Here is a 43,617-nt window from a genome sequence, read left to right on the forward strand (position 1 = left end):
CAGCCCGGCCAGCACGGCCGCGGCCTTGCCCACGTCGATCTTGGACATCATAACGGCGGCGACCTCGGTGCTTTCGGACAGCACCAGTTTTTCCAGCCGCCCGGCGTCAAGCCGGTTGATCCGGACCCATGGGTCGCCGGTCTGGCGCACCCCGGCCTCCTTCCGCAGCCGCGAGGCGGTGCGCGGGCTGATGTGGCCGTCGAGCGCGCTGAGCGCCCGGGCCATGTCGCCGGGGAAGGACAGGCCGACGGATTCCAGTTCGGACGAGAATTCGGACAGCACGGCGTTCAGCGTCTCGCGGTCGATATAGCGCATGTTGCCCATCAAATGCGTCAGTTCGGCCTGATAGGCGTCGGGCAGGTTGGACAGCGGGACGTCCGAGTCCTCGTTCAGGAGGAACTGCACCACGATCGCCGCCTTGGCCTTGCGGGAAAGCGGCGGGCGGGTGCCGGGGCCGGGAAGGGCGAGGGCGGTCATCCGGAAACGAATCCTTCGAGGGGTCTTTGGTACAGGCCTAGCGGTCTCCGGGTTTCCGGAAGGTTAAACGAACAAATCGAAGGAATTCTCCGATCCCCTCCGGCTCGGATCAGGCAGATTTTCGTCGAAATGTCCGCATCGGGCGGGGCCGGGCTTAACCCGGCGTTAGAGCATGGCGGGCCAATCATGGCGGACCCGAAGCCTAGCGAGTGCCCCATGTCCGTCGTGCCCCTCAAAGCCCCAGCCCCCCGACAGGTCGACAGTTGCCTCGTGGTCGACGACGATCACTTCGACAGGATGCTGCTGCGGCGCTGCCTCGGGCGCGACCGACCGCATCTGCGGATCGACGAAAGGGCCTCGTTGACAGCGGCGCGTGACTATCTTGCGTGCAACCGGGCGGACCTGATCGTGTTGGACCACCGGCTGCCCGACGGCAAGGGTGCAGAGTTCGCGGCTGAATTGCGCCGGGATGAAACACTGCGGGACACGATGATCTGCGTCGTCACCAGCCAGGATATCAAGGCGCTGGACGCGGCGGTCCCGGCCCTGTCGAAGGACGGGCTGGACAGCAGGACGCTGTGGTCGCTGGTGGGGGAATACCTGTCGATCTGCGATATCGCCAGCGGCTCGGGCGAGGCGCTGGCGGTGCGGGGGTTCGGTGAAGCCATGCAGGACAGGCTGGCACCGCAGCTGTCGCGCATGCTGCGTTTGCTGCGCAGTGCCCGGGCGGGGTTTGGCAAGGCGGCTCCGCGCCAGACGGAAGCGGAGCTGGAGCGGCTGGAGGCGACAATCCTGTCGCTGTCCGACTGGGTGGACCAGACGAGGGATGATCGGGCGGGGGATGACCGGGCGGGGGCGGCGTGCCGGAAAGGCACCCAGTCCGGGCCCCGGTCCCCGGATACGACGAATGGCGGGACGGAAGCGGTGTCCGGCGACGTCCAGGGATCGACGACCTGAGCGGCAGGAGCGGCACCACCGCGCGAAACCGCAATCGGGCCGCCCGTCACCGGACAGTCCGTGGTCTTGATCGGCAAGGCCGGGCCGCGCCTCAGCCCGAGACGGGAACGCAGGTCTTGCTGTCTTCGCTGTAGGTCGTGCCGTCCGCGCAGGACATGGCGGCCTGCCGGTCGTGCCCGCATTCGGCATGGGCCAGTAGCGGCGTCAGTGTCAGGGCGGTTGCGGCGAGAAGGGTCTTGATTGTCATCGTGATACCTCCGTTGAGCAGGGGAAGGGTAGCACGGGTCCGGGTTTCGTCCAAAAGCTTCCGCTTCCGGGATCTGCGAAGAGAGGCCCGCTGCCCGATCGACGGGCAGCGGGTGCGGCGGCCTGCTCAGCCCTCGTTGAAGACGCGGGCGAAGATCGTGTCGACGTGCTTGGTGTGATAGCCGAGGTCGAATTTCTCGTTGATCTCCTCCTCGGAGAGGGCGGCGCGCACCTCTTCGTCGGCCAGCAGTTCCTCGCGGAAGTCCGAGCGCGTGTCCCAGACCTTCAGCGCGTTGCGCTGCACGAGGCGATAGGCGTCCTCGCGGCTGACGCCGGCCTGCGTCAGCGCCAGCAGCACGCGCTGCGACATCACCAGGCCGGGGAACTTGTTCATGTTCTCCAGCATGTTCTCGGGGTAGACCAGCAGCTTGTCGATGACGCCGGTCAGCCGCGCCAGCGCGAAGTCCAGCGTGATCGTGGTGTCGGGGCCGATGTTGCGCTCGACCGAGCTGTGCGAGATGTCGCGCTCGTGCCAGAGGGCCACGTTTTCCATCGCCGGAACGACGGCCATCCGCACGAGGCGCGAGAGGCCGGTCAGGTTCTCGGTCAGCACCGGGTTCTTCTTGTGCGGCATGGCCGACGAGCCCTTCTGCCCCATCGAGAAGAACTCTGCCGCTTCCAGAACCTCGGTCCGCTGCATGTGGCGGATCTCGGTCGCGATGTTCTCGACGCTGGAGGCGATGACGCCCAGCGTGGCGAAGAAGGCGGCGTGGCGGTCGCGCGGGATGACCTGCGTGCTGATCGGCTCGGGGACAAGACCCAGCTGCTCGCAGACATGTTCCTCGACTGCGGGGTCGATGTTGGCGAAGGTGCCGACGGCGCCGGAAATCGCGCCGGTGGCGATCTCGGCGCGGGCGTCGCGCATGCGCGAGAGGTTGCGGTCCATCTCGGCGTAAAAGCGCGCGAAGGTCAGGCCCATGGTGGTGGGCTCGGCGTGGATGCCGTGGCTGCGGCCGATGCGGACGGTGTCCTTGTGCTCGTAGGCGCGGCGCTTGAGGGCGGCCAGCAGGCCTTCGAGATCGGCAATCAGGATGTCGGCGGCGCGGGTGAGCTGCACGTTGAAGCAGGTGTCGAGCACATCCGAGGAGGTCATGCCCTGATGCACGAAGCGCGCCTCTTCGCTGCCCACGTGTTCGGCAAGGTGGGTCAGGAAGGCGATGACGTCATGTTTGGTCACGGCCTCGATCTCGTCGATGCGGGCGACGTCGAATTCCACGTCCCGGGCTTTCCACACGGCTTCGGCGTTTTCCTTCGGGATCGTGCCGAGCTTGGCCATGGCGTCGCAGGCATGCGCCTCGATCTCGAACCAGATCCGGAACTTGGTCTCGGGCGACCAGATGGCGACCATGTCGGGGCGGGAATAGCGGGGGATCATCGGCAGCGTCCTTTGGGTGGGATTTGGCGCGGGTGATACGGTCTGGGCGCCTTGGGGGCAAGGGTGGCGCGCGGGGCGGTGCAGGATGCGGGGCGCACCGGTGCCCGTGCTTTCCGGTCCAATGCCGCGCGGCTGGCGCCCTGACAAGGTATTTGGACCAAGAAGAAGCAGGGGGCTGCGTGCCATGGCGGCGAGGGACGCTTGTGGCGGCGAGGGACATGGGGCGGGGCCGGGGGGCATCCGGAGCGGTAGGAGGCGGTACGGACCTTGTCGACGGGATGCGCGGGGCGGCGGGGGCAGGCCCGCGCGGGTGGTGTGGCCCGTGCGGATCAGGCGGGCAAGCGGTCGGGAAGGGAGGCAGGGCGGCGGGGATGCCGGGAGATGCAGCTTGGGCGACATGGGGTGTTTCCCGGCGCGGTCGCGGCATGGTAAAGGCGCGGGACATGGCAACAGGTCGGGCATTTCGGTGCATCTTGCGGATTTCATGGGGCTCTGGCGGCTGGACCGGCGGATCGTGCAGGCGGATGGTGTCGAAGGCGCCTTTGCCGGGCAGGCGGAGTGGTTGCCCGCCGATCACGGTGCGCTCTATGTCGAGACCGGCACTCTGGTGATGCCCTCGGGCCGGTTCCGAGCCGAGCGGCGCTATCTCTGGGAGGCGGACCTGACAGTGCGCTTCGACGACGGGCGGTTCTTTCACCGGGTGCCCGGGGCGGGGGGCGCCACGGGGCATTGGTGTGACCCCGACCGGTATGATGTGACCTATGACTTCGACGGCTGGCCGGCGTGGTCCTGCCGCTGGGTGGTGCGCGGGCCGCGCAAGGACTACGCGATGACCAGCCACTACGCACGGGCCTAGGTCGCGCGCTCAAGGCGTGGCGCGCGGGACACAGCGGGCCGGCCCCGGCGGGAGCCTAAGGTGATGATTTGGCGGGGTTTAGCGCCATCATCGGTGGCGTATACAGTGGTGTCCCGCTAACGTCATGAAAACCCTGGGTTTTCGGCCTTTACTTCGGCGGGGTGGCGCGGCAGGGTCGAAGGCAAATTCGAGGATCCGAGGACCGATGCCGCCCATTCCCGACCACCCCCTGCGTTACAAGCTGGCAAACGAGTTGCACGCGCGCCCCTTTCCGGCGCTGAAGCCGCCGGCGCGTGCGGTCTACCTTGCCATCAAGCAGGCGCGCGACGCGGCGGCGCGGGACCGGGACGCGGATCTGCAACACCTGATCGCCCTGCTTGATCGCTATGGCTGTCAGCACCCGCAGCCCGGCGCCACGCATTTCAGCGGCAGGATCGGGCAGCACGTGCTGAAGTGGGAACAGCACACCGAGTTCGTGACCTACACGGTCTTCCTTTCCGGGCTGGGCGAGCGCGCCTTCGACCCGGCGGATTTCGAGGTTTTTCCGCCCAACTGGCTGGAGGCGGCGCCGGGCGTGCGCGTGACCTCGGCCCTGCTGCGCGTCGAGACCCGGCGGGACGATGCGCAGGTGTCGGCGCAGGCCTCGGAGTGGCTGGTGCCGGAAAGCATGGCGATCAGCGCGGTGGTCGATGGCGATGCGGTGATCGCGGGCGATTTCCGCATCGATCCGGCGGGGCACCAGCGCTTTGCGCTCTTTGTGCGCGAGGGGGTGGGATCGCGCCGCGTCGGGCGGATCGTGCAGCGGGTCTGCGAGATCGAGACCTACAAGGCGATGTCCATGCTGGGCTTTACCCGCGTGCGCGAGATCGGCGCGCGCATGGGCGAGATCGACCGCGAGCTGTCGCGCCTGATGCAGGACATGACGGAGGGAGAGGGACCCGAGGAAGAGACGCTGAAGGCGCTGCTGGCGGTTTCGGCCGAGCTGGAGAACCTCTCGGCCCGCACGGCCTTTCGTTTCGGCGCAACCGGGGCCTACGAGGCGATTGTCTCGCAGCGCATCGAGGTGCTGCGGGAAGAGCGGTTCCAGGGGCGGCAGACCTTTTCCGAATTCATGATGCGGCGCTACGACCCGGCGATGCGCACGGTCAAGAGCGCCGAGCGGCGGCTGGAGGCCATGGCGCATCGGGCGACCCGCGCGGCGGACCTGCTGCGGACGCGGGTCGAGGTCGGACGCTCGGCGCAGAACCAGCAGTTGCTGGAAAGCATGAACAGGCGTGCGGAGCTGCAATTGCAGTTGCAGAAAACGGTAGAGGGCTTGTCGGTGGTGGCGATCAGCTACTACGCGGTCTCGCTGGTGGGTTACCTGATGTACCCGGTCGCCGAGCTTCTCGGCCTGTCGAAGGGCACGATGACGGCCCTGATGGTGGCGCCGGTGGTGTTGGCGGTCTGGCTGATGATCCGCCGCATCCGCCATCACGTCGAAGACGCGGGCCCCGATATCTGACCGCGCCTGACCCGAATGTGCGCCTTGCGGCGCACAGGTCGGTTTGCGCTCGGGCCGCGCAGGCCTTGGAGAGGGCGCTGCCCTCCCCAAACCCCTCCCGAGGTACTTTGGGGACCAAAGAAGCGAAAAAATGCTCCCCTGCTTCTTTGGTCTTTCAAATACCCTTGGGGGAGGGAGCGCAGCGACCGGGGGCAAAGCCCCCATCTTTCGGTGGCATTCATGCCCCTTTGGGGGCGGGGGATACAGGGCCTGCGGGCATGGTGGATGCCCTGTCGCGCTGTGGTCTGGATCAGGGGCTACTCTGCCGGTTGCAGCGCCGCGCCGCGCGGGTTGCGCGTGAGAGCGGCGTTCATGGCAAGGCCACCCGTGGCGATGGCGGCGAGCGCCAGAAGGGCGGCGAAGGAGAGGGTGGGGATGCCTGCAAGGCCCGCGCCCACGGTGCAGCCCCCGGCCAGCACGCCGCCCAGGCCCATCAGCACGGCACCTGTCAGGTAGCGTCCGGTTTCCCGCGGCGCGGTGAAGCTTTGCCAAGTGAAGCGGCGCGCGGCCAGCGCGGACAGGAGGCTGCCGGCGAGGACGCCTCCGACCAGTCCGACACCGAAGCCCGCGGGGATGGAGCTGGAGGCCACGGTCCAGAACAGCGTATCGGCCCAGGGCGAGGTGAACGACAGCGATTGCAGCGCGATGGGGTCGAAGTCGTCGTAGAGTACAAAGCCGGTGCCGATCCAGGCCAGCGGCACAAGGGCGCCCAGCAGCGCGGCGCCGATCAGCGACAGGGGGCGGTTGCCCGACCGCAGCGCATAGGCCAGCGCCGCAAGCGCCAGCAGCGCGGACCAGAGCGCTGCGCCGCCGGGCAGGTTGGCAAGGCTCACCGTCTCGCCCAGGTCCAGCGTCCATGCGCCCAGCGTCGTGCGGACCGGCGCCAGCACGCCTTTCAGCGTCGCGTGGGCGGCAATTGCAAAGACCACCAGCACGGTCACGGCGCGCAGGTTGCCGGTGGCGCTCAGCACCGTCAGGCGCGAGATGCAGCCGCGTGTCAGCACCATGCCGGCGCCGAACATCAGCCCGCCCGCGACGATGGCCACGACCGGCAGGCCGGAGGCCATGAAGCGGTGGTCGCCGAAGTCGATCAGGCCAAGGGCGACCGCCCCCTGTGTCCCGAGGATCGCTACCGCAAGCGCGGTCAGCCAGACGCCCATGGCCTGGCGGCGGTCCTCTCCGACGAGGCTGCGGCGAAAGCAGAACTTCGTCTGCTCGGCCAGGATGCCGAAGAGTGCGCCGACGATCAGCGCGAAGAAGACGGAGACCTGCGGTGCGGTCAGGGTCTCGAAGCCGAGGGATTCGAACATGGGAGCCTCCGGAAGGGGCGGATTTCAGGAATTGTTTGCCAATTGAGGGCAATCGCGGCGGATGGCAAGGCCCGCGCCTTGCGGGGCGCCATGGTGCGGCGGGACGGCGTTCCGCAGGCTGCCAGCGGGTGGAAACGGGCGTTTTGGTTGCGGTGCGTTGATTGTGAGCGCTTTCGGGCTCTGCCACAGGGGTGGGCCGGGCGTTCTTATTTGCTTTTGGCCGGGGGGGCGGGCATCCGCAGAACGGTTCGCAGCGTCTGAAGGGGGCGCGCGGTGCCGGATCTCTTCGCCGGATGGGGCTGTCTTGGCGCCCCTTGCCCTTGGCGCGGTGGATCCGGAGGGCGCCGGTCCCGCGCGCAGGAGGCTTACACAGCGGCAGAACAAGACCGAGAGCGTTCCGCTTTTGGGGTGGCGCGAACGGGCGGCGCAGAGCTGCCATGCAACCCTTTGAAACCATACGTTCCGTTAGGAAGGATGGTGCCCGGGGGCGGAATCGAACCACCGACACGAGGATTTTCAATCCACTGCTCTACCCCTGAGCTACCCGGGCACGGGTGAAGGTCTGTCCTTCGGGTGGAGGCGGTCTAGCCGAGGCGCTCGGTACTGTCCAGAGCAATTGCACGACTTTTTTTCGCCCATCGCATCTTGGCCAAGTTGCGGGTTCCCCAGGCCCCGTTCCGGCGCTACATCGGATCAATGATGTACCGCGCGAAAAGCCTCGACGACCTCCTCAATCATGGCTTCGACAGCGTGATCGACGTGCGCTCTCCCTCCGAGTTCGCAGAAGATCACCTGCCGGGTGCGATCAGCCTTCCGGTGCTGGACGATGCCGAACGGGCGCGGGTCGGGACGATCTACAAGCAGGAGAGTCCCTTCAAGGCGCGCAAGATCGGCGCCGCGCTGGTCTTCCGCAACGCCGCCCTTCATATCGAAGGGCCTCTGGCGCAGCATGAAGGCGGGTGGCGGCCGCTGGTCTATTGCTGGCGGGGCGGTCAACGCTCGGGCACCTTCGGGTGGCTGCTGAGGGAAATCGGCTGGCGCGCCGGGGTGATCGAAGGCGGCTATCGCAGCTATCGGCGCGCGGTGACCGCGGCGCTGTACCAGACGCCGCTGTCCCATCGGCTGGTCCAGCTGGGCGGCTATACCGGCACGGCCAAGACGGAGCTTCTGCCGCTGCTCGCCCGGCGCGGTGTGCAGGTTCTGGATCTGGAAGGGCTGGCGCGCCATCGCGGGTCGCTGCTGGGGCAGATGCCGGGCGGACAGCCCAGCCAGAAGGGATTCGAGACGGCCTTGGTCGCGGCGCTGCACCGGCTTGACCCGGCACGCCCGGTTCTGGTCGAGGCGGAAAGCAGCAAGATCGGGGATCTGAACCTGCCGCCGTCGCTGTGGGAGGCGATGAAGGCCGCCCCCTGGATCGAGGTCGCGGCGCCGGTCGCGGCGCGGGCGCGCTATCTGGCCGAGGCCTACGACGATATCCTGTCGGACGGGGCGCGGCTGAAGACGCTGCTGCACCCGCTGCGCTTTCATCGTGGCCACGCCCTTGTCGACCGCTGGGAGGGGCTGATCGACGCGGGCGAGCGGACTGCCCTGTGCCGGTCGTTGGCCGAGGACCACTACGATCCGGCCTATGACAAGTCCTGCCGGGCGGTTTCTCCGCAGGTTCTGGCGCGTTTTCCGACCGAGGCGCTGGACGCTACGGCGCTGGAGGCCCTGGCGGACCGGATCGCCGGGTTCCTTCAGACCACCTCGATCCGCCCGGATGCGGCGGTGACCTCGCCGATCTCTTCCGCGCGGTAACCGGCGGCGCGCAGGGCCTCGATCAGGCCCGCGGTCTCCGGCACGGCGGCCAGCAGGCCGCCCGCGGTTTGCGGGTCGAGCAGCAGGTCATGCGCCGGGCTGCGGGGCAGGTCGGGGAAGGCAAGACGGTTCTCCGCGAGCAGACTGGAGTGCACGCCGCGCTCCGCCAGCGCCAGCGCCCCGGGCATGAGGGGAACCCGGTCCAGCCGGATCCACGCGCCGGTGCCCGAGTTCAGGCAGATGTTGCGCAGGTGGCCGAGCAGGCCAAAGCCGGTCACGTCGGTCATCGCCCGGGCCGCGCCCAGCAGGGTCGCGGCGCGCAGCTGGCTTTGCGTCATCAGTTCCAGCGCCTCTGCCGCGGCGGCGCCCGGGGCCTCGCCCGCCATTTCTGCCGCCATCACCACGCCGCTGCCCAGCGGTTTGGTCAGGATCAGCCGGTCCCCGGGCTGTGCCCCGGCCAGCGTGATCGGCCTGCGCGCGCAGCGGCCCAGTAGGGTGAAGCCGACGGTCAACTCGCTGCCCTGCGAACTGTGCCCGCCGACGATCTCGGCGCCGGCCTCGGCAAGCACGGCACGCGCCGCCTGCATGAGCTCGGCAAGGGTGCGGCTGGCCAGTTCGGGCGACAGGCGCGGCAGGATGACGGTCGCGGTGGCCGAAACCGGCTGCGCGCCCATGGCAAGGATGTCCCCCAGCGCGTGATGCGCGGCGATCCGGGCCATGGTGACCGGGTCGCGCACCATTTCGCGCAGGTGGTCCGTGCTCATGACCGTTGTCTCGCCGCCGATGGTCAGGATCGCCGCATCGTCGCCGGGCAGCCCGCCGGGGCCGGTGGCCTGCGCAAGGACGGACTGGCCCAGTTTCGCCCCGCAGCCGCCGCAGAGCGGCTTGTCGCCAAGGGCCTCGACCAGCCCGGCGCTGTGATGGCGCGGCAGATCCGGCGCCGGCATGGCGGGCAGGGCGTGAAAGCGGTCCATGAAGCGGCGGTCGATGCGGTCTTTCCAGCGCCAGACCCAGGGGCCGGAGACGGTCAGGCCGAAGCGGCCCCCGATCGCCGATTTCCGGCCCAGCGAGATCAGTTTGAGGTAGTCGCCCTGCGGGCGGTAGCGTCGCAGGGCGGTTTGACCGGACAGTGTCGCGCGCAGGTTGTCGAACAGCACGGGTGCCTGCCGGACCGCGTAGACCCCGGCCTTGGGACGCGGGGTTTCCACCATATGCGCGCAGTCCCCGGCGGCAAAGACGCGCGGGTCGGAACACCGCAGGTCGGCGGCGATGTCGAGGAAGCCTTCGGTCGTGCTCAGGCCGGATCGGGCAAGCCAGGGTTGGGCGCGTGCCCCGGCGGCGGCGCAGACGAACCCCGCCTCGATGCGGCCCCGATTGGTCAGCACGCCTTCCGCGTCGATGCGCGCGGCTTCCGTCTGTTCGTGTACCTCGATGCCGGCGGCCTGTAGCGCGGCGCGCAGGCCAGAGGCCTGCCCCGCATGCAGGCCGGAGAGGATGGTGTGACGCTCCACCAGGTGAACCCGGGGTGTGCGCCCGCGCGCCCGCAAGGCATGGGTAAGGGCGAGGGCAATCTCGGCCCCGGCGATCCCGCCCCCGATCACCGCGACAGAGGCGGGACCGGTGCCTTGCAGATACCGGGACCAGGCCCTGGCAAAGGGCGCCAAGGGCTTTGCGGCGACGGCATGGTCCGCGAAGCCGGGCAGGTCCGGCAGGTCGCTGGTCACGCCGATGTCGACGGACAGGACGTCAAAGGCCACGTCCGGTCGCCCCGGGACCTTGACGTGGCCCCCGGCAAGATCGATGCCCTCGGCCCGGCCGAGGATCAGGCGCGCGCCCGCGAACCGCGCAAGGCGCACAAGGTCGATTTCCAGCGCATCCCGCCTGTAGTGCCCCGCAAGGTATCCGGGCAGCATGCCGGAATAGGGCGTGGTGGGGGCCGGATTGACAAGGGTCAGCCGGGCCCCGGGCAGGGGCGCCATACCCCATTTGCGCAGCACCAGCGCATGCGTGTGCCCGCCGCCGATCAGCACGAGATCGCGTGTGGCGGGAAGCTGTGTCTTGTCCATTTGGCGACCTCCGGACCGTCGGACCCGGGGGTAGCACGCGGCCCGGCGAAGGCCCATGCCCTTCGCGCCCTCTTCAGAAGAGCGTGATCTCCGATGCCACGGGCTTCGGAAGGGGGGCAGGGCGTTCGACGGGGGCGGCATCGGGCGCCACCAGCAACTGCCGGACCCGGCCAGAGACCGGCCAGAACTTGACCCTTCGGGCCGAACGCCCGCCAGTGCTTTCGGCGGTGCAGGGGATCCCCTCATCCCGCAGGAATTGCCGGGCAAAGGCGGCATTGGAACCGCCAATGTCGCGCAGATTGCCCATCATGCTGGCGCCGCCGAACATCTTTGCCTGCAAGGCGGAGCGCTCGGCCCCCTTCTTCAGCAGGCCGTTTATCAGCAATTCCATCGCGTAGGCCCCGTAGCGCACGTTTTCACCCTCCGCCCCCGCGCGGCTGGGCAGCAGGAAATGGTTCATGCCGCCGATCCCGGTCCGGGGATCGTACATGCAGACCGCGATGCAAGAGCCCAGCACCGTCGAGAGCACAGCCTTCGGATCGCGCGAGATCACGTAGTCGCCCTGGATCACGTTGATCAGCTGTTCGCCGCCGTCGGTCATCTGATCGTCTCCTGTCTGGGGGCGCCTGCACCCGCGGTGCTGCGCAGAAGCGCGGGGCCGATCCGGTGCAGCGGCAGGATGTCCTGCGCGGCGCCAAGGTCTGCAGCGGCGCGGGGCATCCCGTAGACAACCGAGGTCGCCTCGTCCTGGGCCATGGTGGTTGCGCCGGCCCTCCGCAGGGCCAGCAACCCCTCCGCGCCGTCCCGCCCCATGCCCGTGAGAAGCGCGGCAGAGATCCGCCCCCCGAGCTTCGCGGCGGATCGAAATAGCATGTCCACCGACGGGACGTGCCCGGAAACCGGATCGCCCTGTTCCAGCCGGAAACCGGCGGCGTGGTCGGGGTCGATCACCAGGTGGGCCTTGATGCCGGCGCCGATCGTCACGACGCCCGGCGCCAACCGTCCGGCGCCCGTGGCCAGGTGCACACGGGCCCGGCACTGGCGGTCGAGCAACCCGGCGAGGCTTTCACCGAACCCGAAACCGGTGTGCTGCACGATCAGGGTCGGCGGGCAGTCCGGCGGAAATCCCGACAGCACCGTCAGAAGGGCGTCCACGCCGCCGGTGCTGCTGCCGATGAGGATCACCGGCCCGCGCGATCCGGGCGCGGGCGGATGCCGGGCCAGTGTCTGTGGCGGGGGCGGTGCCGGGCGCTGCGACGCGGGCGTCTCGCGCCCCGGCGACCGCAGCGCCGCGTGACGCGGATGCGGCACAGGCGGCTTCGCCGGGGGACGGGGGAACAGGGCGGTGCGGGTCAGGCTCAGAAGCTGGCGGGCAATATCCGCCTCGCTGGCCTCGGCGGAGACGGCAAAGAGATCCGAGCCGCGGTTCAGGAAGTTCGGGCGCACCGCGGGCCTGTTCGGCGTGGCGACCACAAGCCAGCGGATGTCCAGCGTCGAGAACAGGCCGCGCATGACCTCGAATTCGGGCAGGTCCGCCAGGACATCGGCGATCAGCACAGCCTTGGGCAGTTTGTCTTCGACCGCGTTGTAGGTGTTCATAAGGTCGCCCGCACTGGCAATGACGCTGAACTCCGGCATCCGCTCGACCAGCGTGCACAAACGCGCCCGCTCTTGTCGGTCGGGAATGGCCACAACGACTTTCCTGGCCTGCATCGCGGTCCTCCGTCAGGCCTGTATTCCGGCCCGTCCTTTCCATCTACCGGCCATCAGAAGAGCTCGGCATGGCCGGTTTCAGCCTCGGCGGCAGTGCAGCCCGACAGGCGCGCGGCCATGTCCCGAAGCGGCACGGCATTGATCGCGGCAGTCGTATCGACCAGCCCGGCCCCGTCGGTTGTTCCTGCCACATGGTCGATGTAGTCGGCCAGCGCGCCGATCGACTGCCGCAACATGTCCATTTCCTGGATCATGCCGATCGTCTGCCCCTCCAGCCCTTGTGTCGTATGCTCGAACACACTCTCCAGCCCGACCTCCAGGCGTTCCAGCCGGGCATGCAGGGCCTCGAGCTCTGCCGCGATCCGTATCGCGGCGACCTTGAGGGGAAGCCGTTGCGGCAAGGGCGCGGTCATAGGCGACCGACCACGCTTTCGATGCACTGCTTCATCGAAGCGGAAGTGAAGGGCTTCTTGATCATGTTGTTCAGGCCAAGCTGTTTGGCCTGGGCCACGATTTCCGGCGTCGGCTTGCCGGTCACGAGGATGAAGCCGATCTTCTGGGTCGCCGGTTGCGTGCGCAGGGCCTTCAGAAGTCCCAGCCCGTCGAGGCCCGGCATGTTGTAATCCGACAGCACCAGATGGACCGGGTTCGTGGCCATCCGCTCCAGCGCGCGGCGGCCGTCGTTCTCGGTCAGGTAGGTCTTGACGCCGATTTCATCCAGAGCCTGGGTTATGAGGCCACGGCTGGTCGCCATGTCGTCGACCACCATGATTCTCAGCGAGTCTTTCAAGCTCATTGACTTCTCCTACTGTGCGCGCGTTCCCGAGGGGCCGGGCCTCTTTCGATAGCTCGTGATGCCGACGCCGGAGAGATCCTGTGTCGCGGGGCCGGTGATACGCTCGGAGTGCCCGATGAAGAGGTATCCGCCGGGTATCAGCATCTGGCAAAAGCGTTGCCACAGGTTCTGCTGTGTCTGCTGATTGAAGTAGATCGCGACATTCCGGCAAAAGATGACGTCGAAAGGCCCCTTGAACGGCCAGAGGTCCATCAGGTTCAGTTCCGCGAATGTGATCAGCTGGCGCAGCGGCTCGCCCATGGTGAGGCGCCCGCCGTCGCCGGATCTGCGGACCCATTTGGCCTGATAGGGGGCGGGAATGCCCGCGGCTTCCTCGCCGGGGTAACTGCCGGTGCGGGCCCTGTCGACGATCTGCGGATCTATGTCGGTTGCGAGGATGCGAAGGTCGAGGTTCGCGGCGTCGGGAAACTGGTCCAGCACGGACATTGCAATCGAGTAGGGCTCTTGACCGGAGGAACATCCGGCCGACCAGAGGCGTATGCGCTGGCCAGAACGCGCCCCCGCCGCAAGGGCAGGCAGGCATTCCGACGCCAGTGTTTCGAAGTGATGGGTCTCTCGAAAGAAGCTGGTGACATTCGTCGTCAAAGCCGAGATCAGTTCCTGCCGCTCGTCTGTCTCCTCCGGTTGCTCCAGCAACTTCAGGTAGTCCGGGAAACCGTTCAGATTTCGGGCTTTAAGGCGCTTAGACAGGCGGGAATAGACAAGGGGTTTCTTGCTTTCGGCCAGGTTCAGCCCGAACCGCTCCTGTGCAATTGCCGCTATCGCCCGGAAGTCCGCGTCGCTGAAGGCGATTTCTGTCGCTGCCGCATCCCTCGGAACCGATGTCATGGCGCGACGCCCTTGCCGGCCTCGAGGACGGAGTCGAGGTTGACGACCCGCACCATGGTCTCATCGACGGAAATCATGCCAAGGATGCTGTGGCGCGTCGACTCGGACTTGATGTCCGGGGTCTCCTGGATGGCGGTCTTCTCGACCGAAAGGATCTCGGAGACCGATTCCACCAGAAGGCCGATGGTCGTTCCGCCGACCGCCGCGACGATCACCACGTTGCGCTCGTTTGCGGGTGTTGCGCCCAGCCCAAAACGGGCGGCGAGATCGAAGATCGGGATCACCGCGCCGCGCAGGTTCATCACGCCCAGCACATCCCGGGGGGTATGGGGCAGGGCGGTGACCGGCGTCCACCGGCGGATTTCGCGGATCTGCGTGATTTCCAGGCAGAAGCTCTGACCGCCGGCCGAAAAGGTGATGAATTCGAACTGCGAGTCCGCTCGGACTTCTGCGGTCTCAGGCATGACGAAGCTCCATTCTGGTCTGCTGTACAATGAGGTCGGAGCCGGCGTTGTGGCCCAGCTTGATAAGCTCTTCCGGGTCGAGGATCAGGGCGATCTTGCCGTCGCCCAGAATGGTCGCCGCCGAGACGCCGGGAATGGCGGCATAGTTGCTTTCCAGACTTTTGATCACCACTTGCCGCTGGTCATGGATGGCGGTGACGCGCAGGGCGGTGAGGCCCTGGGCCTCGGTGCTGACCAGAAGCAGGATCCCGGTTCCCTTGCGGTCAGCCCCGTCAAGGCCAAGGCTGTCGGCGACGTCGACGATCGGCACGTAGGAGCCACGGACACTGACGACTTCGCTGTCGGTGCCGACGATGTGGATGTCCCTCGGAGTGGGGCGGATCGTCTCGAGGATCGAGGCAATCGGGATGACCATGGTTTCCTTCGCGACCGAGATCACGAAGCCGTCCATCACCGCCAGGGTCAGCGGCAAGATGATCGAGAACGTCGTTCCCCTGCCGGGGGTGGACTGAATGGACACCCGGCCCCCGAGCGCCTGCACGGCATTCTTGACCACGTCCATGCCCACGCCGCGCCCGGACAGGTTCGAGACTTGTCCGGCGGTTGAAAAACCCGGCAGGAACAGGAGGTTGTCGATCTCCGGGTCCGAGAGCTCTGCCTCGGGGGGCACCAGGTTCTTTTCGATTGCCTTGGCGAGGATGCGCTCGCGGTTGAGACCCGCCCCGTCGTCGGAGATTTCGATGAAGACGCTGCCCGAGCGGTGCGCGGCGGAGAGGCGGATGGTCCCGACCACATCCTTTCCGGCGGCCTCTCTGGCCTCGGGCCGTTCCAGCCCGTGATCCACGGCGTTCCGGATCATGTGGGTCAGCGGGTCCGCCAGCCGCTCGATCACCGTCTTGTCGACTTCGGTCGAGTCGCCGACGGTGACAAGCTTGGCCTTCTTCCCCGTTGCGTCCGAAGCTTCGCGCACAATCCGCGACATCCTCTGGAAGAGCGGTTTCACCGGTTGCGCCCGGATCGCCATGACGCCTTCCTGAATGTCCCGGGCCAGCAATTTGTAGGCTTCGAGTTCGTTGGTCAGATGCGCAACGGTCGGTAGGTCCAGTTCCTCGATCCGCTGCGAGATCATGGCCTGGTTGATGATCAGTTCGCCGACGGTGTTGATCATCCGGTCGACCCTGTCGAGGTCGACGCGCAGGGTCGGTTTCGGGCCGCGGCTTTCCCGGGCCGAAGCCTCCGGCGCCGTTGTTGCGCCCGGTGGGGCCGGCTTGACCTCGGTGGCCGCGGTATCCGTGCGCTGGGCGGGTGCCGGGGCCCGGTTCGGCGCGGAGGCCGGGGCGCTTCCTGCGACGGGCGACGGCGCCTCTGCGGGCGGGGCGGCTTCGCCTACGGAAACCGCCAACTGGCACAGGCCTTCGACGAATTCGAAGACCTCGTGAAGCGTGGTCTCGCTTTCGGTTGTGTTCAGCCACAGGGTCCAGCTGAGCACGGCATCCGACGGGTCGAAACTGTCGAAATCGGGGATTGCCGACACATCCGCCTCGACCCGGAGGTCGCCCAGTTCCGCGAGGGCGTCGAAGATGAGCAGCGGTTCATGGCCGTTGTCATAGAGCGCCCGGTCTGGTTTGAAGCGGATCGTGAACAGGCGGGTGCCGGGGGGCGCATCCGTCGCGACCGGGATGTCGATCATCGGGCCGTCGAAATCCAGCGTCAGGGCGTCGAAGCTGAAGTCTTCTTCGTCGCCGCCATCGCCGAGATAATCCTCCAACTCTTTGATCAGGCCGGTTTCCGCGCTGGGGTCGAGTTCGGTCTCGTCCCGGGCAGAGGTCACGAGGTCGGACAGCTGATCGCCGGAGCGGTGGAACAGGGCCATCAGCTTTTCGTCGACCGTCAGCTTGCGGTCCCGGACCATGTCCATGACGGTCTCGAATGTATGGGCGAAGGCCACCAGCCGGTCGAGCGCGAAGGCCCCGGCGCCGCCCTTGATGGAATGCACCGCGCGGAAGACGGCATTCACCACCTCCATGTCCTCCGGCGCGTCCTCCATCTGCGAAAGCCCTTCGACAAGCGCCTCCAGCAGTTCTTCGCATTCCTCGAAAAACGTATCCCTGATCGAGTTTCCAGACATCAGCCCATGTGCCCCGTCAATCTGCGCAGCACCGAGACCAGCGATGCATCGTCGAATGGTTTTACGATCCAGCCCGTCGCCCCGGCCTGGCGTGCGCGCGCCTTCAGGTCGTTCGAGCTTTCGGTGGTCAGGACCAGGATCGGCACGTTGGTTCTGTTCGGCCCGCTGCGCAGGGAATCGATGACCCCGAAGCCGTCCATCTTCGGCATGTTGATGTCGGTGATCACCACGTCCGGGTCGACATCGGGAAAGATGTCGACCCCCTCGACCCCGTCGCAGGCAGAGTGGACTTCGAACCCCGCGCCTTCCAGCGAGACGCGCAGCAGGTTGCGGATGGTGCGGGAATCGTCGATGGCCAGAACCTTCGTGGTCATTGCGACGCCTCCTTGTCGAAATGGTCCCGGGGCAGGCCGAGCCGCGCCAGGCCCTCGCGGAAACCGGGCGCCATGTCGATAAGGTCGAACCCGACGGCGTCCCGCACCCATTGCTTCTGCGCGACCAGCAAGAGTTGCAGGCGATGAGAATCGATCCGCGGCACGTCGCGTGCGGAAATCGTGACGGGGGATTTGCGGGCGTTCAGCAGGAAGGCCACGAGCGGATCTTCCCCGGAGCGGGCCCGTGCGGCCCCTAAGGCGTGAAAATTGACATCTGGCATCGTGAAGCAGGATCCCTCGTGGCGCGCGCCGCGTCTGAACTCGGCATGACTGACGCTCAGCAGGAATACGCACGCTGTCTTAACAAACGGTTCTGAAAGATCGGCTTTACGCGGATTGCCTGCGCCAGAGGTCGCATCGGGCGCGCGGGACCGCCGGCGTGGGGCTGGCGGTGCCCGTATTAAATCATGTGCAATCAGTCTGTTGCGCTGCTCTTCCGCGACGGCGGCGCATGTGCTGCCGAAGCGGCGACAATTGTGTGTATCGGCTGCAGCGCCGGGAGGGTGGGCGGGGCCAGCCGGAAAAGCCGGGCTGCGCGACGCGTATCGGATCGGCGCCCCGCTTGGATGGTGCAATGAAAAAGGGGCGGCCGGAGCCGCCCCTGATCCTCAGGCCGCCTGCGCGCCCTCTGTGCCGAAGCGTCCGTAGAAGCTCTGGTTCTTCGCGGCCATCTCGCGCAGCACCTCGGGGCAGGCAAAGCGGGGGCCATGCGCCTCGGTCAGCTGGTCGCACCGTTCCACCGCATAGGGTGCGCCGATCATGTCCAGCCAGGACAGCGGGCCGCCCGACCACGGCGCGAAGCCCCAGCCGAGGATCGCGCCCACGTCACCCTCGCGGATGTCCATCAGCACGCCTTCCTCCAGCGCGCGCACCGCCTCCAGCGACTGCACGAAGAGCAGGCGGTGCTGCACCTCGATCAGCTCGGGCTGGTCGTCGGCCTGCGGGTACTGCCGGGCCACCGCCGAGGACAGCCCCGTCCGCTTGCCCTTCTCGTCGTAGTCGTAGAAGCCCTTGCCCGCCTTGCGGCCAAGACGACCTTCGCCTTCCATCCAGAAGATCACCTCGTCGACCTCGCCATCGGGGTAGGCATCCCCCATGGCCGCCTTGGTCGCCCGCGCGATCTTGGCGCCAAGGTCGATCGAGGTCTCGTCCACCAGTTGCAGCGGGCCCAGCGGCATCCCCACCAGCTTCGCGGCATTCTCGATCAGGGCAGGGGAGACACCTTCCTTCACCATCCGGATACCCTCGTTGATATAGGGGATGATGCAGCGGTTGGCGTAGAAGAAGCGCGCGTCGTTCACGACGATGGGCGTCTTGCGGATCTGGCGCACGAAGTCGAGCGCCTTGGCCACGGCCCGGTCACCGGTCTCCTTGCCCCGGATGATCTCGACCAGCATCATCTTCTCGACCGGCGAGAAGAAGTGGATGCCGATGAACTGCTCGGGGTTCTTGGACGCCTTCGCCAACTCGGTGATCGGCAGGGTCGAGGTGTTGGTGGCAAAGATGCAGTCGGCGTTGGTCACCGCATCGACGGCCTTCGTCACCTCGGCCTTGATCTTGGGATCCTCGAAGACCGCCTCGACGATCAGGTCGGCATCGGCCAGCGCGGCATAGTCGGTGGTCGCGGTGATGCGGGCCACCATCTCGTCGGCCTTGTCCTGCGTGATCTTCTTGCGCGAGACACCCTTGGCCGCGTAATCGGCGGCATGGGCCTTGCCGCGATCCGCGGCCTCCTGCTTCTGGTCGATCAGAACGACCTCGATCCCCGCCTGGGCCGAGACCAGCGCGATGCCCGCGCCCATCATGCCCGCGCCCAGCACGCCGACCTTCTTGACCCGCTGGTCCGGCACGTCGGGCCGGTTCGCGCCCTTCTCCAGCGCTTCCTTGTTGATGAAGAGAGAGCGGATCATCGCCCCCGAAGAGGGGTTCATCAGCACATTGGTGAACCAGCGCGCCTCGATCTTCAGCGCCGTGTCGAAGGGCACCAGAGCGCCTTCGTAGACCGCCGAAAGCAGGGCCTTGGCTGCCGGGTAGACGCCCTTGGTCTTGCCGTTGACCATGGCAGAGGCGCCGACGAAGGTCATGAACCCCGCCGGGTGGTAGGGCGCGCCGCCGGGCATCTTGTAGCCCTTGGCGTCCCAGGGCTTGAGGATATCGGCATCCTTGGCCGCCAGTACCCAGGCCTTCGCCGCCGCCAGCGGATCCTCGACCACCTCATCGATGACGCCCGCGCGCATCGCGCCCTTGGGATCGTTCAGCTTGCCCTCCAGCAGCAGCGGAGAGGCCGCCATGGCGCCCATCTTGCGCACCAGCCGGGTGGTGCCACCCATGCCCGGGAAGATGCCGACCATGATCTCGGGCAGGCCGATCTTGGCCTTGGGGTTGTCGGCAACAAAGATGCGGTGGCAGGCAAGCGGGATCTCCAGCCCGATGCCAAGTGCGGTGCCCGGAAGCGCCGCCGCCACGGGCTTGCCGCCCTTGTTGGTCTTGGGGTCCATGCCCGCGCGCTCCAGCTTGCGCAGGATGCCATGGGCATTCATGATCCCTTCGAAGAGGCCGCGCGCCGGATCGTCGCCCGCGCTTTCCTTCATCTTGGCGATCACGTTCAGGTCCATCCCGCCGGCAAACGAGTCCTTGCCGGAGGTGATGACGATGCCCTTGACGGTGTCATCCGCCAGCGCCTCGTCGAACAGGCTGTCGAGCAGCGGCCATGCCTCCATCGACATGACGTTCATCGACTTGCCCTTGACGTCCCAGGTGATCACCGCGACGCCATCGGCGTCCTTTTCCATGGTGAAATCGGTCATGTGTGTCTTCCCTTGTTCTGCGGCGCGGCCCGCCGGGGGCCGCGAAATGGCTCAGACGCGCTCGATGATCGTGGCGGCACCCATGCCGCTGGCGATGCAGAGCGTGGCGAGGCCGGTGCCCTTGCCGCTGCGCTCCAGCTCGTCGAGCAGGGTGCCGATGATGATCGCGCCGGTCGCCCCCAGCGGGTGCCCCATGGCGATGGATCCGCCGTTCACGTTGACCCTGGAATGGTCCACGTCGAAGGCCTGCATGAAGCGCAGAACGACCGAAGAAAACGCCTCGTTGACCTCGAAGAGGTCGATGTCGCCGATGGCCATGCCGCTGTCGGCGAGGATCTTCTCTGTCGCCGGAACCGGCCCGGTCAGCATGATCGTCGGATCGGTGCCGATCTTGGCGGTGGCGCGGATGCGGGCGCGGGGCTTCAGCCCATGCGCCTCGCCGAAGGCCTTGGAGCCGATCAGCAGCGCCGCCGCGCCGTCCACGATGCCCGAGGAGTTGCCGGCGTGGTGGATGTGCTCGATGCGCTCGAGATGCGGGTACTTCATCAGTGCGACCTTGTCGAAGCCGGGCATGGTCTCGCCCATGTCCTTGAACGAGGGCTTGAGCGCTCCAAGGCTCTGCATGTCGGTGCCCGGGCGCATGAATTCGTCGCGGTCGAGGATCGGCAGGCCGTTCTGGTCGCGGATCGTCACGATGGACTTGGCGAAACGGTCGTCCGCCCAGGCGGCGGCGGCGCGCTTCTGGCTTTCGACGGCCAGCGCGTCCGCGTCGTCGCGGCTGAAGCCGTATTCGGTGGCGATGATGTCGGCGCTGATGCCCTGCGGCACGAAATAGCGCTCCATGGCGATCGAGGGATCGACGGCGATGGCGGCGCCGTCAGAACCCATGGCGACGCGGCCCATCATCTCGACCCCGCCCGCGATATAGGCCTCGCCGGCGCCGCCCTTCACCTGGTTGGCGGCGAGGTTCACCGCCTCCATGCCCGAGGCGCAGAAGCGGTTGATCGCCAGCCCCGGAATGCGCTCGTCGAGGTCGGATGCCAGCACGGCAGAGCGCGCAAGGCAGCCGCCCTGTTCGCCGACCTGTGTGACATTGCCCCAGATCACGTCCTCGACGGCGTGGCCCTCGAGCCCGTTGCGCTCTTTCACCGCGTTCAGGATCTGCGCCGACAGCCGCAGCGAGGTGACCTCGTGCAGGCTGCCGTCCTTGCGGCCCTTGCCGCGCGGGCTGCGCAGGGCGTCGTAGATATAGGCGTCGGTCATGGGTGACTCCTTTGGTCTTTTGGTCTCAGGCCCGGTCGGCGGGCGAGCCGGGCATCAGGTCATAGGGGGCCTTCCAGCCGTCGAGGCCCTGGATGTTGGACAGCCAGCGGTCGATCTCGGGGAAGGCCTTGCGGTCGAAGCCGAAGGGCTCGGGGTAGTAGAGGTAGCCGCAGCAGGTCAGGTCGGCATTGGTGGGCGCCGCGCCGACGATCCAGTCGCGGCCCTTCAGATGGGCGTCGAGGATGCCGTAGGTGGATTTCAGCCGTGCCTGCATGAAGGCGATGACCTCGGTCGGGCGCTTTTCCTCGGGGAGGAAGTTCATCAGGAAGCGGCAGGGCCCGGCCATGCCGGAAAGTTTCTGGTTGTCCCAGATCACCCAGCGCAGTACCTCCAGCGTCTCGGAGGCATCCTTGCCGCCGAAATGGCCATAGGTGTCCGAAAGGTACTGCTGGATCACGCCGGATTGGCTGAGGCGGGTATCGCCGTCCACCAGCACCGGGCATTCGCCCATCTCGTTGATGTCGCGGCGGAAACCCTCGGAGCGCGTCTCGCCACCGAAGAAGTCCACCTTAACCGGCGCCCAGTCCAGACCGGCCAGCTGCAGTGCCAGCGCCGCCTTGTAGGAATGCCCGGATTCCCCGAAGCAGTAGAGTTTCATCGTCATGCGCTCTCCCTTCCGTCGGCGCTTGCGGTCACTGCGGGAGCGGGGGCTTCGCGCCCCCGCACCCCCGCGAGGGCATTTGGACCAAGAAGAAACATCGGTCGGTCCTGGTAACCGGGCGTTAAGGTTATTGGGTGCATGGTGTCTGCGCGGTACAGGCTGAGGAGCCGATGACCGCCCAAGGAGAAGCCCCGGGACTGGGCAAAGGCCCGGGCATGGCAGGAAGGTCGATTGCTGCCCGAAGGCTGGGCTCGATACGCGACCTTCCTGTTTCTTCTTGGTCCAAATACCTCAATGCGACCTCTCCCCGCGCGGTCCGTTCACAGAGCACGCGCAATCAACTCCTTCATGATCTCGTTGGTACCGCCGTAGATGCGCTGCACCCTTGCGTCGGCCCACATCTCGCCGACCGCGTATTCCGTCATGTAGCCGTAGCCGCCATGCAGTTGCAGGCAGGCATCCAGGACCTCTCCCTGCGTGTCGGTCAGCCAGTATTTCGCCATGGCCGCCTTTTCGACGGTCAGGGCTCCGGCGAGGTGTTCGGCGATGCAGGAGTCGAGGAAGGCGCGGGCGACGGTGGTCTTGGTCCGGCATTCGGCCAGCACGAAGCGGGTGTTCTGGAATTGCGTCAGCGGGCCGCCGAAGGCCTCGCGTTCCTTGCAATAGGCCACGGTGCGCGCAACCGCGCCTTCCATCGCGCCGACGGCGCCGCAGCCGATGATCAGCCGTTCCTGCGGAAGCTGCTGCATCATCTGGTAGAAGCCCTGGCCCTCGGCCTCGCCGAGGATGTTCTCGGGCGGGATCGCGACGTTGTCGAAGAAGAGTTCCGAGGTGTCGGCGGCGTGGCAGCCGATCTTGTCGAGGTTGCGCCCGCGGGTGAAGCCCTCGGCCCCGTCGGTCTCGACCGCCACCAGGGACACCCCTTTGGAGCCTGCCGAGGGATCGGTCTTGGCCGCCACAAGGATCAGGTTGGCGTGCTGGCCGTTGGTGATGAAGGTCTTCTGGCCCGACAGCCGGTAGCCGTTGCCGTCCTTCACCGCCCTGGTCCGGATCGCCTGCACGTCCGAGCCGGTCGAGGGTTCGGTCATCGCCAGCGCGCCCACCAGTTCGCCGGTGACCATCCTCGGCAGCCAGCGCCGTTTCTGGTCTTCGGTGCCATAGGCCAGCACGTAATGCGCCACGATGCCCGAGTGGATGCCATGCCCCCAAGAGGCGAGGTTGGCGCGGGCGGCCTCCGTCAGGATCACCGCCTCGTGGCCGAAATCGCCGCCGGCGCCGCCGTATTCCTCCGGCACCGAGGGGCACAAGAGCCCCAGTTCCCCGGCCTGCGCCCATGTCGCGCGGTCCATCTGGCCCGCCCTGCGCCAGCGCTCGAACTCGGGCGCCCATTCGGTTTCGATGAACCGGGCACACATCTCGCCCAGCATCGCGTGTTCCTCCGTCATCCAGCCCATGGGACCGGCTCCTCCCTACCGCTTGCGCGCCTCCAGTTCGGCGTTGAACAGGCGCAACCTGTGCGACAGCGCGTCCTCGTCCGTCACGCTGTCGAAATGTTCGAACAGAAACGAGAGCGCCTCGCCCTCGTCCAGTCCGGCGTCATGCGCGAACCGTTTGAGACCACGGTAGCCGTCTTCGGTCATGGCGACAGGAAAACGCCGCGTCAGACGAAACCGTTTGGGCATGGAGCACTCCTTCTGGCATGGGGCAGGGTGGGTCCGAAGACCCACCGCCACCTTCGCCTCAGAACGCCTCGGCCTCAAGCGCCATCACGGTTTCGGCCCCGGACTGGATGCGCGCCAGATGCGTCGCGGTCATCGGCAGCTGCCGCGCCATGTAATAGCGCCCGGTCGCCAGCTTGGTCCGGTAGAAAGCGGCGTCGCCTTCGCCGGCGGCCAGCTTTTCCTGCGCTGTCAGGCCCATGCGCGCCCACATCAGGCCAAGGCAGACGTGGCCGAAGAGGTGCATGAAGTCGTAGGACCCCGCCAGCGCCTCGTTCGGGTTCTTCATGCCGTTCTGCATGAAGAACATCCCCGCCGCCTGAAGGTCTTTGGAGGCGGCCTTGAGCGGCTCGAGGAAGTCGCGGTCGAAGGCTTCGTCCTTGCCCTTGTTCTCCGAGGCGAAACCCTTGACCATCTCGAAGAAGCCCATGACGTGCTTGCCGCCGTCCTGCGCCAGCTTGCGGCCCACGAGGTCCAGCGCCTGCACGCCGTTGGTGCCCTCGTAGATCATGGTGATCCGGGCATCGCGGACGAACTGCTCCAGCCCCCATTCGCGGGTGAAGCCCGAGCCGCCCAGCGTCTGCTGCGCCAGCACCGTGGTCTCGAAGCCCTTGTCGGTCAGGAAGCCCTTGATCACCGGCGTCAGCAGAGAGATCAGCCCTTCGGCTTTGGTATCCTGCGCCCGGTGGGCCTGATCGATCAGCGAGGCGCCCCAGAGGGTGAAGGCCCGCGCGCCTTCGACAAAGGCCTTCTGGTCCATCAGGTTGCGGCGCACGTCGGGGTGCACGATGATCGGATCGGCGGCGCCCTCGGGGTTCTCGGCCCCGGTCACCGCGCGGCCCTGCACCCGGTCCTTGGCGAAGGCCAGCGCGTTCTGGTAGGCCACCGCGCCCTGCGCGTAGCCCTGAAGCCCCACACCCAGACGCGCCTCGTTCATCATGGTGAACATGGCGCGCATGCCCTTGTGCGGCTCTCCCACAAGGAAGCCGGTCGCGCCGTCGTAGTTCATCACGCAGGTGGCATTGCCGTGAATGCCCATCTTCTTTTCCAGCCCGCCGCAGGACAGCGCGTTGCGGTCACCCAGAGAGCCATCCTCGTTCACCATGAACTTGGGCACGATGAAAAGGCTGATGCCCTTCACGCCATCGGGGGCGTCCGGCAGCTTGGCCAGCACGAGGTGGATGATATTGTCGACCATGTCGTGCTCGCCGGCCGAGATCCAGATCTTCTGGCCGGTGATCTTGTAGCTGCCGTCTTCCGCCGGCACCGCCTTGGTGCGGATCAGCCCGAGGTCGGTGCCGCAATGCGGTTCGGTCAGGTTCATGGTGCCGCCCCACTCGCAGCTGACCATCTTGGGCAGGTACATCGCCTTCTGGTCGTCAGAGCCATGGGCGTGGATGGCATTGTAGGCGCCGTGGGTCAGGCCCTGGTACATGTTGAAGGCCATGTTGGCCGAGGAAAACATCTCGCCCACCGCCGTGGCGACCACGTAGGGCAGGCCCTGTCCGCCGTATTCGGGGTCGCAGTCCAGCGCCGTCCAGCCGCCCTCGCGCACCTGGTCGAAGGCCGCCTTGAAGCCCTTGGGCGTGCGCACCACGCCGTTCTCCAGCGTGCAGCCCTGTTCGTCCCCGACGGGGTTCAGCGGCGCCAGCACGTTCTCGGCCAGCTTGGCGGCTTCGCCGAGGATCGCGTCCAGCGTGTCGCGGTCCAGGTCCCCGTAGCCGGGAACCTCGCTGGCGCCGATCCTCAGCACCTCGTCCAGAACGAAAAGCTGGTCCTCTGTGGGGGCGGTATAGATGGGCATGGCGTCTCCTCTCTCCCTGAGACAGGCCGCCGCGCCTGTGCTATTCGGCGGCCTTCCGGTTCTTCATCGAGGACAGCATCCGCTCTCCCCAGGTCATCTGTTCCTCCAACTCGGCGATGGCCGAGTCGAGGTCGGTGCGCTGCGCCTTCAGGTCGGTCAGCCGCTGCTGAGCCACCTCGTAGGCCGCCGCAATCTGGGTCTGCTGCTCGTCGCCGACATCGTAGAGGTCAAGCAACTGCCGGATCTCCTCAAGGCTGAATCCGAAACGCTTGCCGCGCAGGATCAGCTTCAGGCGGGCCCGGTCGCGCCGCGTGAACAGGCGTTTCTGCCCTTCGCGGATCGGGAACAGCAGCTCCTTCTGCTCGTAGAACCGCAGCGTGCGCGGCGTCACCTCGAAGGCGTCGCACATCTCGCGGATCGTCATCAGTTTCTCGTCACTCATTATGCAGTCCTCGTGCCGGTCCGTAGCTGAGCGCCCGATCTGAGGGTTGCGCTGCCATCCTACAATGGGAAAATGGGGTGACGTAACTTGTACGTCACGTAACTTTCCTCCTGACGTAGGATCAGGCAACGTAAACCAATATCGGGCGAAAGTTTGTTTCAAAGCGCATTGACAGATATAGGGATCCAACGTCAACCCGGCCACTGCAACAGCAGGCTTTCGCCGATCAGGACGGCAGGGATCCGGCGGTTTCATCGCGCAGCGCCTGCAGCTCGGCCATGGCCTCTTCCAGCTGCGCCTTCTGCTCGGCCAACTCGCCAAGCTGCCTGTCGGCCATGCCGACCCATGCGCGCATCTGCGCCTCGGTGCCGTCCTTCTCGTAGATCAGCAGCCACTGGCGGATGTCCTCCAGCTGAAAGCCGAAGCGCCGCCCGCGCAGGATCAGGGTCATCCGCGCCACCTCGCGGGGGCCGTAGAACCGCGACCGTCCTTCGCGTTCCGGTTGCAGAAGCTCGATGTACTCGTAGTACCGCAACGTCCGCGGCGTCACCTCGAAGCGCGCGCACATATCCTTGAAACTCAGGCGGCTGGCCGTCATTGCTGTTCCTCGTCCTCCCGGACGGCAGGGTATCCCCGCGATCCGGGGCTGACAACCGCTTGCGCGGGGGGCGGGGGGCTTTCATAGTCGGGCCGACTCGAAAGGATCGTCATGACCGCCGACAAGACCGCCATCGCCCGCCAGTTCATCGAGATGATTCCCCATACCCGCGCCCTGAACATGGCGGTGACAGAGATCGGCGACGGGCTGGCGCAGATCCAGATGCCCTATGATGCCCGCTTTGTCGGCGACCCGGAAACCGGGGTGATCCACGGCGGCGCGGTCTCGGCGCTGATGGACACCTGTGGCGGGGCGGCGGTCATGAGCCACCCGAAATCGCCCGCCGGAACCGCGACGATCAACCTGCGCATCGACTACATGCGCCCGGCGACCCCGGGCCAGACCATCGTGGCACGGGCCGAATGCTACCACATCACCCGCTCCGTGGCCTTCGTGCGCGCCACCGCCTGCGACGACGACGCGGCGCACCCGCTGGCCACCGCCACCGGCGCCTTCACGGTCGAGGGCGCGTGATGGCCCGCCCGACCCCCGAACCCGTGCAGGTGGTCAAGCAGCGCCGCGATGCCGCGCTCTCGGCGCTGGTCAGCGGGGTGCCCTACATCCAGTACCTCGGCGTGAGCTTCGACCGCAGGGGCGACGAGCTGACCGCGGTGCTGCCCTTCGACAACAAGCTGATCGGCAACCCGCAGCTTCCGGCGATCCACGGCGGCGTCACGGCGGCCTTCCTCGAGATCACGGCGATGATTACCCTGAACTGGACATGGCTCTGGTCCGACATCGAAACCGGCGCGCTGGACCCCTCTGCGCTGAGCGGGGGCAAACTGCCGCGCCTGCCCAAGACCATCGACTTCACCGTGGACTACCTGCGCTCGGGCCTGCCGCGCGACGCCTATGGCCGCGCCCGGGTGACTCGGCTGGGGCGCCGCTACGCCTCGGTGCAGGCCGAAGCCTGGCAGGACAACCGCGACCGCCCCATGGCACAGGCCACCGCGCATTTCCTGATGCCGCGCTCGGGCGCCTGACCCGCCCGGCAACATCCGGCAAGGCGCGGCACAGCCGCAACCCGCTCCCGCCCAGAGCCGGCCTCGCCCAAGCGGCCAGACCCGTGTCCCCGGGCGCCTGCGCTTCTTCGGTCTGACAAATACCTCGGGGGGTGGCCGCAGGCCGGGGGGCAGAGCCCCCATCGCCCCGTGTCCCCGGGCGCCCGATCCGACCGGACCCTCCGGCACCCCGCCGTCAGGAATTCCATGCTCCGGGCATTGACCTCGGCGCCGGTCCGGTATCAGGTCGCCGCGCCCATCTGCCGGAATTGACCCCATGACAGCGACCACCACCGAGACCCCGATCACCCATTCCCGGGTGCTGAAGATCGCCCTGCCCATCGTGCTGTCGAATGCCACGGTGCCGCTTCTGGGGGCCGTCGACACCGGCGTGGTCGGGCAGCTGGGAGAGGCGGCGCCCATCGGTGCGGTGGGCATCGGCGCGGTTGTCCTCTCGGCGCTCTACTGGGTCTTCGGCTTTCTCAGGATGGGCACCACCGGGCTTGTTGCGCAGGCGCTGGGGCAGGGCAACAAGGCCGAGACGGCGGCCCTGCTGACCCGCGCCCTGATGATCGGCTTCAGCGGCGGGCTGGCGATCGTTCTGCTGCAGGGGCTGCTCTTCCGGGCCGCCTTTTCCATCGCCCCGGCCTCGGAAGAGGTCGAGGCCCTGGCCCGTCACTACATGGCCATCCGGGTCTGGTCGGCGCCGGCGGCCATCGCGCTTTATGGCATCCTCGGCTGGCTCATCGCCGCCGAGCGCACCCGCGCGGTGCTGGTCATCCAGATCTGGATGAACGGGGTCAACATCCTCCTGGATCTCGTCTTTGTCCTCGGGCTTGGCTGGGGGGTGGGCGGTGTGGCCGCCGCGACCTTCATCGCCGAGTGGAGCGGTCTCGCCCTGGGGCTCTGGCTGTGCCGCGACGCCTTTGCGGTCCCCGCATGGCGCGACTGGCCGCGGGTCTTCGACCGCGAGCGCCTGATCGGCATGGCCCGGGTCAACTCGGACATCCTGATCCGGTCTCTGCTGCTCGAAACGGTGATCCTGTCGTTCATGTTCACCGGCGCGCGCTTCTCGGACGTGACGCTGGCCGCCAATCAGGTGATTCTGCAGTTCCTGCAGATCACGGCCTTCGCGCTGGACGGGCTGGCCTTTTCCGCCGAGGCGCTGGTCGGGCAGGCCGCCGGGGCGCGCGCCCTGCATCGCCTGCGGCGTGCGGCCCTGGTCAGCATGTTCTGGGGCGTCGTGCTGAGCATCGGGCTGGCGCTGACCTTCACGGTTTTCGGTCCGCGGATCATCGATCTGATGGCGGCCGACCCGGAGGTCCGCGCCGCGGCCCGCGATTTCCTGCCATGGATGGTGGCGGTTCCGGTGCTGGGGGTTGCGGCATGGATGCTCGACGGCATCTTCATCGGCGCGACCCGCACGGCGGATATGCGCAACATGATGGCGGTTTCGGTGGCGATCTACGGGGCCGCGGCGCTGCTGCTGGTGCCGGCCTACGGCAACCACGGCCTCTGGGCGGCGCTCTTGGTCAGCTTCGTGGCGCGCGGCGTCACGCTGGGCCTGCGCTACCCGGCGCTGGAGCGGTCGTTGGCAAGATCTTAACCAGAGTCATGTGCCATGCGGACATGGCGCAGATTCCCGACTACCTCACGGCGGAGATGTGGCTTCAGCAGGTCTTCGGTTCTGCCGAGGCGCTGAAGGGCGGCGTGGTCAAGCGGCAGATCCGCGACGTCGAGCGCCTTGTGGGGCGCGAGGCCTTTGCCCGCGCGGTCGCGCGGCGCGGGTTCCAGGCAGTTGAGAACGGGCGGCATTTCGTGATCTTCTGCAATGACCACCCGATCAGGCGCCTGCGGTGAAAGGGCCTTCGAAGGCCCTTTCGAAAGGCGCTTCGAAGCGCCTTCCCACCGCTCCAAATCGCCTCTGGCCTTACCTGCCCGAAATGCCGTATCCAGGCCCCTGCACCAACAAGGGGAGACGCGCCATGGACGACCTGGTCAACAGCTTCATGAACGGGCCGGATGAGAAGGGCCGCTTCGGCATCCACGGCGGACGCTTCGTCTCGGAAACCCTGATGCCGCTCATTCTCGCGCTCGAGGCCGAGTACGAGAAGGCCAAGACCGACGACAGCTTCTGGGAAGAGATGCATTATCTCTGGAAGCACTACGTCGGCCGCCCCAGTCCGCTCTATTTCGCCGAGCGCCTGACCGATCACCTCGGCGGCGCCAAGGTCTACATGAAGCGCGACGAGCTGAACCACACCGGCGCGCACAAGATCAACAACGTGCTGGGGCAGATCATCCTCGCCCGCCGCATGGGCAAGACCCGCATCATCGCCGAAACCGGCGCCGGGCAGCACGGCGTTGCCACGGCCACGGTCTGCGCCAAGTTTGGCCTGAAATGCGTGGTCTACATGGGCGCGCATGACGTCGAGCGCCAGCAGCCCAACGTCTTCCGGATGAAGCTTCTGGGCGCCGAGGTCATCCCCGTGACCTCCGGTCGCGGCACGCTGAAGGACGCGATGAACGACGCCCTGCGCGACTGGGTCACCAATGTGCGCGACACCTTCTACTGCATCGGCACCGTCGCCGGTCCGCACCCCTATCCGGCCATGGTCCGCGATTTCCAGTCGATCATCGGCAAGGAAACCAAGGAGCAGATGATGGAGGCCGAAGGCCGTCTGCCCGACACCATCATCGCGGCCATCGGCGGCGGCTCGAACGCCATGGGCCTGTTCTTCCCCTTCCTCGACGACAAGACGGTGAACATCATCGGCGTCGAAGCGGGCGGCAAGGGCGTCGACGACAAGATGGAGCACTGCGCCTCGCTGACGGGGGGGCGCCCGGGCGTGCTGCACGGCAACCGGACCTACCTGCTGCAGGACGAGGACGGCCAGATCCTCGAGGGCTTCTCGATCTCGGCGGGGCTGGATTATCCGGGCATCGGGCCGGAACACGCCTGGCTGCACGATGTGGGCCGCGCGCAATATGTCTCGATCACCGACAAGGAGGCGCTGGAGGCCTTCCAGCTGTGCTGCGCCACCGAGGGCATCATCCCGGCGCTGGAACCCTGCCACGCGCTGGGTCACGTCATGAAGATCGCGCCGACCCTGCCCAAGGATCACGTCATCGTCATGAACATGTGTGGCCGGGGCGACAAGGACATCTTTACCGTCGCCCGCCACCTCGGCGTGTCGATGGACGGCGACGTGGGCCGCGACGCCAACTGATAGGGCCGGACGCGTTCCGGCGCGCCCCAAGTGGGCCCGGGGCGCCTTCGGGCGCGCTCCGCAGGAGAGGTGCGCGCCAGCCAAGGCTTGATCGTGCCGCACACGACTCGGGACGCGTCGTGTCGAGCCGCATGTGGCGGGCGCGTCAAGGCGCGCCACACGCGGGACAGGCGCCACAGGGCACTCCTCACTGCCGCAGGCGGTTCAGCGTTTCGCTTCACGCTGTATGGATGCGCCAGGCCGCACGAAACGGGACAGGGGCGCGCTGCACGGGGCAGGGCCGCACCGAAGGCGGCGCCTTCCGGCGCCGGGCTGTCCCGCTCAGCGCGTCAGGTAAAGGATGTCAAAGCGGCTTTCGAGGATCGGGTCGGGGAAGAGCACGCGCGCGTGCGTCTGGCTGACCTGCTCCACGATCCCGGGCTGAGCCACCGTCTGGCCCGGCTCGATCGCCGTCTGATCGTCGGGCGGCAGTCCGGCGTAATCCACGGCCGGTCCGCCCGCTACATAGCCCACGCCGTAATAGGTCAATGTGCCACCCGGGCCCGAGACGATGGCGCCCTCGGTGCGCTGCGAGCCCGTGCGTTTCTGCATCTCCCAGCGGCCCGGCCCGGCCTCGGTGATGCGGCAGTCGAAGTTGCCATAGACCACCAGCGCGGAGATCTCACCCAGCTTCAGCGTGCGGCAGCGCCAATCCCCGGCCAGACCGGCCACCGGGCCCGCCGCGCCTGCCATGGCCTGCGTCAGCACGGCGATATCTTCCGGGGCGCCACCCGCAAGGGCTTCCCGCATCGCGGCGCCGAAATGGGCGTCCAGCGCGGCCATCCGTTCCGAGTCGGCCGGGCGCAGGCTGGCGATATCCTGCGCTAGCGCGGGGCCGGTAAGAGCCAGGGCGGCGAGGAGCAGTGCCCGGCGCATCAAGTTTCCTCCACCGGAAGGGCATGTTCTTTCAGGACGGGCAGGGGCACGATCTCCGTGGCGCGCCGATGCGTGGCGGACAGCTGCACCTTCGGCGCGCAGCCCTCGTCATGGGCCTGCAGGAACCGCCCGGCACAAAGGCACCAGCGGTCGCCCGGCTTCAGCCCGGCAAAGCCGAACGCGGGCCGGGGTGTCGACAGGTCGTTGCCGACGTATTTCGAATAGGCGAGGAACTCGGCGGTCATGACGGCGCAGACCGTGTGACTGCCCTGATCCTCTGCGCAGGTGTTGCAATGGGCATCGCGGAAAAAGCCGGTCAGCGGCGCCTCGGAGCAGGGTTGAAGGGCGTCGCCCAACACATTGATCGCGGGGTCTTTCTGCATGGTCCGTCTCCTTTCCCCTGTGATACGCGTGTATGCCCTGTGACCCTCACCTAGGGTCGCAGGGCGCCGCGCACAGGGCGATCAACGAAACTTGTCCGCCAGCCGTTGCAGCGGGTTGCGTGTATCGGGCGCCTCGGGCTCGGTCGGCGCCGGAGGAGCCGGGGCGGGTTTCTTCGCCGGCTTGGGCTCCGATGGCGCCATCCGCGCCGCCACGGCATTCTGAAAGCGCGAGCGGTCGCCCTCGACCAGATACGGCGCCCCGTCAGAAAGCCCGCGCAGCAGGTCGTCCAGCCAGCCCTCGTCCGCCTTGGCGAAGTCGTGCAGCACGTAGGCCGCCACCAGTTCCTTGCGGCCCGGGTGGCCGATGCCGAGGCGCACGCGGTGGTAGGTCTCGCCGATATGCGCGTGGATCGAGCGCAGCCCGTTGTGCCCCGCATGCCCGCCGCCGGTCTTCAGCCGCACCTTGCCGGGGGCGAGGTCAAGCTCGTCGTGGAAGACGGTCACGTCGCCTGGCTCCAGCTTGTAGAAGCGCATGGCCTCGCCCACCGACTGGCCGGAGAGGTTCATGAAGGTCTCGGGCTTCAGCAGCAGCGCCTTGTCGCCGCCCAGCCGCCCCTCGGCGATCTGGCCCTGGAACTTGGCCTTCCACGGGCCGAAACCGTGGTCGGAGGCGATGCGGTCCAGCGCCATGAAACCGATGTTGTGGCGGTTGGCGGCGTATTTCGCGCCGGGGTTGCCCAGTCCGACAAGGATCTGCACGCGTGCCTCCGTGGTAATGTCGCGGCCTGTCTAGGGCCTTGCGCGGCGAATGTCACCCGCACAAGCAAAAGCCCCCGCCGGGTCGGGCGGGGGCTTCGGGATCTCTAAGGGCGGCGGCGATTACTCGGCCGTCGCGTCCTTCTGGTTGATGACCTCGGTCTCGGTCGCTTCTTCCTCGTCGTCGGCAGAGGCGGCAAGGCCCGACGGCGCCGAGATATTGGCGATCACGAAGTTCCGGTCGATCGTCGCCTTCGTGCCCTCGGGCAGGGTGACGTCGTTGATGTGGACGATGTCGCCGATGTTCAGGCTGCCCAGATCGACGGTGATCTTCTCGGGGATGTCACCGGCGGTCACGACCAGCTCGACCTCGGGGCGAACGACGGTCAGAACGCCGCCCTTCTTGATGCCGGGCGCGGTTTCCTCGTTGATGAACTCGACGGGGATGAACAGCGCGACCTTCGAGGTGCGGCGCAGGCGCATGAGGTCGAGGTGCGTCGGCAGGTCCTTGACGACATCGCGCTGGACGTCGCGGCAGATCACGCGCACATCCTCGTGGCCTTCGACCTTCAGGTTCCACAGGGTGGACTTGAAGCGACCGTCCTTGAGCTTTTTCAGCAGGACGTTGAAGGGCAGTTGGATTGCGAGGGGGTCCTTTTCGCCACCGAAGACGATGCCGGGAACCATGCCGTTACGGCGTGCTGCGCGAGCGGCGCCCTTGCCCGTCCCCGCACGTTCCTCGGCTACAAGATCAGGGATCTCACCAGCCATATTGATTCTCCATAGGTTAGGGCGGGGTGCCTCCAAGGCTGTCACCCCGCGTGAAGCGGTGCCTATAGGGGAGGTTGGGGGGGATGGCAAGGGGGGCGGCCCGGACCTGCTGTTCATGCCAGGCGCTGGTTGCGCCTGGTGTCGGCCCAGACCGGACGTTCGCCAGATCCGGCCTCGATGCAGCGCAGCTTCCCCAAATTGGTCATCAGTGGCATCGTGCATCATGATCTGGCAGGCCAAGGTTGGCGGTGCGGACGTTCCTGCCGTTCGTTGCAATTGCCCGATCTGTGCCGCAGGAGCGAGAAGTCTCTCCGGAAATGGTGGACAGCCGACCTTCGCTGCGCTCTGAGCGAGGGGCAGTGATGTGCCGTTAAATGGTTTTCAAGATCGGAGAAAACCCGAGTGGGGTGCCCCCGCGCAAACCCTACAAGTCAATTTCCACTGCTGCGGCCTCGGCGAAAACGGGCAACGACAGAGGTGGCTCGGTTTGTCTGAACAGGGTCCGGACGTTTCCAAGTGGTTTTCCGCCTCGGCTACGCCGCTGCCAGATCGGGCAGCAGCAGGTTGATGTAGGCTTGATCGGGCGTCCTGCCGTTAAGGAGTAAATGGGGGCAAATAGGTCTGCCAAATCTAAGCGTTGCGACTACGAGAACCGTCGTATCGATTAGGGACTACGGCGTCCGGATCCATTTCGGTGCGATGCACAGGAAACTGAACCTTACGAGATTCTGGGGCGTCAGGTGACGCGGAGGTCTGCCCCCGACCTGCGCGGATCAGCCCCGCGCAGATATCCCGGACCAGCGAGTCGCGGTGATCGCCGTGATCGGGATATCGCAACAGGTTGTCGCCATTGTGCATGAATACATGGCCGCCCTTGCCGCAATCACTGGGGTATTGCCACAGCCAGTCGGCGGGCTTCGGATCCTCGGCCGTGCCGACCTCGGTTAGCCACGTGGCACCTTCGGGCATCGGGGTCCAGCCGCGGGCATATTGACCAAAGACACCGGACCAGCCGTCGAAATCCTCATCCATGTTGGCAAACATCCCGAAAGGATCGTTCCGCAGACGGACCTTGATATTGGTGAAGGGTCGCGGCGAGACGGCGGTGAAGGTGCCGAGGAAGGGCAGCCAAGAAATCGCCGGTTCTGCGTTGATCAGCAGGTGGCCGCCGCGGTCCAAATGGCCCAGCAGGACATCGGCCTTGTCGCGCAGGAAGAACTCGTCGCACTGGCTGGGGATGTAGAGGATATCGGTTCCGTTCAGCGCTTCTGGCGACAGGTCGTAGAGCGGCAGGAACCGCGTCTTCCCGCCTGCCTCGGCCAGCACCTCTTCCAGTCGCTCGGGCTGCCATTCGGTGTTGTGGCGGATGCTTTGTAGATAGGTCAGCGTAAACCCGTCTTGAGAACGGTCGATCCCAAGCTCGCGGTTGAGCCAAGGGTAGAAGCCTTCAAGGAAGCGGGTCGTCGCGGGCATGAATCGCTGACCGTTGTGATTATGCGGATCAAGCGTCGAGATCATCAGCCGCCCGCCGCACTCCAGATTGCGAAAATCAAGGAACAGGCTGGCACTGTCATCGTCGAGGCTCAACAAGCTTTGCGCGGTCGGATGCGGGGCCAGCACCCCGTGCCAATGCCAGGCCATGTCGCGCAGCGGGATCGCCTCGCAGATTGGATGCAAGGGCCGAGGTTGATGGATCTCGGGGCGCCCGCCGGGCTTCTGCCACCACAGCCAGTCCTTGATCCGCACGTCGCGCCATTCGACATCGACGACATCCAACCAGTCGGCACAGGTCTCGGCGCTGAAGACGATCAAAAATCCGCCGCCCCTGACATAGTCGTTCAGCCTGGCCACATGATCGGTCAGATGTTCCGCGTCGATCCGGTCGGGCAGGATCACGGCGGCGTAGCGCGACAGGTCGTGACTGGCCAGATCACGCACGTGGATCAGGTCGTCCAGCAGATGGCGGAAATCCTGGAAGCTGCGCACCTGGCAACTCGATCCCCAGGTCAGGAAGGCGATTTTCTGGGTCATCCGGTATCCTCCAGGACGAAGCGCGGCGCGAAGGTGTGCCGCGGGCTGGCGGCCACATCGGCGCGGTCGATGGCGACCTCGTAGAGATCGCTCAGGTTTTCGGGCGTCAGAACCTCGGCGACCGGACCATGACGATAGGTCCGCGCATCTTTCATCAGCAGCACGTCGGTTGCAGCCTCGAGCGCGTGTTGCGGCGCATGGGTGGTGTAGATGATCGTCTGCCCGTAGTCGCGGTTCAGCCGCCGCAGCGTGGTTATCACCTTGGCCTGGTTCTTGTAGTCGAGCGCCGAACACGGCTCGTCGAGGATCAGGATGCTACATTCCGAGGTCAGAGCCTGAGCGATCATCACCATCTGGCGCTGACCGCCGCTGAGTGTATTGAACCCGCGTTCCTCAAGATCGGCGATGCCCATCAGCTTCAGGAAACTGCGGGCGATATCATAGTCCCTTGTCCCCGGTGACCCGAAAAGGCCCAGATGCCGCGCGCGGCCCATCAGCACCATGTCCATCACAGAATAGGAAAACGCCGCCTGGAACAGCTGTGGCACGTAACCGATGCTGCCCTCGACCCGGAGTTGGCCCGATCTGGGCTGCAGCAGACCGGTGAGTATATTCAGAAGTGTCGTCTTGCCGACGCCGTTGGCGCCGAGAATGGCCAGCAGGCTGCCAGTCTCGACGCGCAGGTCGTAGCCATCGAGGATCCGGGCCGGGCCTCGGTCCAGAATGATGCCCTGTGCCTCAATCATTGCCCCACCCGCTGGTTCGTTGCAGCCGCCGCAGAAGCAGCGCGAAGACCGGCACGCCGATCAGAGCAGTGATGATCCCGATCGGGATCTCGGCCTCGGTCAGGGTGCGGGCGACGGTATCAACGAGGATCATGTAGATCGCCCCCATCAGGGCCGAGGCCGGCAGCAGTCGCCCGTGTTCCGCCCCCACCAATGCCCGCGCGGCATGGGGAATGACCAGCCCGACCCAGCCGATGATGCCTGATGTCGCCACCACGCCGGCCGAGATGAAGGCTGTGCAGGCGAAGACCAGCCATTGCACCAGCATCACGGGGGATCCAAGCGCGCGCGCCTTGTCCTCGCCCAGCGAAAGGATGTTGATCTGGTAACGCAGGGCGTAGATCACGACGGATGCCGGCAGGATCGCCAGCGCGATCAGTGCCAGATCGCGGTAGTTGGTCGAGGCGACGCTGCCCATCAGCCAATAGGTGATCGCAGGTAGTTTCTGATGCGGGTCGGCCATCAGTTTGATGATCGAGATCGAGGCCTCGAAGAAGGCCGAGACGATGACGCCCGACAGCACCAGCGTCAAGATCGAGGTCCGGCCCTTGTAGCTGGCGAGGAAACGCACCACCAGCATGCTACCAATGCCGAAGGCAAAAGCGATGGCCAGCATCGGATATCCGGCACCGATCGTCAGAATTGCCAGCGTCCCACCGAAGGCCGCGCCAGATGTGACGCCGATGATGCCCGGATCGACCAGCGGGTTGCGGAACAACCCCTGCAGCGCTGCGCCGGAAACCGCCAGCCCTGCTCCGATCAGCAGCGCGGCCAGGATGCGAGGCAGGCGGACCAGCTCGACCACGCTTTCTTCGAGCTCGGTCCAGGACGCGTCGCCGAGGGGCACGAGGTTATCCAGCAGGATCAGCCAGACATCGACGAAGCCGATCTCGTATCGCCCCAGCGTGACCGCATAGGTCACGGTCAGCACCAGCAAGATGCACAGCCCGGGCAGGATCAGCCGGGGCGCCAATGCACCCATGTCGCGGGGTGCAGTGGCCGATTGGCGCGAAGTTTCACTCATCCCGCGTCAGCCCCTGGGATGGTCACTCGAACAGCTCGGAGTAGCCGGCCGAGTCGGCGTTTTGGGACTTGGCCAGCACAAGCACCACCTCTTCTTCGGTCAGTTGCCGGCCATAGGCGGTTTCATAGGCGGTCTGCATCTGGTCACCGAAGTCGGCGACCGTTTCCGCGCCATGGATCACTCGCGCGGTCCAGGATGCGGCCAGATACACCTCGGGCGCATCAGGGGTCATGGTGAATTGCGGCACCTTGTAGACGCGGCGGTTCTTGATCGCCTCGACGCTGCCCAGCAGCGGGTGGTCGTAGAAGTCCGCCGGTGTCAGGTCATTGGCATAGGACGGGACCAGAATGACTTCGGGGTTCCAGACCAGGAATTGCTCGGCATCGATCGTCTTCCACCATTCCTCGCCCCCTGCGGCCCGGTTCTGCGCGCCGCTCAGGGTGAAATCGTCGGACCCGTTTGCGACGACGCGGATTTGGTCCTGCAACTGGTCGACGACCAGGATCGGAGTGAACTGGTCTTCGGGGACGTCCGTCCACAGCGCCGCCAGCGCGGCGTCCGAGTCTTCCTGCAGCTCAATCAGCGCGTCGGCGCGGTCCGCCTGACCGGTCATCAGCCCGGTCAGGCGCAGGTAGTCAAGACGCTCTTCCTTGGTGCAGCAGCCCCAGCCAACGACGGTCAAGCCGACCCTTTCCAGGGGCTCGATGATCGCCGGATCATGGGTCCACTGAATGATGGCGTCCGGGTTCATTTCCAGGATCGCCTCGACATTCGGGGCAAAGCCTTCGCGGGCGGCATTGGCAGTGATGTCTGCGAGTTCCGGCAGAAGATCGGCGTAGATGCCGCTTTCGAAATAGCGCTGATGCGAATCCGCGTTCATGCCGGCGATATGGTCGGCCGTGCCATCCACCGCGCGATAAATGATCGGCGCAGACCGCACGATCGTCACGACCCGCTTCGGAGTTGCGTCGAATGTTATCGTCTTGCCCCGATGATCCTCAAAGTTGACCTCTTGGGCCATGGCCATCGACGTACAGGCCGCCAGGGCCGCAGCGTAAACAAGCACGTACTTCATTGAAGATCCTTTCACCGTTCGGAGGCGTCGCTTTTCACGGCTGATTGTCGGAGTTGAGTATTTTTGTCAACTTAAAGAATTTGCGGTTCATCCGCGGCATGGATCGTCATGCCGATTGCAGTCCCCCAAGGCATGAATGGCTGGCCCGGGGTTGCTGCTCAGCAGCGCTAGGGAAGGGAACTTGGGTCCGGTAAGCGCTCGAACCGGACCTGCGGCGGGGCGACGTTCTGCGCGCCTAGGTGAGGCGACCCGCCCGGCGGAGACGGCCCCTTGCGGCGGTTCGCCAGATCGGGCCTCGCTGCGGCGCAGCTTCCCCAAATCGGTCATCGGTAGCGTCGTGCAGCGTGCTCTTGCATGCCAAGACCGGGTGCGACGCTGTGCCCCGAATGTCCACTCAGCCGAGCCGTCGCAGCCGGGCCTTCAACGCGTCCACGACAAGCCGGAACGCCGGTGAGCTGTGCCGCCGGTTCGGGTAGTAGAGGTGATACCCCGGCAGCGGGGGCGTCCAGTCCTCCAGCACCTGATGCAGCGCCCCCCGTGCCAGATCGTCTTCGACCTGATCCCGTGGAAGATAGGCCAGACCTTGTCCGAGAAGGGCGCTTTCCCGGATCAGTTCGACGGTGTTGAAGCAAAGCGCACCCTCGACCCGGACCCGCTTTGCCTCGCCATTCTTTGCCAGCCGCCAGGCGTTGATCGTCTCGGATGACGGAAGGCGCAGGTTGATCGCACGGTGTTCGACAAGGTCCTCCGGGGTCTTCGGCACGGGATGCTCCGCGAGATAGGCGGGAGCCCCGACGATCGCCATAGGCACGTCCGGGCTGATGCGCACCGAGATCATGTCCTTGGCCACCTGCTCGCCAAGTCGAACCCCGGCGTCGAACCTGTCGGCCACCACATCGACGAGCCCGTAATCGACGATGACCTCGACACTCACGTCGGGATAGTCCGGGAGCACCTCGGCCAGCGCCGGGATGAGGATGGTCTTGGCCGCATGTTCGACCGAGGTGATGCGGATATTGCCGGTGGGCGTGTCGCGGAACTCGCTCAGCTCGGCGAGATCGCTGTCGATCTCGCGCAGCAGCGGACCAAGGCGGCGGACCAGCCTGTCGCCTGCGGGCGTGGGGGCAACGCTGCGTGTCGTGCGTGTCAGCAGGCGCAACCCGAGGCGGTCCTCGAGCCGCCGCACGATCTGGCTCAGCGCCGATTGCGAGATGCCAAGGCGCGTCGCGGCCCTGGTGAAGCTGCCCTCTTCGGCGACGGTCACGAAGGCTGTCAGATCGGCGATGTCCTCGCGTCGCATCTATCACCTCACTTATAGGTTCATGAAGAATTTACCTTCTAATCACTGAGCGGCTCAAGCGTCATATTGGCTCCATCACCAACGGATCGGTTCGATCCCACCCCCCAAGGAGACGACCATGACCAAGATCACCTACGCCAACAGCAACAACCCGAACGTCGAGATGTCGGCCGTCATCAACCTGCCCGAGGGCTTCGAAGAAGGCACCAAGTACCCGACCATCGTCGTCTCGCACCCCGGCGGCGGCGTGAAGGAACAAACCGCCGGCACCTATGCCGAGGAACTGGCCAGGCAGGGTTTCGTGACCATCGCCTATGACGCCTCCTACCAGGGCGAGTCCGGCGGCAGCCTGCGCCAGCTCGAGAACCCCTACATCCGCACCGAGGATGTCAGCGCAGTCATCGACCATCTGACCACGCTGGACTACGTCGACACCGACCGGATCGGCGCCATGGGGATCTGCGCGGGTGCCGGTTACACCGCCAACGCCGCGATCAACGATCACCGGATCAAGGCCGTCGGCACGGTCAGCGCGGTGAACATCGGCGCGATGTTCCGCAATGGCTGGGACAATGACGTGGCCGATGCCGATGCGCTGCCCTTCCTCGAAGCTGGCGCCGCCGCGCGCACTGCGGATGCGCAGGCGCTCGCCACAGGCGGTGATCTGGCGCAGATCCCGATGGCGCCGCTGAAGGAAGAGGATGCCCCCAACGAAGAGCTGCGCCAAGCCTGGGAATACTACCACACCCAGCGTGCGCAATGCGCCACCGCCCCGGGCTACGGGCTGGCGCGCAGCCTGACCCAGCTGATCAGCTACGACGCTTACAACTTCGCCGAGGCCTTCCTGACCCAGCCCCTGCAGATCGTGGCGGGCAGCGCGGCGGGCAGCAAATGGATGAGCGACGACCTCTATGCCCGGGCCGCAAGCGGCGACAAGACGTTCCACACCGTCGAGGGCGCCAACCACATGGACCTCTACGACGGCGCGCAATTCGTCGATGAGGCGGTCAGCGTGCTGGCGCCCTTCTTCCGGGAAAAGCTCGGCGCTTGAGCCGCCGCAGACGAGGCATGCCCCGCCCGGATCGCGGGCGGGGCGGGCTCTGCCAATTCAACACCCAAGGAGTTCAAACCATGGAAAGCGTGACATTTCGGAACCCCGACATGGCCTGGCATATCGCGGCGGACATTCACCTGCCGCCGGCCTTCGACGCGGACAAGCGCTACCCGACGATCGTCAGCATCCACCCCTTCGGAAGCTGCAAGGAGCAGACCTCGGGCAGCGTCTACGGCAAGGCGCTCGCCGCGCAGGGCTATGTCGTCATCGCCTTCGACGCGAGCTATCAGGGCGCGTCCGGTGGCAGCCCCCGCTGGACCGAGAGTCCCAGCCAGCGGGTCGAGGACGTCAGCCACGTGATCGACCACGCGGTGACACTGCCGTTTGTCGACGCGGACCGGATCGGGGTCATCGGCGTCTGCGGCGGTGGCGGCTACGCGCTGAATGCAGCCATGACCGAGAAGCGGATCAAGGCGGTGGTCGGGATCACGCCGGTGAACCTCGGTCGCCTCTTCCGAGAGGGGTTCAGCGACTTCGATCCGCTCGGCACGCTGACCGCCATGGCCGCACAGCGCAGCGCCGAGGCGCGCGGCGCAGAGCTGCAGGTCAACGAATTGCTGCCTGCCAGCCTTGAGGCGGCACGCGAGAACGGGATGACCGAGCGCGACGTCTATGAGGCGACGGACTACTACAAGACACCGCGCGGGCAGGCGACCGGGGGCGCGACACGCATGGTCTTCAGCCATGCTCAGAAAACCCTGTCGTGGGATGCGTTTGCCTTCGCCGAAACCCTGATGACCCAGCCGATGATGGTGGTCCTCGGCCAGAAGGTCGGCGCCTTCGGGGCCTATCGGGACGGCATGGAAATCTACGGCCGCGCGATGGCCTCGAAGGACCGGCAACTGGTCGAACTGGAGGATTGGTCCCACTACGACCTCTACGACCGGGAAGAGCCGGTCGGCCTGGCGCTGGAGAAGATCGTTCCATTCTTCAGGAAGCATCTCGGCGAAGAAGACGTCGCCTCTGCCGAAGCTGCCTGACAACAATACGGCTCGGTCCTGCGCTGCGGGATCGAGCCGCTGAATGCGGAAAGTCTCGGCTAGGGTCTTTTGGTCCGCCGTTGCTCTGACTGTCTTGGGGCTCGAAGCCGTCATGTGGCGGAGCGACATGCCCCTCGTCCAGGTGAGCAAGGCGGGGCACAAACGGCCCTTTGCGGTCATTTGAACCTGGTGCGGCGGAGGTCGACTTTCCGCCCAAATTTCGTTTCCAGAGCCCCATGACTTTATGGAAGAACTGTTGGAACGATCTCGCTCTGGCGCAACGGAAGGTTGACGCCGATTAAGATTGGCGTTCTTTGCCAATCCCCGGCCAAATTCGCTGCTGTGCAGACCTGCGCCGCCGAAGCTGATCGCGGATGGCCGAGCATATGACTTGGAGCGCGACAGCTTGCGCCATGAAAGGATGATGCATGCGCAATCGAAACCGGGCCCTTCTCGCCGACCTTGATATCTTCGTGACCATTCTCACGCATGGCAGCATGAAACGCGCCGCCTTGGAGCTAGGGGTCAGCGTCTCGGCATTGAGTCATCGCATGCGGAAACTGGAGGATCAAGTCGGGGTACGGCTGCTTAACCGCACCAGTCGTTCGCTTTCTGCGACTGTCGCAGGAGAGCGTCTGGCCGAGCAGTTGACAGCAGGATTTACCACGATTGACGAAGCTCTCACGTCGCTGGCGCGGCAGCGAGACAATCCAGCGGGCCGTCTGAGGATAAACGTTCTGCAGGATGCCGCACGGTTGCTTGTTACTCCGATTCTTGCCCAATATTCCAAGGCTTTTCCAGACGTTAAGCTCGAAATTCATGCCGATGACCTGATGGTCGACGTGGTTGCTGGAGGTTTTGATGCCGGAATACGCTATGGCGACCGCGTGCCTCTCGACATGGTCGGCGTCGCTCTCAGTGAGCCGACACGATGGGTCGTTGTGGGCTCCGACGCTTTGATCGACGCCGTCGGGTTGCCATCGACGCCGGAAGACCTGCTCAAGCTCCCATGTATCGAGATCGAGCTTGGAGATGGGAACTCCTACTCCTGGGAACTCGGCAACGATCCCACCATGACACGTTTGGCCGTTCGCGGACCGGTGCGTGCGAATGGAACGGCACAGATCGTCGCCATGGCGATCGAGGGACTTGGCTTTGCCTATGTCCTTGAGACAGCGGTGCGCCGCGAACTGCAAGATGGTCATCTGCGTGTCGTTCTTGATGGATGGGCCTCTGAAGGGCCGCCATTCACCATCTACTACCCAAGTCGTCGCCAGACCCCATCGGGGTTGCGCGAACTCATCAACCTCATCCGCAGGAAACAGGGGCTTTCTGCTCTTAGCGCTTGAAACCGCGCGCGCCAAACTCCGACTGGGGGCAGAGTTTTGTTGAGAAATTTTCAATGAAGCATTGCTATCCTCGACCGTCGCCTCAAGAAACGCACTTGGCTATCTTGTCCTCAGCGCAAGTTCGTCGCAACGACAAGGATGACAAGATGACCTACCAGCCAGCATCGGACCGATACCGGAACGCGATGAGCTATCGTCGCGCAGGCAAGAGCGGAATCGACCTTCCAGCGATTTCGCTTGGCCTTTGGCAGAACTTCGGCGGCAACGACGATCTCGACAAGGCCACCGCAATTTTGCGCCGCGCGTTTGACCGCGGCATCACGCACTTCGATCTTGCCAACAATTACGGCCCGCCGCCGGGGTCCGCCGAAAGTTTCTTCGGTGAGGTGCTCGCAAGAGATTTCTCCCGCCACCGGGACGAAATGATCATTTCGACCAAG

44 protein-coding genes and 1 tRNA gene (1 of these 45 only partly in view) are annotated in these 43,617 nt (G+C 66.1%); 13 read left to right on the forward strand and 32 right to left on the reverse strand.

What is annotated here, in order from left to right:
* Positions 1-477, reverse strand: the 5' portion of a protein-coding gene (locus ACN5KJ_RS01785; RefSeq protein ID WP_418591814.1) for a flagellar motor switch protein FliG. Its footprint begins 561 nt before the window's first position; the window shows 477 of its 1,038 coding nt (coding positions 1-477); the start codon lies at positions 475-477; its stop codon lies off the left edge, out of view.
* Positions 478-747: 270 nt separating this feature from the next.
* On the opposite strand from ACN5KJ_RS01785, the gene ACN5KJ_RS01790 reads away from it, so the two are divergent.
* Positions 748-1,434, forward strand: a complete 687-nt coding sequence (locus ACN5KJ_RS01790) for a response regulator (protein WP_418591815.1) — start codon at positions 748-750, stop codon at positions 1,432-1,434.
* 91 nt (positions 1,435-1,525) lie between these two features.
* Here the strand turns inward: ACN5KJ_RS01790 and ACN5KJ_RS01795 are convergent, their stop codons facing one another.
* Together ACN5KJ_RS01795 and purB are read right to left on the reverse strand one after the other, a co-directional pair.
* Positions 1,526-1,681 (reverse strand): hypothetical protein, encoded by a 156-nt coding sequence (locus ACN5KJ_RS01795; protein ID WP_347167313.1) that lies wholly within the window; start codon positions 1,679-1,681, stop codon positions 1,526-1,528.
* 126 nt (positions 1,682-1,807) lie between these two features.
* Entirely contained in the window at positions 1,808-3,115 is a 1,308-nt protein-coding gene (gene purB / locus ACN5KJ_RS01800) for an adenylosuccinate lyase (protein ID WP_418591816.1), read from the reverse strand.
* 466 nt (positions 3,116-3,581) lie between these two features.
* Here purB and ACN5KJ_RS01805 point away from each other — a divergent pair, with 466 nt between their 5' ends.
* Entirely contained in the window at positions 3,582-3,971 is a 390-nt protein-coding gene (locus ACN5KJ_RS01805; protein ID WP_418591817.1) for a DUF6314 family protein, read from the forward strand.
* 205 nt (positions 3,972-4,176) lie between these two features.
* Positions 4,177-5,475, forward strand: coding sequence for a DUF3422 family protein (locus ACN5KJ_RS01810; RefSeq protein WP_418591818.1), 1,299 nt, complete (start codon positions 4,177-4,179; stop codon positions 5,473-5,475).
* Positions 5,476-5,771: 296 nt separating this feature from the next.
* Here the strand turns inward: ACN5KJ_RS01810 and ACN5KJ_RS01815 are convergent, their stop codons facing one another.
* Complete coding sequence (locus ACN5KJ_RS01815) at positions 5,772-6,824, reverse strand: YeeE/YedE family protein (RefSeq protein WP_418591819.1); 1,053 nt, start codon at positions 6,822-6,824, stop codon at positions 5,772-5,774.
* A 475-nt stretch (positions 6,825-7,299) separates the two neighbouring features.
* Positions 7,300-7,374, reverse strand: a tRNA-Phe gene (locus ACN5KJ_RS01820).
* 146 nt (positions 7,375-7,520) lie between these two features.
* On the opposite strand from ACN5KJ_RS01820, the gene mnmH reads away from it, so the two are divergent.
* Positions 7,521-8,621, forward strand: coding sequence for a tRNA 2-selenouridine(34) synthase MnmH (gene mnmH, locus ACN5KJ_RS01825; protein WP_418591820.1), 1,101 nt, complete (start codon positions 7,521-7,523; stop codon positions 8,619-8,621).
* On the opposite strand, the gene selD is transcribed toward mnmH, so the two are convergent.
* The 18 genes from selD to ACN5KJ_RS01915 form a co-directional block, all read right to left on the reverse strand.
* Entirely contained in the window at positions 8,561-10,687 is a 2,127-nt protein-coding gene (gene selD / locus ACN5KJ_RS01830; protein ID WP_418591821.1) for a selenide, water dikinase SelD, read from the reverse strand. The two genes, mnmH and selD, sit on opposite strands and share 61 nt — an antisense overlap.
* A gap of 73 nt (positions 10,688-10,760) precedes the next feature.
* Positions 10,761-11,288, reverse strand: a complete 528-nt coding sequence (locus ACN5KJ_RS01835) for a chemotaxis protein CheD (RefSeq protein ID WP_418591822.1) — start codon at positions 11,286-11,288, stop codon at positions 10,761-10,763.
* Positions 11,285-12,400, reverse strand: a complete 1,116-nt coding sequence (locus tag ACN5KJ_RS01840) for a CheB methylesterase domain-containing protein (RefSeq protein ID WP_418591823.1) — start codon at positions 12,398-12,400, stop codon at positions 11,285-11,287. Before ACN5KJ_RS01840 ends, ACN5KJ_RS01835 begins: the two co-directional genes overlap by 4 nt.
* Before the next feature lie 53 nt (positions 12,401-12,453).
* Entirely contained in the window at positions 12,454-12,813 is a 360-nt protein-coding gene (locus tag ACN5KJ_RS01845; protein WP_418591824.1) for a chemotaxis protein, read from the reverse strand.
* The gene (locus ACN5KJ_RS01850; RefSeq protein WP_418591825.1) at positions 12,810-13,196 is read right to left on the reverse strand and encodes a response regulator; all 387 of its coding nucleotides are present in this window, start codon (positions 13,194-13,196) and stop codon (positions 12,810-12,812) included. Before ACN5KJ_RS01850 ends, ACN5KJ_RS01845 begins: the two co-directional genes overlap by 4 nt.
* A 9-nt stretch (positions 13,197-13,205) precedes the next feature.
* A complete protein-coding gene (locus tag ACN5KJ_RS01855; protein WP_418591826.1) occupies positions 13,206-14,084 on the reverse strand; it encodes a CheR family methyltransferase in 879 nt (292 codons plus the stop codon).
* Positions 14,081-14,548, reverse strand: coding sequence for a chemotaxis protein CheW (locus ACN5KJ_RS01860; RefSeq protein ID WP_418591827.1), 468 nt, complete (start codon positions 14,546-14,548; stop codon positions 14,081-14,083). Before ACN5KJ_RS01860 ends, ACN5KJ_RS01855 begins: the two co-directional genes overlap by 4 nt.
* A complete protein-coding gene (locus ACN5KJ_RS01865) occupies positions 14,541-16,676 on the reverse strand; it encodes a chemotaxis protein CheA (RefSeq protein ID WP_418591828.1) in 2,136 nt (711 codons plus the stop codon). Before ACN5KJ_RS01865 ends, ACN5KJ_RS01860 begins: the two co-directional genes overlap by 8 nt.
* Positions 16,676-17,050 carry a response regulator gene (locus ACN5KJ_RS01870; RefSeq protein WP_418591829.1) on the reverse strand — a complete coding sequence of 125 codons (375 nt, stop codon included), beginning with the start codon at positions 17,048-17,050 and terminating at the stop codon, positions 16,676-16,678. Before ACN5KJ_RS01870 ends, ACN5KJ_RS01865 begins: the two co-directional genes overlap by 1 nt.
* The gene (locus ACN5KJ_RS01875) at positions 17,047-17,268 is read right to left on the reverse strand and encodes a hypothetical protein (RefSeq protein ID WP_347167324.1); all 222 of its coding nucleotides are present in this window, start codon (positions 17,266-17,268) and stop codon (positions 17,047-17,049) included. The genes ACN5KJ_RS01870 and ACN5KJ_RS01875 overlap by 4 nt, the downstream gene beginning before the upstream one ends.
* 450 nt (positions 17,269-17,718) lie before the next feature.
* The gene (locus tag ACN5KJ_RS01880; RefSeq protein ID WP_418591830.1) at positions 17,719-19,917 is read right to left on the reverse strand and encodes a 3-hydroxyacyl-CoA dehydrogenase NAD-binding domain-containing protein; all 2,199 of its coding nucleotides are present in this window, start codon (positions 19,915-19,917) and stop codon (positions 17,719-17,721) included.
* 51 nt (positions 19,918-19,968) lie between these two features.
* On the reverse strand, positions 19,969-21,180 hold the full coding sequence (locus ACN5KJ_RS01885) for an acetyl-CoA C-acetyltransferase (RefSeq protein WP_418591831.1): 1,212 nt from the start codon (positions 21,178-21,180) through the stop codon (positions 19,969-19,971).
* Between the two features lie 25 nt (positions 21,181-21,205).
* Complete coding sequence (locus ACN5KJ_RS01890) at positions 21,206-21,844, reverse strand: glutathione S-transferase family protein (RefSeq protein WP_418591832.1); 639 nt, start codon at positions 21,842-21,844, stop codon at positions 21,206-21,208.
* 317 nt (positions 21,845-22,161) lie between these two features.
* Positions 22,162-23,295 carry an acyl-CoA dehydrogenase family protein gene (locus ACN5KJ_RS01895; protein ID WP_418591833.1) on the reverse strand — a complete coding sequence of 378 codons (1,134 nt, stop codon included), beginning with the start codon at positions 23,293-23,295 and terminating at the stop codon, positions 22,162-22,164.
* Positions 23,296-23,310: 15 nt separating this feature from the next.
* Entirely contained in the window at positions 23,311-23,523 is a 213-nt protein-coding gene (locus tag ACN5KJ_RS01900) for a hypothetical protein (RefSeq protein ID WP_206566185.1), read from the reverse strand.
* A gap of 58 nt (positions 23,524-23,581) precedes the next feature.
* Positions 23,582-25,363 (reverse strand): acyl-CoA dehydrogenase C-terminal domain-containing protein, encoded by a 1,782-nt coding sequence (locus ACN5KJ_RS01905; protein ID WP_418591834.1) that lies wholly within the window; start codon positions 25,361-25,363, stop codon positions 23,582-23,584.
* A gap of 40 nt (positions 25,364-25,403) precedes the next feature.
* The gene (locus tag ACN5KJ_RS01910; protein ID WP_206566183.1) at positions 25,404-25,805 is read right to left on the reverse strand and encodes a MerR family DNA-binding protein; all 402 of its coding nucleotides are present in this window, start codon (positions 25,803-25,805) and stop codon (positions 25,404-25,406) included.
* A 226-nt stretch (positions 25,806-26,031) separates the two neighbouring features.
* Positions 26,032-26,403: a MerR family transcriptional regulator gene (locus ACN5KJ_RS01915; protein ID WP_418591835.1), complete on the reverse strand. Its 372-nt coding sequence runs from the start codon at positions 26,401-26,403 to the stop codon at positions 26,032-26,034.
* A 111-nt stretch (positions 26,404-26,514) separates the two neighbouring features.
* On the opposite strand from ACN5KJ_RS01915, the gene ACN5KJ_RS01920 reads away from it, so the two are divergent.
* From ACN5KJ_RS01920 to trpB, 5 genes are all read left to right on the forward strand, one after another.
* On the forward strand, positions 26,515-26,937 hold the full coding sequence (locus ACN5KJ_RS01920; RefSeq protein ID WP_418591836.1) for a PaaI family thioesterase: 423 nt from the start codon (positions 26,515-26,517) through the stop codon (positions 26,935-26,937).
* Positions 26,937-27,446: a PaaI family thioesterase gene (locus tag ACN5KJ_RS01925; protein ID WP_347167332.1), complete on the forward strand. Its 510-nt coding sequence runs from the start codon at positions 26,937-26,939 to the stop codon at positions 27,444-27,446. The genes ACN5KJ_RS01920 and ACN5KJ_RS01925 overlap by 1 nt, the downstream gene beginning before the upstream one ends.
* A gap of 295 nt (positions 27,447-27,741) precedes the next feature.
* Positions 27,742-29,070, forward strand: coding sequence for an MATE family efflux transporter (locus ACN5KJ_RS01930; protein WP_418591837.1), 1,329 nt, complete (start codon positions 27,742-27,744; stop codon positions 29,068-29,070).
* 23 nt (positions 29,071-29,093) lie between these two features.
* Positions 29,094-29,324, forward strand: a complete 231-nt coding sequence (locus tag ACN5KJ_RS01935; protein WP_418591838.1) for an N-(5'-phosphoribosyl)anthranilate isomerase — start codon at positions 29,094-29,096, stop codon at positions 29,322-29,324.
* A 125-nt stretch (positions 29,325-29,449) separates the two neighbouring features.
* Positions 29,450-30,694, forward strand: coding sequence for a tryptophan synthase subunit beta (gene trpB / locus ACN5KJ_RS01940; protein WP_418591839.1), 1,245 nt, complete (start codon positions 29,450-29,452; stop codon positions 30,692-30,694).
* 321 nt (positions 30,695-31,015) lie between these two features.
* On the opposite strand, the gene ACN5KJ_RS01945 is transcribed toward trpB, so the two are convergent.
* From ACN5KJ_RS01945 to ACN5KJ_RS01985, 9 genes are all read right to left on the reverse strand, one after another.
* Positions 31,016-31,609 (reverse strand): DUF4893 domain-containing protein, encoded by a 594-nt coding sequence (locus ACN5KJ_RS01945; protein ID WP_418591840.1) that lies wholly within the window; start codon positions 31,607-31,609, stop codon positions 31,016-31,018.
* Complete coding sequence (locus ACN5KJ_RS01950; RefSeq protein WP_347167336.1) at positions 31,609-31,992, reverse strand: DUF2237 domain-containing protein; 384 nt, start codon at positions 31,990-31,992, stop codon at positions 31,609-31,611. Before ACN5KJ_RS01950 ends, ACN5KJ_RS01945 begins: the two co-directional genes overlap by 1 nt.
* Before the next feature lie 81 nt (positions 31,993-32,073).
* On the reverse strand, positions 32,074-32,751 hold the full coding sequence (pth, locus tag ACN5KJ_RS01955; RefSeq protein WP_418591841.1) for an aminoacyl-tRNA hydrolase: 678 nt from the start codon (positions 32,749-32,751) through the stop codon (positions 32,074-32,076).
* A 120-nt stretch (positions 32,752-32,871) separates the two neighbouring features.
* Positions 32,872-33,519 carry a 50S ribosomal protein L25/general stress protein Ctc gene (locus tag ACN5KJ_RS01960; RefSeq protein WP_347167337.1) on the reverse strand — a complete coding sequence of 216 codons (648 nt, stop codon included), beginning with the start codon at positions 33,517-33,519 and terminating at the stop codon, positions 32,872-32,874.
* 630 nt (positions 33,520-34,149) lie between these two features.
* Positions 34,150-35,550 (reverse strand): hypothetical protein, encoded by a 1,401-nt coding sequence (locus tag ACN5KJ_RS01965; RefSeq protein ID WP_418591842.1) that lies wholly within the window; start codon positions 35,548-35,550, stop codon positions 34,150-34,152.
* Entirely contained in the window at positions 35,547-36,296 is a 750-nt protein-coding gene (locus ACN5KJ_RS01970; protein WP_347167339.1) for an ABC transporter ATP-binding protein, read from the reverse strand. The genes ACN5KJ_RS01965 and ACN5KJ_RS01970 overlap by 4 nt, the downstream gene beginning before the upstream one ends.
* Positions 36,289-37,359, reverse strand: coding sequence for a FecCD family ABC transporter permease (locus tag ACN5KJ_RS01975; RefSeq protein ID WP_418591843.1), 1,071 nt, complete (start codon positions 37,357-37,359; stop codon positions 36,289-36,291). Before ACN5KJ_RS01975 ends, ACN5KJ_RS01970 begins: the two co-directional genes overlap by 8 nt.
* A gap of 22 nt (positions 37,360-37,381) precedes the next feature.
* A complete protein-coding gene (locus ACN5KJ_RS01980) occupies positions 37,382-38,434 on the reverse strand; it encodes an ABC transporter substrate-binding protein (protein WP_418591844.1) in 1,053 nt (350 codons plus the stop codon).
* Between the two features lie 394 nt (positions 38,435-38,828).
* On the reverse strand, positions 38,829-39,734 hold the full coding sequence (locus ACN5KJ_RS01985; RefSeq protein ID WP_418591845.1) for a LysR substrate-binding domain-containing protein: 906 nt from the start codon (positions 39,732-39,734) through the stop codon (positions 38,829-38,831).
* Positions 39,735-39,852: 118 nt separating this feature from the next.
* Here ACN5KJ_RS01985 and ACN5KJ_RS01990 point away from each other — a divergent pair, with 118 nt between their 5' ends.
* The 4 genes from ACN5KJ_RS01990 to ACN5KJ_RS02005 all read left to right on the forward strand — a co-directional run.
* Positions 39,853-40,785 (forward strand): alpha/beta hydrolase, encoded by a 933-nt coding sequence (locus ACN5KJ_RS01990; protein WP_418591846.1) that lies wholly within the window; start codon positions 39,853-39,855, stop codon positions 40,783-40,785.
* Positions 40,786-40,865: 80 nt separating this feature from the next.
* A complete protein-coding gene (locus ACN5KJ_RS01995) occupies positions 40,866-41,828 on the forward strand; it encodes an alpha/beta hydrolase (protein ID WP_418591847.1) in 963 nt (320 codons plus the stop codon).
* A 428-nt stretch (positions 41,829-42,256) separates the two neighbouring features.
* Positions 42,257-43,177 (forward strand): LysR substrate-binding domain-containing protein, encoded by a 921-nt coding sequence (locus ACN5KJ_RS02000; protein ID WP_418591848.1) that lies wholly within the window; start codon positions 42,257-42,259, stop codon positions 43,175-43,177.
* A gap of 146 nt (positions 43,178-43,323) precedes the next feature.
* Positions 43,324-43,617: aldo/keto reductase (locus tag ACN5KJ_RS02005; protein ID WP_418591849.1), on the forward strand; the 294-nt coding region annotated here is incomplete at its 3' end.

It is taken from the genome of Ponticoccus sp. (in: a-proteobacteria), assembly GCF_048381735.1.

Coding starts and splice junctions, on each gene's coding strand:
- ACN5KJ_RS01935 (WP_418591838.1), top strand. CDS start 29,094: ATGGCGCAGATTCCCGACTACCTCACGGCGGAGATGTGGCTTCAGCAG.
- ACN5KJ_RS01950 (WP_347167336.1), bottom strand. CDS start 31,992: ATGCAGAAAGACCCCGCGATCAATGTGTTGGGCGACGCCCTTCAACCC.
- ACN5KJ_RS01995 (WP_418591847.1), top strand. CDS start 40,866: ATGGAAAGCGTGACATTTCGGAACCCCGACATGGCCTGGCATATCGCG.
- ACN5KJ_RS01900 (WP_206566185.1), bottom strand. CDS start 23,523: ATGCCCAAACGGTTTCGTCTGACGCGGCGTTTTCCTGTCGCCATGACC.
- mnmH (WP_418591820.1), top strand. CDS start 7,521: ATGATGTACCGCGCGAAAAGCCTCGACGACCTCCTCAATCATGGCTTC.
- ACN5KJ_RS01890 (WP_418591832.1), bottom strand. CDS start 21,844: ATGACGATGAAACTCTACTGCTTCGGGGAATCCGGGCATTCCTACAAG.
- ACN5KJ_RS01865 (WP_418591828.1), bottom strand. CDS start 16,676: ATGTCTGGAAACTCGATCAGGGATACGTTTTTCGAGGAATGCGAAGAA.
- ACN5KJ_RS01905 (WP_418591834.1), bottom strand. CDS start 25,363: ATGCCCATCTATACCGCCCCCACAGAGGACCAGCTTTTCGTTCTGGAC.
- ACN5KJ_RS01925 (WP_347167332.1), top strand. CDS start 26,937: ATGGCCCGCCCGACCCCCGAACCCGTGCAGGTGGTCAAGCAGCGCCGC.
- ACN5KJ_RS01960 (WP_347167337.1), bottom strand. CDS start 33,519: ATGGCTGGTGAGATCCCTGATCTTGTAGCCGAGGAACGTGCGGGGACG.
- ACN5KJ_RS01795 (WP_347167313.1), bottom strand. CDS start 1,681: ATGACAATCAAGACCCTTCTCGCCGCAACCGCCCTGACACTGACGCCG.
- ACN5KJ_RS01970 (WP_347167339.1), bottom strand. CDS start 36,296: ATGATTGAGGCACAGGGCATCATTCTGGACCGAGGCCCGGCCCGGATC.
- ACN5KJ_RS01885 (WP_418591831.1), bottom strand. CDS start 21,180: ATGACCGACGCCTATATCTACGACGCCCTGCGCAGCCCGCGCGGCAAG.
- ACN5KJ_RS01980 (WP_418591844.1), bottom strand. CDS start 38,434: ATGAAGTACGTGCTTGTTTACGCTGCGGCCCTGGCGGCCTGTACGTCG.
- ACN5KJ_RS01965 (WP_418591842.1), bottom strand. CDS start 35,550: ATGACCCAGAAAATCGCCTTCCTGACCTGGGGATCGAGTTGCCAGGTG.
- ACN5KJ_RS01860 (WP_418591827.1), bottom strand. CDS start 14,548: ATGCCTGAGACCGCAGAAGTCCGAGCGGACTCGCAGTTCGAATTCATC.
- trpB (WP_418591839.1), top strand. CDS start 29,450: ATGGACGACCTGGTCAACAGCTTCATGAACGGGCCGGATGAGAAGGGC.
- ACN5KJ_RS01975 (WP_418591843.1), bottom strand. CDS start 37,359: ATGAGTGAAACTTCGCGCCAATCGGCCACTGCACCCCGCGACATGGGT.
- ACN5KJ_RS01920 (WP_418591836.1), top strand. CDS start 26,515: ATGACCGCCGACAAGACCGCCATCGCCCGCCAGTTCATCGAGATGATT.
- ACN5KJ_RS01845 (WP_418591824.1), bottom strand. CDS start 12,813: ATGACCGCGCCCTTGCCGCAACGGCTTCCCCTCAAGGTCGCCGCGATA.
- ACN5KJ_RS01895 (WP_418591833.1), bottom strand. CDS start 23,295: ATGGGCTGGATGACGGAGGAACACGCGATGCTGGGCGAGATGTGTGCC.
- ACN5KJ_RS01880 (WP_418591830.1), bottom strand. CDS start 19,917: ATGACCGATTTCACCATGGAAAAGGACGCCGATGGCGTCGCGGTGATC.
- ACN5KJ_RS02000 (WP_418591848.1), top strand. CDS start 42,257: ATGCGCAATCGAAACCGGGCCCTTCTCGCCGACCTTGATATCTTCGTG.
- ACN5KJ_RS01810 (WP_418591818.1), top strand. CDS start 4,177: ATGCCGCCCATTCCCGACCACCCCCTGCGTTACAAGCTGGCAAACGAG.
- ACN5KJ_RS01835 (WP_418591822.1), bottom strand. CDS start 11,288: ATGACCGACGGCGGCGAACAGCTGATCAACGTGATCCAGGGCGACTAC.
- ACN5KJ_RS01930 (WP_418591837.1), top strand. CDS start 27,742: ATGACAGCGACCACCACCGAGACCCCGATCACCCATTCCCGGGTGCTG.
- ACN5KJ_RS01910 (WP_206566183.1), bottom strand. CDS start 25,805: ATGAGTGACGAGAAACTGATGACGATCCGCGAGATGTGCGACGCCTTC.
- ACN5KJ_RS01840 (WP_418591823.1), bottom strand. CDS start 12,400: ATGCAGGCCAGGAAAGTCGTTGTGGCCATTCCCGACCGACAAGAGCGG.
- ACN5KJ_RS01815 (WP_418591819.1), bottom strand. CDS start 6,824: ATGTTCGAATCCCTCGGCTTCGAGACCCTGACCGCACCGCAGGTCTCC.
- ACN5KJ_RS01945 (WP_418591840.1), bottom strand. CDS start 31,609: ATGCGCCGGGCACTGCTCCTCGCCGCCCTGGCTCTTACCGGCCCCGCG.
- purB (WP_418591816.1), bottom strand. CDS start 3,115: ATGATCCCCCGCTATTCCCGCCCCGACATGGTCGCCATCTGGTCGCCC.
- selD (WP_418591821.1), bottom strand. CDS start 10,687: ATGGACAAGACACAGCTTCCCGCCACACGCGATCTCGTGCTGATCGGC.
- ACN5KJ_RS01850 (WP_418591825.1), bottom strand. CDS start 13,196: ATGAGCTTGAAAGACTCGCTGAGAATCATGGTGGTCGACGACATGGCG.
- ACN5KJ_RS01990 (WP_418591846.1), top strand. CDS start 39,853: ATGACCAAGATCACCTACGCCAACAGCAACAACCCGAACGTCGAGATG.
- ACN5KJ_RS01870 (WP_418591829.1), bottom strand. CDS start 17,050: ATGACCACGAAGGTTCTGGCCATCGACGATTCCCGCACCATCCGCAAC.
- ACN5KJ_RS01985 (WP_418591845.1), bottom strand. CDS start 39,734: ATGCGACGCGAGGACATCGCCGATCTGACAGCCTTCGTGACCGTCGCC.
- ACN5KJ_RS01855 (WP_418591826.1), bottom strand. CDS start 14,084: ATGACATCGGTTCCGAGGGATGCGGCAGCGACAGAAATCGCCTTCAGC.
- ACN5KJ_RS01915 (WP_418591835.1), bottom strand. CDS start 26,403: ATGACGGCCAGCCGCCTGAGTTTCAAGGATATGTGCGCGCGCTTCGAG.